Annotated in this window: 55 protein-coding genes (1 of these 55 only partly in view); 24 read left to right on the top strand and 31 right to left on the bottom strand. The window is 55.4% G+C overall.

Annotated elements, in window-relative coordinates:
- A protein-coding gene (locus MOY_RS09765; protein WP_009099174.1) for a glycerate kinase crosses the window boundary here: on the bottom strand, window positions 1–118 show its 5' end (the start). It extends 1,022 nt beyond the left edge of the window; only the first 118 of its 1,140 coding nucleotides appear in the window; its start codon is at window positions 116–118; its stop codon lies off the left edge, out of view.
- A gap of 226 nt (window positions 119–344) precedes the next feature.
- Between MOY_RS09765 and MOY_RS09760 the strand changes: the two genes are divergently transcribed.
- From MOY_RS09760 to MOY_RS09745, 4 genes are read left to right on the top strand one after another with little or no spacing between them, the layout of a single operon-like run.
- Entirely contained in the window at window positions 345–953 is a 609-nt protein-coding gene (locus MOY_RS09760; RefSeq protein WP_035540539.1) for a hypothetical protein, read from the top strand.
- Window positions 950–1,312 (top strand): hypothetical protein, encoded by a 363-nt coding sequence (locus tag MOY_RS09755; RefSeq protein ID WP_035540537.1) that lies wholly within the window; start codon window positions 950–952, stop codon window positions 1,310–1,312. Before MOY_RS09760 ends, MOY_RS09755 begins: the two co-directional genes overlap by 4 nt.
- The gene (locus MOY_RS09750) at window positions 1,309–2,004 is read left to right on the top strand and encodes a DUF1007 family protein (protein WP_009099170.1); all 696 of its coding nucleotides are present in this window, start codon (window positions 1,309–1,311) and stop codon (window positions 2,002–2,004) included. The genes MOY_RS09755 and MOY_RS09750 overlap by 4 nt, the downstream gene beginning before the upstream one ends.
- A gap of 59 nt (window positions 2,005–2,063) precedes the next feature.
- Complete coding sequence (locus tag MOY_RS09745) at window positions 2,064–3,059, top strand: nickel/cobalt transporter (protein ID WP_009099168.1); 996 nt, start codon at window positions 2,064–2,066, stop codon at window positions 3,057–3,059.
- Window positions 3,060–3,092: 33 nt separating this feature from the next.
- On the opposite strand, the gene MOY_RS09740 is transcribed toward MOY_RS09745, so the two are convergent.
- Window positions 3,093–3,524: an HIT domain-containing protein gene (locus tag MOY_RS09740; RefSeq protein ID WP_009099166.1), complete on the bottom strand. Its 432-nt coding sequence runs from the start codon at window positions 3,522–3,524 to the stop codon at window positions 3,093–3,095.
- Window positions 3,525–3,723: 199 nt separating this feature from the next.
- Between MOY_RS09740 and MOY_RS09735 the strand changes: the two genes are divergently transcribed.
- Entirely contained in the window at window positions 3,724–3,855 is a 132-nt protein-coding gene (locus tag MOY_RS09735) for an entericidin A/B family lipoprotein (protein WP_009099165.1), read from the top strand.
- Between the two features lie 108 nt (window positions 3,856–3,963).
- Window positions 3,964–4,332 carry an I78 family peptidase inhibitor gene (locus MOY_RS09730; RefSeq protein WP_009099163.1) on the top strand — a complete coding sequence of 123 codons (369 nt, stop codon included), beginning with the start codon at window positions 3,964–3,966 and terminating at the stop codon, window positions 4,330–4,332.
- On the opposite strand, the gene MOY_RS09725 is transcribed toward MOY_RS09730, so the two are convergent.
- The 8 genes from MOY_RS09725 to MOY_RS09690 all read right to left on the bottom strand — a co-directional run bounded on the left by MOY_RS09725 (window position 4,329) and on the right by MOY_RS09690 (window position 12,161).
- Entirely contained in the window at window positions 4,329–4,934 is a 606-nt protein-coding gene (locus MOY_RS09725) for a LysE family translocator (RefSeq protein WP_009099161.1), read from the bottom strand. The two genes, MOY_RS09730 and MOY_RS09725, sit on opposite strands and share 4 nt — an antisense overlap.
- Complete coding sequence (locus MOY_RS09720) at window positions 4,927–5,931, bottom strand: hypothetical protein (RefSeq protein WP_009099160.1); 1,005 nt, start codon at window positions 5,929–5,931, stop codon at window positions 4,927–4,929. Before MOY_RS09720 ends, MOY_RS09725 begins: the two co-directional genes overlap by 8 nt.
- Window positions 5,932–5,970: 39 nt before the next feature.
- The gene (locus tag MOY_RS09715) at window positions 5,971–6,495 is read right to left on the bottom strand and encodes an acyl-CoA thioesterase (RefSeq protein WP_009099158.1); all 525 of its coding nucleotides are present in this window, start codon (window positions 6,493–6,495) and stop codon (window positions 5,971–5,973) included.
- 192 nt (window positions 6,496–6,687) lie between these two features.
- Window positions 6,688–7,998 (bottom strand): short-chain fatty acid transporter, encoded by a 1,311-nt coding sequence (locus MOY_RS09710; protein WP_009099156.1) that lies wholly within the window; start codon window positions 7,996–7,998, stop codon window positions 6,688–6,690.
- A 156-nt stretch (window positions 7,999–8,154) separates the two neighbouring features.
- Window positions 8,155–9,456: an MATE family efflux transporter gene (locus MOY_RS09705; protein WP_035540534.1), complete on the bottom strand. Its 1,302-nt coding sequence runs from the start codon at window positions 9,454–9,456 to the stop codon at window positions 8,155–8,157.
- Window positions 9,457–9,465: 9 nt separating this feature from the next.
- Entirely contained in the window at window positions 9,466–9,714 is a 249-nt protein-coding gene (locus MOY_RS09700) for a YfhL family 4Fe-4S dicluster ferredoxin (RefSeq protein WP_009099152.1), read from the bottom strand.
- Between the two features lie 72 nt (window positions 9,715–9,786).
- The gene (gene coaD / locus MOY_RS09695) at window positions 9,787–10,281 is read right to left on the bottom strand and encodes a pantetheine-phosphate adenylyltransferase (RefSeq protein WP_009099150.1); all 495 of its coding nucleotides are present in this window, start codon (window positions 10,279–10,281) and stop codon (window positions 9,787–9,789) included.
- Complete coding sequence (locus tag MOY_RS09690) at window positions 10,278–12,161, bottom strand: beta-ketoacyl synthase (RefSeq protein ID WP_009099148.1); 1,884 nt, start codon at window positions 12,159–12,161, stop codon at window positions 10,278–10,280. Before MOY_RS09690 ends, coaD begins: the two co-directional genes overlap by 4 nt.
- A gap of 207 nt (window positions 12,162–12,368) precedes the next feature.
- Here MOY_RS09690 and trmB point away from each other — a divergent pair, with 207 nt between their 5' ends.
- The 6 genes from trmB to MOY_RS09660 all read left to right on the top strand — a co-directional run bounded on the left by trmB (window position 12,369) and on the right by MOY_RS09660 (window position 19,366).
- Window positions 12,369–13,034, top strand: a complete 666-nt coding sequence (gene trmB, locus MOY_RS09685; RefSeq protein WP_009099144.1) for a tRNA (guanine(46)-N(7))-methyltransferase TrmB — start codon at window positions 12,369–12,371, stop codon at window positions 13,032–13,034.
- Window positions 13,031–13,360, top strand: a complete 330-nt coding sequence (locus MOY_RS09680) for a DMT family transporter (protein WP_009099142.1) — start codon at window positions 13,031–13,033, stop codon at window positions 13,358–13,360. Before trmB ends, MOY_RS09680 begins: the two co-directional genes overlap by 4 nt.
- A 92-nt stretch (window positions 13,361–13,452) precedes the next feature.
- Entirely contained in the window at window positions 13,453–14,886 is a 1,434-nt protein-coding gene (dacB, locus tag MOY_RS09675; protein ID WP_035540546.1) for a D-alanyl-D-alanine carboxypeptidase/D-alanyl-D-alanine endopeptidase, read from the top strand.
- A gap of 31 nt (window positions 14,887–14,917) precedes the next feature.
- Entirely contained in the window at window positions 14,918–15,289 is a 372-nt protein-coding gene (locus MOY_RS09670; protein ID WP_009099138.1) for a diacylglycerol kinase, read from the top strand.
- A gap of 50 nt (window positions 15,290–15,339) precedes the next feature.
- Window positions 15,340–18,339 (top strand): bifunctional [glutamate--ammonia ligase]-adenylyl-L-tyrosine phosphorylase/[glutamate--ammonia-ligase] adenylyltransferase, encoded by a 3,000-nt coding sequence (glnE, locus tag MOY_RS09665; protein ID WP_009099136.1) that lies wholly within the window; start codon window positions 15,340–15,342, stop codon window positions 18,337–18,339.
- Window positions 18,340–18,472: 133 nt separating this feature from the next.
- A complete protein-coding gene (locus MOY_RS09660) occupies window positions 18,473–19,366 on the top strand; it encodes an AEC family transporter (RefSeq protein ID WP_009099135.1) in 894 nt (297 codons plus the stop codon).
- 117 nt (window positions 19,367–19,483) lie between these two features.
- On the opposite strand, the gene MOY_RS09655 is transcribed toward MOY_RS09660, so the two are convergent.
- Window positions 19,484–19,840, bottom strand: a complete 357-nt coding sequence (locus MOY_RS09655; RefSeq protein WP_009099133.1) for a hypothetical protein — start codon at window positions 19,838–19,840, stop codon at window positions 19,484–19,486.
- A 166-nt stretch (window positions 19,841–20,006) separates the two neighbouring features.
- On the opposite strand from MOY_RS09655, the gene MOY_RS09650 reads away from it, so the two are divergent.
- The 6 genes from MOY_RS09650 to MOY_RS09625 all read left to right on the top strand — a co-directional run bounded on the left by MOY_RS09650 (window position 20,007) and on the right by MOY_RS09625 (window position 26,957).
- The gene (locus MOY_RS09650; protein ID WP_035540532.1) at window positions 20,007–21,632 is read left to right on the top strand and encodes a BCCT family transporter; all 1,626 of its coding nucleotides are present in this window, start codon (window positions 20,007–20,009) and stop codon (window positions 21,630–21,632) included.
- 325 nt (window positions 21,633–21,957) lie between these two features.
- Complete coding sequence (locus MOY_RS09645; protein WP_009099129.1) at window positions 21,958–23,301, top strand: MFS transporter; 1,344 nt, start codon at window positions 21,958–21,960, stop codon at window positions 23,299–23,301.
- Between the two features lie 25 nt (window positions 23,302–23,326).
- Window positions 23,327–23,836, top strand: coding sequence for a retropepsin-like aspartic protease family protein (locus tag MOY_RS09640; RefSeq protein ID WP_009099126.1), 510 nt, complete (start codon window positions 23,327–23,329; stop codon window positions 23,834–23,836).
- 78 nt (window positions 23,837–23,914) lie between these two features.
- Entirely contained in the window at window positions 23,915–24,094 is a 180-nt protein-coding gene (locus MOY_RS09635) for a PLDc N-terminal domain-containing protein (RefSeq protein ID WP_009099124.1), read from the top strand.
- A gap of 479 nt (window positions 24,095–24,573) precedes the next feature.
- Window positions 24,574–25,332, top strand: coding sequence for a winged helix-turn-helix domain-containing protein (locus MOY_RS09630; protein WP_009099122.1), 759 nt, complete (start codon window positions 24,574–24,576; stop codon window positions 25,330–25,332).
- 17 nt (window positions 25,333–25,349) lie between these two features.
- The gene (locus MOY_RS09625; RefSeq protein ID WP_009099120.1) at window positions 25,350–26,957 is read left to right on the top strand and encodes an ATP-binding protein; all 1,608 of its coding nucleotides are present in this window, start codon (window positions 25,350–25,352) and stop codon (window positions 26,955–26,957) included.
- On the opposite strand, the gene MOY_RS09620 is transcribed toward MOY_RS09625, so the two are convergent.
- On the bottom strand, window positions 26,920–27,858 hold the full coding sequence (locus tag MOY_RS09620; RefSeq protein ID WP_009099117.1) for a LysR family transcriptional regulator: 939 nt from the start codon (window positions 27,856–27,858) through the stop codon (window positions 26,920–26,922). The two genes, MOY_RS09625 and MOY_RS09620, sit on opposite strands and share 38 nt — an antisense overlap.
- Before the next feature lie 99 nt (window positions 27,859–27,957).
- Between MOY_RS09620 and metE the strand changes: the two genes are divergently transcribed.
- The gene (gene metE / locus MOY_RS09615; RefSeq protein ID WP_009099115.1) at window positions 27,958–30,255 is read left to right on the top strand and encodes a 5-methyltetrahydropteroyltriglutamate--homocysteine S-methyltransferase; all 2,298 of its coding nucleotides are present in this window, start codon (window positions 27,958–27,960) and stop codon (window positions 30,253–30,255) included.
- 89 nt (window positions 30,256–30,344) lie between these two features.
- Here metE and ppk1 read toward each other — a convergent pair whose 3' ends face one another.
- Both ppk1 and hemB read right to left on the bottom strand, forming a co-directional pair.
- Window positions 30,345–32,537 (bottom strand): polyphosphate kinase 1, encoded by a 2,193-nt coding sequence (ppk1, locus tag MOY_RS09610; protein WP_009099113.1) that lies wholly within the window; start codon window positions 32,535–32,537, stop codon window positions 30,345–30,347.
- A gap of 131 nt (window positions 32,538–32,668) precedes the next feature.
- Window positions 32,669–33,676, bottom strand: a complete 1,008-nt coding sequence (hemB, locus tag MOY_RS09605) for a porphobilinogen synthase (protein ID WP_009099111.1) — start codon at window positions 33,674–33,676, stop codon at window positions 32,669–32,671.
- A 174-nt stretch (window positions 33,677–33,850) separates the two neighbouring features.
- Here hemB and elbB point away from each other — a divergent pair, with 174 nt between their 5' ends.
- Window positions 33,851–34,510, top strand: coding sequence for an isoprenoid biosynthesis glyoxalase ElbB (elbB, locus tag MOY_RS09600; protein WP_009099109.1), 660 nt, complete (start codon window positions 33,851–33,853; stop codon window positions 34,508–34,510).
- A 95-nt stretch (window positions 34,511–34,605) separates the two neighbouring features.
- Here elbB and tatC read toward each other — a convergent pair whose 3' ends face one another.
- The 13 genes from tatC to MOY_RS09535 all read right to left on the bottom strand — a co-directional run bounded on the left by tatC (window position 34,606) and on the right by MOY_RS09535 (window position 47,268).
- Window positions 34,606–35,385: a twin-arginine translocase subunit TatC gene (gene tatC, locus MOY_RS09595; RefSeq protein ID WP_009099107.1), complete on the bottom strand. Its 780-nt coding sequence runs from the start codon at window positions 35,383–35,385 to the stop codon at window positions 34,606–34,608.
- A complete protein-coding gene (tatB, locus tag MOY_RS09590; RefSeq protein WP_009099105.1) occupies window positions 35,382–35,834 on the bottom strand; it encodes a Sec-independent protein translocase protein TatB in 453 nt (150 codons plus the stop codon). The genes tatC and tatB overlap by 4 nt, the downstream gene beginning before the upstream one ends.
- 3 nt (window positions 35,835–35,837) lie before the next feature.
- Window positions 35,838–36,131 carry a Sec-independent protein translocase subunit TatA gene (tatA, locus tag MOY_RS09585; protein WP_009099102.1) on the bottom strand — a complete coding sequence of 98 codons (294 nt, stop codon included), beginning with the start codon at window positions 36,129–36,131 and terminating at the stop codon, window positions 35,838–35,840.
- 23 nt (window positions 36,132–36,154) lie between these two features.
- Entirely contained in the window at window positions 36,155–36,511 is a 357-nt protein-coding gene (locus MOY_RS09580) for a phosphoribosyl-ATP diphosphatase (RefSeq protein ID WP_009099100.1), read from the bottom strand.
- A 52-nt stretch (window positions 36,512–36,563) separates the two neighbouring features.
- Window positions 36,564–38,186 carry a ubiquinone biosynthesis regulatory protein kinase UbiB gene (gene ubiB, locus MOY_RS09575; protein WP_009099098.1) on the bottom strand — a complete coding sequence of 541 codons (1,623 nt, stop codon included), beginning with the start codon at window positions 38,184–38,186 and terminating at the stop codon, window positions 36,564–36,566.
- Window positions 38,183–38,863, bottom strand: coding sequence for a ubiquinone biosynthesis accessory factor UbiJ (locus MOY_RS09570; protein ID WP_009099096.1), 681 nt, complete (start codon window positions 38,861–38,863; stop codon window positions 38,183–38,185). The genes ubiB and MOY_RS09570 overlap by 4 nt, the downstream gene beginning before the upstream one ends.
- Before the next feature lie 40 nt (window positions 38,864–38,903).
- A complete protein-coding gene (ubiE, locus tag MOY_RS09565) occupies window positions 38,904–39,659 on the bottom strand; it encodes a bifunctional demethylmenaquinone methyltransferase/2-methoxy-6-polyprenyl-1,4-benzoquinol methylase UbiE (protein WP_009099094.1) in 756 nt (251 codons plus the stop codon).
- 122 nt (window positions 39,660–39,781) lie between these two features.
- Window positions 39,782–40,165 carry a gamma-butyrobetaine hydroxylase-like domain-containing protein gene (locus MOY_RS09560; protein WP_009099092.1) on the bottom strand — a complete coding sequence of 128 codons (384 nt, stop codon included), beginning with the start codon at window positions 40,163–40,165 and terminating at the stop codon, window positions 39,782–39,784.
- 116 nt (window positions 40,166–40,281) lie between these two features.
- Window positions 40,282–41,604, bottom strand: a complete 1,323-nt coding sequence (hslU, locus tag MOY_RS09555; RefSeq protein ID WP_009099090.1) for an ATP-dependent protease ATPase subunit HslU — start codon at window positions 41,602–41,604, stop codon at window positions 40,282–40,284.
- A gap of 10 nt (window positions 41,605–41,614) precedes the next feature.
- On the bottom strand, window positions 41,615–42,148 hold the full coding sequence (gene hslV, locus MOY_RS09550; RefSeq protein WP_009099088.1) for an ATP-dependent protease subunit HslV: 534 nt from the start codon (window positions 42,146–42,148) through the stop codon (window positions 41,615–41,617).
- Between the two features lie 171 nt (window positions 42,149–42,319).
- The gene (locus tag MOY_RS09545) at window positions 42,320–43,051 is read right to left on the bottom strand and encodes an SPOR domain-containing protein (RefSeq protein ID WP_009099086.1); all 732 of its coding nucleotides are present in this window, start codon (window positions 43,049–43,051) and stop codon (window positions 42,320–42,322) included.
- Window positions 43,052–43,054: 3 nt separating this feature from the next.
- Window positions 43,055–44,740: an arginine--tRNA ligase gene (argS, locus tag MOY_RS09540; RefSeq protein WP_009099084.1), complete on the bottom strand. Its 1,686-nt coding sequence runs from the start codon at window positions 44,738–44,740 to the stop codon at window positions 43,055–43,057.
- A 143-nt stretch (window positions 44,741–44,883) separates the two neighbouring features.
- Complete coding sequence (locus tag MOY_RS09535; RefSeq protein ID WP_009099082.1) at window positions 44,884–47,268, bottom strand: primosomal protein N'; 2,385 nt, start codon at window positions 47,266–47,268, stop codon at window positions 44,884–44,886.
- 19 nt (window positions 47,269–47,287) lie between these two features.
- Here MOY_RS09535 and rpmE point away from each other — a divergent pair, with 19 nt between their 5' ends.
- Window positions 47,288–47,503 (top strand): 50S ribosomal protein L31, encoded by a 216-nt coding sequence (gene rpmE / locus MOY_RS09530; protein WP_009099080.1) that lies wholly within the window; start codon window positions 47,288–47,290, stop codon window positions 47,501–47,503.
- A gap of 332 nt (window positions 47,504–47,835) precedes the next feature.
- Window positions 47,836–49,107, top strand: a complete 1,272-nt coding sequence (locus MOY_RS09525; RefSeq protein ID WP_009099078.1) for a malic enzyme-like NAD(P)-binding protein — start codon at window positions 47,836–47,838, stop codon at window positions 49,105–49,107.
- A 98-nt stretch (window positions 49,108–49,205) separates the two neighbouring features.
- Here the strand turns inward: MOY_RS09525 and MOY_RS09520 are convergent, their stop codons facing one another.
- Window positions 49,206–50,027 carry an acyl-CoA thioesterase gene (locus tag MOY_RS09520; RefSeq protein WP_009099076.1) on the bottom strand — a complete coding sequence of 274 codons (822 nt, stop codon included), beginning with the start codon at window positions 50,025–50,027 and terminating at the stop codon, window positions 49,206–49,208.
- A 111-nt stretch (window positions 50,028–50,138) separates the two neighbouring features.
- Between MOY_RS09520 and tadA the strand changes: the two genes are divergently transcribed.
- Window positions 50,139–50,609: a tRNA adenosine(34) deaminase TadA gene (gene tadA, locus MOY_RS09515; RefSeq protein ID WP_210403930.1), complete on the top strand. Its 471-nt coding sequence runs from the start codon at window positions 50,139–50,141 to the stop codon at window positions 50,607–50,609.
- A gap of 95 nt (window positions 50,610–50,704) precedes the next feature.
- Here the strand turns inward: tadA and MOY_RS09510 are convergent, their stop codons facing one another.
- From MOY_RS09510 to mltF, 3 genes are all read right to left on the bottom strand, one after another.
- Window positions 50,705–50,920 carry a GGDEF domain-containing protein gene (locus MOY_RS09510; protein ID WP_009099070.1) on the bottom strand — a complete coding sequence of 72 codons (216 nt, stop codon included), beginning with the start codon at window positions 50,918–50,920 and terminating at the stop codon, window positions 50,705–50,707.
- 33 nt (window positions 50,921–50,953) lie between these two features.
- Entirely contained in the window at window positions 50,954–51,430 is a 477-nt protein-coding gene (locus tag MOY_RS09505; protein ID WP_009099067.1) for a hypothetical protein, read from the bottom strand.
- Window positions 51,431–51,631: 201 nt separating this feature from the next.
- Complete coding sequence (gene mltF / locus MOY_RS09500) at window positions 51,632–53,095, bottom strand: membrane-bound lytic murein transglycosylase MltF (RefSeq protein ID WP_009099065.1); 1,464 nt, start codon at window positions 53,093–53,095, stop codon at window positions 51,632–51,634.
- 183 nt (window positions 53,096–53,278) lie between these two features.
- Here mltF and purL point away from each other — a divergent pair.
- Window positions 53,279–56,241 (top strand): phosphoribosylformylglycinamidine synthase (gene purL / locus MOY_RS09495; protein ID WP_009099063.1); only part of this gene is annotated, 2,963 nt, incomplete at its 3' end.

Genomic DNA, 56,241 nt, shown 5'->3' with positions numbered 1-56,241 from the left:
GGCAAACCGTTAGCGTGACGGCTGGCGTTGCGCGCTTGACACCGCTGGCCATTGCCCGAGCTGCCTGTTCAGCGCTCAAGGCATCTTTAAAGCTATCGGGGCAAAGCAGTACATTCATCGCACAACCTCCATAAATGATGGTCTCTAAAACGCTGTCTTTGAAAAACGTCTGTGAAAAACAGTCTCTGAAGCGCAATCTTTGAAACACTGCCTTTGAAATACAGTCTTTGAAACACGCTATCTAAACTATTGTCCCAGTTTGCTGCTATTTAGTGATCGCTGCTGGCGAGCTTAGCGTGCTACCCGATGCCACACCAGCCATGACGACAGTTAGAGGAACTAACATGAAGATACTTACTCTGGGTATGAGTTGTCTGCTGCTGTTGGTGGGCTGTCAGACCCTACCTGATCGGCTGCCACAAGCCGATCCTGCCCCAGCGGCATCGTGTTACTTTCCTGTAGGCTCGGCAGCAGTGCCACAGGCAACAGGGAACGGGCAGGATCATGAGGCGTTGGCGCAAGAAGTGCTGGCCCAAAGTGTTGCAGTGTTGGAAGCGTGGGGCTTTGAGCTTGCTTCTACGGATATCCATTTGGGGCTAGTAAGTGCTAGTCGCCAGCGAGACCTGATTGGTTATTACGATCCTTACGATAACGCCTATGGGTACGGGCGTGGCATGCGGGTATTTGGAGGTATCGGGTTGGGTGGGCGTGGCGGTTCCAGCATCGGTTTAGGGGTTGGGACAGGGTTTGGTGGTGGCGTCGGCCAGCGGCCGGTTGAAGTCGAGCGGGTTTCGCTGTTAGTAAATGACGGTTATGTGCGCATTTCGCGGGATATTCGCCGTTATGATCACTTAAGGGATCTTCGCGAGTCCTATAGCGCTAGTAACAATGATTTTTGCCAGCGCTTCCAGGCAGCGCTATCGCAATCCTCTAGCATTGAGAGCGCGCCATGAAGAGACTTCGCTGTATGTTAATCGTCAGTGCCCTGCTGGTGTTGGCTGGCTGCGCTACCCAACAACCGGCTGAAACCCGAGAGCTTCGTTACGCTGCGTCAACAGAGCAGACATTTCGTCAGGCCGTAGAGCTGATGATGACCCAAGGGTATGTGGTCAGGCATGCGGATTTAGCCTTAGGGCGTGCGGAAGCCTCCCTTGCCCGCTGGCCGGAGTACCGATTACAGCTCCAGGTTAGCGAAGAGGGTGGCGGCAGCCGGGTACGCGTCTCAGCCCTGCGGGGAAACCAACCGCTGCCGCCCTACTTGTTGGATCCATGGCTAGTCGAGCTACAGAATAAGTTGGGAGAAGCACCGTGACAGCAGTAACACCCAGGCTTACCGATCTAAAAAGTAAAGGACGCGCCTGGCGTGGCGCGTTAGCCATTGGCTTTGCTGGACTCTGTATAAGCCCAAGCGTGTTAGCCCACCCTCACGGTTGGATAGATCTAAATGTGCGGGTGGTCACCGATGATCAGGGAGTAGTGAGCGCTCTGCATCAAACGTGGCAAATGGATCCTTTCTACAGTTTGGTGGTGTTTGAAGAGCTTCAGCAGGTGCAGGGAGCGGATCTTGCGCAGGGGCTTGACCAGTTAGGTAGTGAAATTCGCAATAACCTAGCTCAACAGCATTACTTCACTGAAGTGCGTATTGATGGCAAGCGCCAGTCTCTAGGAGAGGTAACTGAATATACAGCGCTGGAGCGCGATGGCCGCTTAACCTTTATGTTCATTTTGCCCTTGTCCTCGCCTCAGCCGCTAGCGGGCCATACGCTTGAGTACCAAGTGTTTGACCCTACCTACTACCTTGAAGTAGTGCATGACGAGGAGGACGGCTCTCCTTCTAAGCAGGCGCTCATCCTGCACGGAGAGCCAAGCTGCGAGTTAACTATCATACCTGCAGACCCTGACCCAGAGCTGGTGATGCAGGCGGCGCTGCTCGATGTTGATGAGCAAGCAGAGCCAGGATTGGGCAGGCACTTTGCCGAAACAGGACGCGTCATTTGCCCCTAGCCAGTGGCAGGGGGAGTCGTGTATAAAGTGTTACTTTATAACATTTGCTGGAGGGTGTGATGCCATTAACGCGGCACCGCATTATATGGGTAGCGCTTGGCCTTTTAGGGGCAGCGCTGATTGTTTTTGTCGTGCAGAGCAATTTTCAGGGTGCCAGTTTTCAACTGCTGTCTTGGCAGCGGGATTTACACCGTAGCTTAACGTTGGCGATTACCGAACTTTCCCGCACACCTACCACGGCTACCTGGCTATCGTTGCTGGGAGTTAGCTTCGCTTACGGCGTCTTTCACGCGGCGGGGCCGGGGCATGGTAAAGCAGTATTGGCAACTTATTTAGCCTCTCATGGAGGTGCCACCCGTCGGGCATTGGGGCTCTCCTTTGCTGCATCGCTACTGCAGGGGGTGACGGCGATTGCCATGGTGGCGGTGCTGGTACATGGGCTGGGCTGGGTTACCCGCCAAGCCATGGGAAGCGTGGTATGGGTAGAGCAGGCAAGCTTTATATTGGTAGCAATGTTAGGCGCTTGGCTATGCTGGCGAGCCATTAAGCAACTGCGCCGTGCCTACGCAGTTAGTCATCATGATGCTGTTGAGCACAGCCACCGCCACAGCCATGACCATGCGCACTGCTGTGGCGGTGCTCACCATATAGAGCCACAGCAGGCGCTTGATTGGCGCACTGCGCTTATGACTGTAGGGGCCATTGGTATGCGTCCCTGCACGGGGGCAGTACTGATGCTGGGGGCGGCAAGCCTGCTAGGGCAGTTCTATGTAGGCGTCGCTTCGGTCATCGCTATGTCCCTGGGAACAGGAATCACGGTTTCCTTTTTGGCGATTGCCAGCATTGTGGCCAGGGGGTGGGCTGCTAAGCGCCTGCAAAAACAGCGTAGCCAGCAGGTGGCCGAGAAAGTGGCTGGCTGGGTAGCGCTCACGGGCGGTGCTCTTATCATTGCGCTAGGCGTGTCGCTTTCTCTCGCAGGTGCCGCCCAGCCAGCCAGTGGACCGCTGTTAAACGACCCTGCCCCGCGGCAGGGGCCTTCGCTATTAGGCCGCTAGGGTTGTAGTGGTGCAGTACAAAACACGACATGCCTATTGGTTTAGCGTTGCGTTGAGCCCATGAATTTGAGCGAGTAGCTGCTCACGGCGCTGGCCCTGCAAGTTTAAGCTATAAGGCTCAGGCGTGCCGTTGCCCCATACAGGAGCAGGCCAGCTTGCATCATCTTGGTAACGTACTACCAAATGAAGGTGCAGCTGGCTGACGACATTGCCCAGCGTGGCTATATTGAGCTTGTCGCCGTGAAACGCGCCTTTCATTGCCTCACCAAGCGCTGTTGCCTCACGCCAAAGTTGCGCTTGGTCTTGGTTAGATAGTTCAAATACCTCGCTGACTGATGGGACTCTTGGTATCAGAATAACCCAGGGGTAGCGGGCGTCGTTCATTAACACGGCGCGGCACAGAGGTAAGTCGGCAAGGGGCAGGGTATCTGTCGCTAAGCGTGAATCGAGATCAAAGGTATCCAAAGGCGTAGTGCTCCAGGCAGCCAAGTGATGATTAGCATCATAGCAGCTGCTTATGGCGCCGATACAAGATAGGGCTGCAAACTAGGCGCAACAGGCAAAACGCTGTTACGCTAACATTACTCCTACGCGGTAACGCGGCCTAAGGAGCTTCGCTACGTTGACGGTAGGTCAACTGACTGACTTGTTAAGGAGAACACCCATGAAAAAACTCATCGCTACCAGCTTTATTTTGCTCATCACCGCAGGTGCGTTGGCGGGCTGTAATACGATGGCAGGCGCAGGACAGGACGTACAGGAAGGCGGAAAAGCCGTTCAGGATGCAGCGAGTTAATGCTCTAGATAGCGGTATTAGGCAGGGTAAGGCTATAAAAGCGGGCTGGGCATTATTGCCTGGCCCGTTTTGCGGTGGGTCACCACGGTTTAACAAGGAAGATAATGTATGGTTAACGTATTTTGCGGCTCAACGAAGAGACGGTTTGGAAGCAGCTTTGCCGTGCTGTTAGCGGCTTCATTACTGAACGCCTGTGCCAGCGGGCCCGAGCCTGTTAGTGCGCCGGCACCGCCTCCGCCCACCGTTGGCCAGAGTGAAGTAACTACCAATGGAGCTAGCTGCAATAGTGACGTCGTGAAGCACGTCATAGGCGAGCCATTTAACGACGCCAATGTCCCTCAGCTACAAAGCGAGAGCGGTGCTCGCCAAGTTCGGGTGCTACGCCCCGACAGCGTAGCCACCATGGACTACCGGGAAGATCGCCTGAATATTCACTTAGATAGTGACGATACCATCGAAGCGTTGCGCTGCGGTTAACGCAGAATTAGCACGACACAAGCGGCGGTGAGTAGGCCCATGGAAATATTGAATGCGCGCCATGCCCCGTCGCTTCTGATCCGCTGTCCAATCGCCGTGCCAAAGGCTGCCCATAGAGCAATGCAGGGCAGCGCCACTAGTTCCGCAAACCCGGCCAGCACGAGTGCGTTGAGTACTGGCTGGCCGCTCTCAGGTAGAAACCCCGCCATTAACGCCAGCCCCATTACCCAGGCCTTTGGGTTAGCAAACTGAAACATTGCCGCCTGCCAAAAGGTTAACGGCACTCCCCGCTGACTCCCTTCAAGATTAGGTGGCGGCGCGGTGGCTATTTTCCACGCGAGGTAGAGCAAGTAGGCGCTACCCACCCAGCGCAAGGTCGTTTGCACCAGAGGGAAACGCTCAAATAACACCCCGAGCCCTAGTGCGATACTGGCAAATAACAAAAAGCAGCCGCCTAAAATACCCCACATATGCGGCATAGTGCGCCGAAAGCCAAAGTTAGCCCCCGAAGCGGTTAGCATAATATTGTTAGGCCCAGGCGTTAGCGTCATCGACATCATAAAAAGCGCAGCAGGGCCAAGAATTAACCACTCGTTACTCATAACGACCCTTCCAGCGTTGGCGACGCACCTGCTCTTTGAGCATCTCGATAATGTCGTAGAGCACCTGCTCGGTGACGTGGGCGCTGCCTTCATCGACGGTTAGCCAGCTTTCGAAGCCGCTTTCTGCAGTCTTTTCAACGAGCTGGCGGAATTCAGTCGAGTGAATACCCAGTGCCAGCTCATCTACAAGGCGCTGCGCTACCCCGCTGAGCGATGCCTGCATGGCATTGGATGCCGTTTGCCCCATGGGTAGGCGGTGCAGCTTTTGGATTTCAGGGCTTTCCCGCAGGGTGCGGCTTACCAAGTCATCAATAGCCTTCATAATGGCGGTGCGATTCTGTTGATAGGCTTGACCGACCGTGCCTTCTAGACGTTGAGCAATTTCGTGAATGAGCTGGTCTTTACGGGGCATGATAACCCGGTCGATGACTTGCTCGGTGAGTGAGTCGCTGGCAACAATCTGCTGTTGCACATTGCCTAATAGGCGCAGGGCAATCCGATCGGAGAGTTCTTCCAACAGAATATCGTAGTATTTGGCGGCAAACTGATAGCTCTTCCAGCGGGTGACGTCGATTAACCTCAGTCGGTGCAATCTATTCAGTAGCGACACCACCCTCAGGACACGCAGCCAGCGGAAACCGCTTAGCGGAATACAGCCAAGCACGTCGTACCAATGAACAAAGGGGTAGAAAAACCAGCGGTGGTAGCGCCGTTCGGCAATGGCTACCGCCCAGCCCAGCAGTACGTCGGCCACAAAAAAAGCCACAAAATAGAGATCAATAACCGTAAAGCGGCTGTGAATTGTTGTGTCGTAGAAATCGTGAAAACCGGGTGCAATGGAGGCGATCGCTTGGTTGATCGTGTCAATTAGGAACAGTGAATCAAACAGCAGCAGGCTCAGGTTAATAATAACCGCCGCAAGAATTAAAAAATCCCAGCCGATATGCGCATACTCAACGGCTTTAGGCAGGTGTGGGTAGCGCTCCCTGGCGGGCATGAAGACTCCTTGTCATCGCATTAATGAGGTAACAGTAGGCTAGTGGTTTAGCTGATGATGCTGCTGCGTTAACAGCTCTTCCTTTTCTGCCTGTTTGCGCAGCTTTTTTCGCAGGGCTGCTTTGTCATAGCGAAGTTTTTGCAGTGATGTTTCCAGCGCTAAAGGCGGTACTTTGGCGGGCTTTCCGTCGGCATTGACCGCCACCATGGTGAGATAGCAGCTATTGGTGTGGCGAATCAGCTTCTGGCGAATATCCTCTGCCACGACTTTAACCCCTACCTCCATAGAGGAGCGCCCTACATGGTTGACGCAGGCTAAAAAGGTCACCAGTTCGCCCACGTGGATAGGCTGCTTAAAAAGTACCTGATCCACGGAAAGTGTGACCACATAGTGACCTGAATAGCGGCTGGCGCAGGCGTAGGCCACTTCATCAAGCTTTTTAAGAATAGCACCGCCATGCACTTTGCCACTGAAATTAGCCATATCCGGCGTCATTAGTACGGTCATGGAGAGTTCATGCTGGCCGGGCAGGGCGCTATGTTCAAGGTTGGGCGTTTCAGACATAGAAAAACCTTACGGGCTGAAAAGGCCCGCCCAATTGGGCGGGCGGTGGATGTGGGCAGGTCCGTTTTAGCTAATCTCTAATCTCTAATCTCTAATCTCTAACCTCTAACCTCTAACCACAGGTGTTAGCACGTCGTGCTTAACATCTAGAACTTACCGTTAAAACTGACAGCAAGATCTGCCAGCAAGAGCTTAGAACCAGACTAAGCCAACGGAAATAATAATGCCGGTAATAAACAGCTGAATCAGGCAGAAGCCCATAATGTCTTTGGCTTTTAAGCCCGCAATCGCCAGTACCGGTAGCGCCCAGAAGGGTTGCAGCAGGTTGGTCCAGGCATCACCCCAGGCAACGGCCATGGCAACACGGGAAATATCGGCCCCTAACGCTTCCGCTGCCGGTAGCATAACCGGTGCTTGTACCGCCCACTGGCCACCACCGGAAGGTACAAACAGGTTAACAATCCCGGCGCTAAGGAACGACCAGAACGGCAGCGAAGTGGCGGTAGCAAAAGAGACTAGCCACTCTGACATGCTTTGTGCCAAACCCGACTGCACCATAATTGCCATAATGCCAGCGTAGAACGGGAACTGAATCACGATACCCGCCCCGCCTTTAATCGCTTCATTTAGGCTGTTAAGCAGGTTTCGTGGCGTACGATGCAGCACAATGGCTAAGAATAAAAACAGGAAGTTGACGATGTTTAGGTTTAAGCCGCCGTCACGTAGTAAGAAGTGGTCAAGCAGGAACAGCAGTCCCGGTACGCCTACTAACAGGGCCAGCGGGATGCTGTTTTCGAGCTTTTCTGCCGGACGGGTAATACGGCCTTGCGTTTCTGGTTCATCGTCGAGCAGCTTGGTATCAATATAAACGCTGTCTTTTTCATCTGGCAGCATCATGCGGTTGACGAGCGGAACCGCGATAAACAAGCAAAGCACAATGGCTAAATTAAAAAAGGCAAAAATGGTGGAGCTAGTGCTTATCACCCCGATCTGGTCAGCGGAGAAGTGGCCCTCGGTCGCGATAGTGAGCGGCACTGAACCGGCTAGACCGCCGTGCCATACCACAAAACCTGAGTACGCACTGGCGACCAGTAAGCGGTAGTCGACGCGAATCACGCGGGCCAACTCTTTCGCAAACAGGGCACCGACCACCAGCCCAAAACCCCAGTTAATCCAGCTGGCAGCAAGCGACACCAGGGTGACTAAGATAATAGCGCCACCCGGGCTTTTTGCGGTGCTGGCAATTTTTTGCAGAAAGCGTTTGATAGGGGGGGAGCTGGCCAGCATAAAGCCTGTCACTAACACCAGCAGCATCTGCATGGAGAAGGTGAGTAGGTTCCAAAAACCGTCGCCCCACATGCGCAGAACGGCCAAGGGTGTCTGGCGCTCTACGGCAATGGCAGCAACCGCTGCGATCAGCGTTAATATCAGTACAAAAATATAGGGGTCAGGCAAATAGCGCTCGACCAGTTTAACCGCTGGCTTGGATATGAATTTTAGCATGGGATGCTCGCTATAATCGTTATTAGGAAGTGCGACGCTAATATACGTGGGCGTGCCGTGTTTTTCATCTCTCGCTGGGCAGCATACACCGGCGCCTAAAATTACGTTAGCGCAGTCAGAGCCGAGCGAGCGTTGCAGGCTTCAACGGTCGCTTAATTAAGGGGATTCCGCGCGCCAGCGAGTCTGACGATAGTGGCAATAATAGCCGATAAGCACGGCAGAGCGCGCCAAGGTAAAGAGGGTGAAGGCGAGCCAAAGGCCGTGGTTGCCTAGCCCCTGGGTCAACCACCAGGTAGGCAGGTAAATAGCCAGGCCAATGAAAATGCTGTTGCGCATTTCACGCACGGCAGAGGTGCCGATAAATACCCCGTCAAGCAAGTAACTCCATACGGCCAGTAGGGGCATGGCGACCATCCAGGGTAAGTAAATAGCCGCAGTGCTACGAACCTCGTCGAGCCCTGTGAGCAGTGCAATGAGGGCGTTACCGCCTACGGCGAAGGCCAGCGTTGCTACGGCGGCGGTCCAGAAAGAGAATCGGGCGGTAGCACGCACCGTGTTGGCAAACGCCTGCCAGTTGCGCCGCCCGTAGTCGCGGCCCACCAAGGACTCTGCTGCGTGGGCAAAGCCATCCAGTGCATAGCTGGTGAGCATAATAAACTGCAGCAGTACGGCGTTGGCGGCGAGCACCGTGTCGCCCTGGCGCGCTCCCTGGGCGGTAAAGAAGGCCATGGCAAACAAAAGGCCTAGGGTGCGCACAAAGAGGTTAGCGTTGACGTTGAACAGCGCCGAGTAAGCCGATAGCACCAGCAGCCGCTGGCGCTGAAAGGTGCCCTCTAAATGCCCCAGCTGGTGCAGCACTAAAACGGCGCCAAACGCGAGGGCGCTATAATCAGCAATCACACTGGCCAGCGCAACACCGTTGCTGGTCATGCCTAGCCCGATCACAAACCATAGGTCGAGCACGATATTAACGCTGTTGGTGAGCAGCAAAATCATCAGCGTGACTCGAGAGTTCTGCTGGCCTAAAAACCAGCCCAAAATCGCGTAGTTAGCCAGCACTGCTGGCGCTGACCATAGGCGGATTTCGGCATACTCCCGGGCCAGCGGTGTTGCTGCTTCGCTGCCGTCTAGCAGCCAAAGTCCTAACGAAATAAGCGGCGAACCCAGTACGATGAGTAGTGTGCCAATAACACCCGCCATGATCAGCGATTGACCTAGTAGGTTGCGCACATCACTGTCGCTTTCGCGGCCTATGGCCTGGGCGACCAGCCCCGTTGTGCCCATGCGTAAAAAGCCAAAGCCCCAATAGAGGAAGCTAAATAGCGTAGCGCCGAGGGTGACCCCGGCGAGATAGCGCGAGTCGGGCAGATGCCCAACCACGGCGGTATCCACCAGCCCCAGTAGGGGGACGGTGATATTGGAGAGGATGATTGGCCAGGCGAGGGTCCAAATACGCACGAGGCGGCGTTAGGCAGCGGTGATAATGCGGTACTTCTCCATTAGCTGCTCTTGGGTCTCGGCGCGTTCTGGATCCAGGGGAATACAGTCTACCGGGCAGACTTGTTGGCACTGCGGCTCATCAAAGTGCCCCACGCACTCGGTGCACAGGTTCGGGTCGATGACGTAAATCTCTTCGCCTTGAGAAATCGCGTCATTGGGGCATTCGGGCTCGCAGACGTCGCAGTTAATGCATTCGTCGGTGATCATCAGGGCCATGGGCATACCTCACGAATGGCTGGCTACTCGGGTAGGCCAATACCCGAGTGTTTTACTCAACAATGTCGATAGCTATGTAGTGTAATGCTTACGCAGCGCCTCTGCGACCTGCGGGTGAACCAGCGGTGAAATATCGCCGCCCAGCTTGGCGATTTCTCGCACGATGGTCGACGAGATATACGAGTTCTCTACCGCCGGGGTGAGAAATACGCTCTCAAGCTCGGGGTTTTGGGCGCGGTTCATATTCGCCAGCTGCAGTTCGTACTCAAAGTCTGAGACCGCGCGGAGGCCGCGCAGAATAATTGTCGCCCCTTGCTCGTGCATCATGGTGGTCAACAGTGATGAAAAGCCGATGACCTCCACGTTAGGCAGCGACGCGCAGACGGTTCTGGCCAGCGTAATACGCGCCTCAAGGTCTAGGCTAGGCCGTTTGCCAGGGCTTTCGGCCACAGCGATAACGACCTTATCGAACATCCGCGCGCCGCGCTCAATCAGGTCGAAGTGGCCATTGGTAATGGGGTCAAAGGTGCCTGGGTAGACCGCGATATTAACGCGTTGGGCGATCATTCCGGTGCCTCCTCGTCAAGCTGGCCGAAAGGGTTGTCAGCGGTAAGCGAAACCGCCTGAGCATAGCCTGGGATATGAATGCGGTCGGCGTGGATCTCAAGCTCAGGGCCTTCTAGTACGGCCTCGCCGAATTGGTAGCGGGGGGCGAAGTGCCCCTTATCTGCCTGGGCCAAATAGGCAGCTGCGTTGGCTCTTACCGTCTCGCGCCGGGTCTTCCAGGCATCAATGGCAGCGCTGCCATGGCGCTTAGTCAGTAGCCGCTCGGTGACTTCAGGCGATAACACAACGCCGGTTGCATTGTTGCCACCAAACCCTTTGGCATTAATAAAGGCTGCATCCGCCTTAAACGCTTGAGGGGTAGTGGAGAGCCGCAGCCGGTCGGCGTAAACATCGTCGGCCACCGCATCCAGCGTTGGAATGCCCGGTAGCAAGCCGTGGGCAAAACTGCCCAGCGCGCTTGCCAACTGGTCACCCGCCGCAGAGCCTTGAGAGTGGCCGATAAACGCTTTAATCGCCACAATTGGCCAATCGCTTATGCCATTAGCCCGAGCGATTTCATCAAGCACGTGGGATTCGGTTACGCGGTTTTTCGGCGTGCTAGTGCCGTGTGCGTGCAGAAAGGTGCGCTCTTTGAGTGCTTTATCCCCTAGCATGTCTTTCACTAATGCGACGGCTTTGCCCAAGGTGATGTAGTTGCCAATGCCGGGCGCAGAGATTGAGCGCTTAAAGCCGTCGGCATTGACGAAGACATCTGGCACGGCGCCTAAAATGTCTGCGCCTAGCTCAAGGGCAAGCGCGTCGTCCATTAGCAGCACGAACTGGCTAGCTTCCGCCATGGTAAAGCCGCAGTTGCGGGCAAATGGACGGCAGGCGCGCTGGTAGTCAGCATCGGTGAGTAGCTCCAACGCGTCCAGGGCTTTGAGGCTTGCGTCATCCGCCAGCGCCCCCATTGCACGGAAACCTTCAATGATTTCAGGCGTAATCGGCGCGTCGGCTGTGCCGACCATCACCACCCGTCGGCGGCCTGAGCGAATGTCATCAATGCCCAAGCGCAGGTTATAAAGAAAACTGGCACAGGCACCCAACGCTGCGCCAGTACTGCCTACGCTGCCGAGTACATAGGCATTGAGGAAGTCGGCGGGCATCTGACCATAGCCCAGTGGCATCTGCTTGGAAGTGGCGCGCTGGCCACTGACCAAACTTTTTAGCAGTCCACCCCAACCTTGGTCATCTAGCTGGCCAATGGAGTTGCCGGCATATACCGCAATATGGTCGGGGTTTAGCTGCTGGCGTAGGTCTTCCCACGATAGCCCGCTGGCGCCTAGGCAGTCGCTGGCGCCAAATACGGCCATCGATAGCCCACGAGGGTGGTGCACGCTGCGGTAAAGGCTTGCGGGATCAAAGCCACTGGGCAGTTGCGCGGCGGCGCGTACTTTGGGCTCATGGGCATCGGGCAGCAGTACGTCAAGCGTTCCTGCGGGCACGGTCACTTCGACTTCCCGAGCATCAATATCCGTTATTTGCCAGTGGGCAGGTAGGTTTTCGGGAAGCTGACGTCGGCGCAGCGTGAAGCGCAGCGGCTCTGCTAGCACCATGCTTGCCGGGCGGTTGGCAGGTAAGCCGGGTGCGAGAAAGCGCGGGTCTTCATTGCGGCGGATCAGGGTGTGGTTAAGCACCTGCTCGCGCAGCGTAAGCGCTGGGTCGTTTAGGGGCTGGCCTGTACTGTCTTGCCAACCGTTCTCAGAATGTTCAGCAAGGCGCATAAGCGCTGCCAAGCCTTCCAATGTTTGGCGCTGCTGGTCAGCTGGAAGAGCATCAAGTACGGTGCGGCGGAAGGCCTGGTGGCCCGAGGTTCTGCCGGCGGGATTGATGCCGCCCATGCCGACAATCACCGGTAAGTGTGACAAGCCGGGTTCCTCGTGGTGCGGTGGTTGTTAGTAACAGTTATTGGCAAATGCACAACCGAAAAGCTGTTCATTCACACTTAATAAGTAGCTCGAGAGTGATCATAGCACCGGGCGTGCAACGGCGTCATGCCGGACGCGCCGGAGACTGCTAGAATCACGCCTTTTCCAGCAGGGGGTGGCATGCAGCATAATTCGCGACCGGTAGTTTCTAATCAGCCAGGCCCGCATCACGATTTGACTCGTCGAGTGGCCCGTGCGCTGGCGAACCCGCTGCGCAAACCCATTGCAGCCCATACCCAGCAAGCGTTTGAAGAGGTTCAAGCCTGGTATCAACAGCGTCAAGCGCCGCTGATTTTAGACGCAGGCTGCGGTGTCGGGTTATCCACCCGCCGTTTGGCTGAACGCTTTCCCCAGCATGCTGTTATTGGTGTTGACCGTAGCGAGGATCGCCTAGGGCGTGACCACGGTGACTTGCCCGCTAATGCGCGGTTGGTGCGGGCGGATTTAGTCGACTTTTGGCGCTTGGCCGAGCGGGCAGGTTGGGCGCCTGAGCGCCACTACCTGCTTTATCCCAACCCTTACCCGAAAGCGGCACACTTAAAAATGCGCTGGCACGGGCACCCCGTGTTACCTACCTTGTTGGCGCTAGGCGGCGCGTTGGAAGTGCGTTCTAACTGGCCGCTTTATGTAGAAGAGTTCGCCCTGGCGGTGGCTCAAGTGACGGGACGACAGGCAGCGGTTAGTGTGTTTTCCCCCAACGGTGACTATTTGACCCCTTTTGAAGCCAAGTACGATCAAAGTGGTCAAGCGCTATGGCGTTTATGCATTGAACTGGAGCGGACATGACCTTTGTGTTTCTAACGCTGGCGATCATGGCAGAGGTGATGGCAACCAGCGCGCTAAAAGCATCAATGGGGTTCACACGCCCCCTCCCTAGCCTGCTAGTAGTGGTAGGCTACGGCGTAGCGTTTTATCTACTGAGTTTAGTACTACGAACACTGCCGGTGGGTATTGCCTACGCCATTTGGGCGGGCCTGGGGATTGTGCTGGTTACCCTGGTAGGCATAGTGGCCTTCGGTGAAAAACCTGATTTACCTGCAGTCATTGGCATTAGTCTGATTGTGGCCGGTGTGGTCACGCTGCAAGTTTTCTCCAAAATGAACGTGCATTGAGGTAGCTGAACGTGACGTACTGTATGGGTAAATACCGTGTTAAGAGCCGAGCTAAACGCTCGCGTACTTCACCTGCGGGCTGGCTGCGGGCGATGATTGTAGCCAGCGTCGCCACCGCTACCTTGGGTGTTAGTAGCGCGCTTTTTGCCGACTTTAGCCGCTTAGGTCAGCTGCAAAATAAAGGCTTTTCGATCAGTGCTGAAGCACGCCTACTAGATGTGGATGCCGGCAGTAATGACTTGCTGGGAAGCCTTAACCCCGAACGTCAGCTCTCTCCCGCGTCGGTTACTAAAGCGTATCTGGCGGCAGCGGCGCTTAATCGCTATGGCCCTCAACACCGCTTTACCAGCCAACTGGTGAGCGCGGGCACTGTTGATAGCGGCGTGCTGCGCGGCGACCTTGTATTTGAAGGCGGCGGTGACCCTGGCCTGACCACAGAGGATTTATGGCGCCTTGTGCAGCGCCTTCAGCTTTCTGGGGTGCGCGAAGTTGACGGTGCGCTGGTGATTAGTCAGTGGCGCTTTGGCCCAGTGGAGTGCCTTACCACCGACCGCTGTAACGCGCGTACCCGGGTAGCGAATGCTTACAGTGCTCCGCTTACCTCTGCTGGGGTTAACTTTGGCACCTGGTGTGTCAATGTAGCGCCGGCTAATAGCGCAGGAGAGCCCGCCCGTGTGGGGCTATGTGACAGCCCGCAACCGTTGATTGCGATCGATAATCAAGTGGTGACGCGGCCAGCCAATAGCGGTACGGAAATTAGCGCTGAACGTATTACCGATGAGCGCGGCGATGTGATGCGCCTGACGGGGCAAATCTCGACCAATGCTGCTGCCAGGGATGTCTACCGTGGTGCAGGGGACGCTGCAGAAAAAACCGCCCAAGTACTGCTGAGCATGCTAAACCAGGCGGGAATTACGGTACGCGACCCTTGGCGGGTCAGCAGCACGCGGCCCGCCGGCGCGCAGCGTTTAGCGGCGGTGGATAGTATGCCGCTGCAGGAACTGCTGCTGCGCACCATGAACTACTCCAATAACTACATGGCCGACGTGCTGGCGCTTAACTTAGTGGAAACACCCCAGGCACAGCTGCGGCAAGCGGGGCAAGCCATCGAAGCCTACGCCCAGAGCTTGCCAGGGCACGGCCCACTGACGTTTTCCAGCGGCAGCGGTTTAACCACCGACAACCGCACCTCGGCCCAAGGCGTGAACGTGATGTTGGAGGATATGTTTCACCAAAGCGCGCTGTTCCCAAGCTTTGTGGCGTCTTTTCAATCCCCTGCCAACGGCGTAATGCGTTTTATACGCCGAGGCTCACCGACCTTCCAGAACAACGTTATGGTTAAAACCGGTACGCTAAACCAACCCTTTGCGGTGCGTGCCATTGCTGGGTATTTCCGTACCGCCCAGGGGCGATGGGGCGTTTTTACTGTGTTAGTGAACGGCAGTGGTAGCACCCCTTATCTTAGTTGGTCTGAGGTGCTCGACCCACTGTCGCTGGATTTGGACGCAATGATACTGGCTAACTAATGATGAATTATTTGCAGGGTGGGGAGCGTGCATGAAGCCAAGGCATACCGGGTTAACCCATTTAATGCATTCCACACGCTATTCGTGGAAAGGCCTTAAAGCCGCATTTAGAAACGAAACCGCCTTTCGTCAAGAGGTAGTGATTACTGCCGTATTACTACCTTTAGCGTGGTGGATCGCAGACACGTCAATCAGTTGGCTGCTGCTGGTAGGCAGCCTGTTTCTGGTACTGATAGTGGAGCTGCTTAATAGCGCCGTTGAAAACGTGGTCGACCGTATAGGGACCGAGCATCATGAACTTTCAGGGCGGGCGAAGGATATAGGCTCTGCAGCGGTGATGCTTTCGCTGATAATGGCGGGGCTAACATGGGGCGTGCTTGGCTGGCAGAAATTCTTTGGCTAAGGTTTTGATAGTTTAAATAATAATTTAAAACGCTTGTTAGCGAGGTAGTTATGCAATTGAACGATGCGTTTTTACCTAGAGAAGTGCTGCCGTCGCCGCTTAAGCCGATTGCACAAAAAGCGTGGCAACGGCTGAGTGAGTCCCTGAGTCAAGCAGATAATGTGGCGGAAATGACCAAGCAGCCGCTGCCCTCTAGCATCTGGGAGGCGCTTTCTGTGCCACGTCGGGAAGCCCTTGCCAAGGTACTTAGCGTATCGACATTTGCCTTAGACACCTTAACGCGCTTTCCTCACTGGCTGGTGGAGCTGGACGTTGCCGGTGAGCTTGATGCTGCACCGAGTAAAGATGCCCAGGCGCGCTGGTTGGAAGAAGCGCTGGAAAATGCTGACGATGAAGAGGCGATGCACGGCGTTATTCGCCGTTTTCGTCGTGCCCGAATGCTGGGTATTGTTTGGCGCGACCTTAATCGCCCCGCTGGCTATAGCATGTGGGATACCGCCCAATCAGTATCGTGGTTAGCGGAAGTCTGTATTGAAGCCGCGTTGGCGTGGCTAGAGCACTTCTACGCGCCACGTTGGGGGCTGCCAGCCCCACGGAATGACGGCGACCCCCAGCGGCTGGTGGTGCTGGGGATGGGTAAGTTAGGGGCCGGTGAGCTGAATTTATCCTCGGATATCGACCTGATTTTCGCATTCCCCGAAAAAGGCGAAACCGAAGGGGGGCGTAAGCCCCTAGCGCATCAGGAGTACTTCACCAAGCTTGGGCAGCGCTTGATCGCCGCGCTGGATGCCATGACTGCCGACGGTTTTGTCTTTCGAGTCGACATGCGTCTGCGCCCCTTAGGCGATGGCGGTCCCTTAGTGGGTAGTTTCTCCATGCTCTCCAGCTACTATCAAGACCAGGGCAGGGAGTGGGAGCGCTACGCCATGCTAAAAGCGCGCCCCGTTGCCGGCGATTTAGAAGCGGGCGATGAGCTTTTAGCAAGCCTTCGGCCGTTTGTTTACCGCCGCTACCTGGATTTTGGTGCGATTGAGTCGCTGCGCGAGCTAAAAGCGATGATTAATCGCGAAGTTAAGCGCAAAGGTATGCAGAGCAATATCAAGCTGGGGCCGGGCGGCATACGTGAGGTAGAGTTCGTGGTTCAGGCGTTCCAGCTTATTCGCGGCGGCCGGGATACCGAGCTTCAGGTGAGTTCGCTAAAAACAGCGCTGAACCGCCTTCCGGCATTAGGGCTATTACCTCAAGGCGTGGTCGACGAACTGCTGCCGGATTACGCCTTCCTGCGGGATGTGGAGCATGTTCTCCAGGCACTCGAAGACCGCCAAACCCAAATGCTGCCAACCGATGACGTTGACCGGGAGCGCGTGGCCTTCGCCATGGGGCATGAAGATTGGCCAGGGCTAGTGGCACAGCTAGATGAAGTGCGCCAGCGGGTGCGTCAGCACTTTGATGCGGTGATTGCTGACCCCGAGGAGGACGTTGAAGAGGGCAGCGACGAATCAAGCCTTAGCCTAGATCAATGGCGCTTAATCTGGCGTGGTGAGCTAGAGCATGAGGAAGCGCTTGCCCCCTTGGCTGAGGCTGGCTTCAAAGAGCCTGAAAAAGTGCTCAAGCGTCTGCATAGTCTCTACCACTCCCGCCAAGTGCAGAGCATGCAGCGTATTGGTTTTGAGCGTCTGGATGCCCTGATGCCGCTACTGCTGGATGCCGTGGCGGAGAGTGAAACGCCGGATACCGCGCTTGCCAGAGTGCAGCCGTTGATTGAGTCAGTGTTGCGCCGCACAGCATACCTAGCTCTGCTGCGCGAAAACCCCCATGCGCTTGAGCATTTAATGCGCCTGTGTTCGGCAAGCCCATGGATTGCCGAACAGCTGGCCCGCTACCCGATTCTGCTGGATGAGCTGCTCACCCCAGAAACGCTCTATACCCCCGCAGACAAAGAACGCCTTGCCGATGAACTGCGCCAAACCCTAAACCGGCTGCCGGAAGACGATGATGAGGCTCAGCTAGAAGCGCTGCGGGTATTCAAACACGCGCAAATGCTTCACGTTGCCGCTTCTGATGTGGCGGGAACCCGCCATCTCATGAAAGTAAGTGATTACTTAACCTATATCGCTGAAGTGATTTTAGATGCGGTACTGGCCATGGCATGGAAACACGTTACCCGTAAGCACGGGGTTCCTAAAGGGCTTAATGCTCAAGAACCCGCGTTTTTGATTATCGGCTACGGCAAGCTAGGAGGGATTGAGCTTGGCTACGGCTCTGATCTGGACCTGGTGTTTCTCCATGACAGCGATGGTAAGGGCAGTACTGATGGCCCTAGGCCGGTGGATACGCCGGTGTTTTTTGCTCGCTTGGGGCAGCGTATTATCCACCTATTAACGGCGGTCACTCCGGCTGGCAGCCTCTACGAAGTAGACATGCGCCTACGTCCTTCAGGCAACGCCGGGTTGCTGGTAACGTCGCTTGCCGCCTTCGCCGAGTATCAGCGCCAAAATGCCTGGACCTGGGAGCATCAGGCCCTGGTACGCGCCCGGGTAGTTGCCGGGAGCACAGCCTTAGCAGAAGCCTTTGATAAAGTGCGTGGCGATATCCTTTGCCGCGAGCGAGACCGTGAAAGCCTACGCGGTGATGTGGTCAGTATGCGCCATAAAATGCGCGACCATTTAGGCACGAAAGGGCCAGGGGCAAGAGGGCAGGCGACGGCAGATGCTGCGAGTGATGATGAGACAGCGCAGTTTGACTTGAAGCACGACGCTGGCGGCATGGTGGATATCGAGTTTCTCTGCCAGTACGCCGTGCTGGCGCTGGCGCATCAAACACCGTCGCTAATTACGTACAGCGATAATATACGAATTTTAGAAACCCTCTCGGCGAGTGGGCATATCTCTCAAGCAGAGGCTGATCAGCTACGTGAAGCCTATCTGGCTTACCGAAGCCGCACCCACCGCGTCGCGTTGACGGGAGAAAAAAACACCGTGAAAGCAGGCGAGTTTAAAGACCCGCGCGAATTTGTTATTGCACTTTGGCAGCGTTTTCTAGAGACATGATTGGCGGCCTAGCACTTTTTAAGTAGCATCAGCAGGGGAGTTAGCCTGATAACAAATTATTCCGAATAACGATAAGGAACACTGCGATGCTGGCACTGCGCGACGTGACTGTTCGCCCGGAAGTGACGCATTTATGACAGGGCATATTCTTGCAACGCTGCTGCCGGTGTTTCTTATTGCGGGTTGTGGTGCGGCTTATGGGCGCTTCCGCACGCCGGATATTAGAAGTCTCAATACCCTCAATATGGAGCTTTTTGTACCGCTTTTGGTCTTTGCGGTACTCGCCGACCGCCAGGCGCCGTTGGCAGATTATGCATGGCTTGCCACCGCCGCGGTGGCCGTTGTTTTAGGCTCTGGGCTGCTGCTGTGGCCCGTTGCTAAATGGCTGACGCTGGACTTAAAAGTATTCCTGCCGCCGATGATGTTTAACAACTCGGGCAATATGGGGGTGCCGCTGCTGGTGCTCGCTTTTGGGCCAGAAGCGCTTCCTGCGGCGGTTGTGGTGTTTATCGTCGAAATGCTTCTCCACTTCTCGGTAGGGCTTTATATGCTCGACCCGCGCACGTCGCTGTGGCGGCTGCTGCGCATGCCGATTGTCGCGGCTAGCGTAGCGGGTTTGGCGTTTAACGTGGGTGGGGTGCCGCTCCCCAGCTGGCTGCTGGAAGCGATGCACATGCTGGGAGGGGTGTGTATACCATTGATGCTGTTTGCGCTGGGCGTACGCTTACTAGAGATTGACTTTAGTGACTGGCGCACGGGGCTTCTGGGCGCGGTGCTTTGCCCGCTCTCCGGCGTCGTTATTGCGCTACCGCTCATGTGGTTGTTGCCCCTTAACCCGCTACAAACTGCGGTATTGCTGGTGTTTGCAGCGCTACCCCCAGCGGTGCTTAATTACTTGGTCGCCGAGCAGTACAAATTGCAGCCACAGAAAGTGGCGTCGTTGGTACTGATTGGTAACTTGGGTAGCTTGATCGTGATGCCATTGACGCTGGCTGCGGCGTTTGCCTGGATTTATGCGCCGCTTTAATAGCGACGCTTTAAAGCCAGGTATTAACACGCTGAGTATGAATATGGCGACAAAATAGATCGCGCGTGGTCAGAAGACGCGCTAATAAAAAGCGTGGTGTTCGCAACGAGTGAAACGTTAGCGACGATGAGTTTCGTCTTTAACTTCATAACTGCCTTCAAGCGCATCATATTGATTGGGCTGATGCCGCGAACTAGCATAACCACTACCGATATCCTGCGCTTGGTCAGCACGCATTTGCTCCATTCGCTTTTTCATCTTATGGCGAACAAAAGGCATCATTGCCCAGCCAATCAGCAAGAAGAACAAGCCGAGCAGCACGCCAACAATCATCAAGGCGCCAAACGCAAGCCAAGTGAGCAGTAGCTTTAAATTGCCCAGTAAGCCTGTAGGCTGCGTTTGAGTTGCCCTCGCACGCCATTGATTGGCAGCCTGCCAAGCAGCGTTACGTTGGTCACGATTCATCTGTGGCATGTAAGCCTCCATCGTTCATTTGCCTCATTGGAACATAGAGGCGCTATCAAGTTCACTGCTAGATGATCCACCCATCAGCACACATGCGATTGCGATGCTCAAATGTTAGGATTTACCTATACGTGCCAGACAGATGTGCATAATGCTTATCTAATAAGGAGGTTCTATGACAAGTCATGGAGGAAAGTCGGTGTTTGTCGCGTCAGCGATTATCATTTTCGGCTTAGTTGTAGTGGGGGCCGCTTTTCCTGTGGGCTTTGGTAATGCGGCGGAATCGGCATTAGCCACGGTGACTGAGCTGTTCGGTTGGTTTTATCTCTTCTCGGTATTTGGCTTTGTCATCTTTTTATTCGGATTAGCGCTGAGCAAATACGGCAAAGTGCGCCTTGGGCCCCAAGATAGCACCCCAAACTACACGTTTTTCTCCTGGATAAGCATGCTGCTGGCCGCGGGGTTTGGTGTGGGCTTAGTGTTTTACGGCATGGCAGAACCCATGAGCCACTATATCAACCCGCCCTATGGGGATATGCCTGCTGAAACCGAAGCCGCCGCGCGATATGCCATCCAGTACAGCTATTTTAACTGGGGCATTCATCAATGGGCTGCCTTCGCCGTGGTGGGTTTAATCATTGCCTATTTTCAGTTTCGTAAAGGGCAGGCGGGGCTTGTCTCCTCGGTGCTTTCATCGGTCACTGCAAAGCATCCCCGGGTTCGCCCTTACGCTTCCTGGTTGGATGTGTTTGCCGTCGTTGCCACGGTGATGGGGGTGGCGACCTCTCTTGGGTTAGGTGTTCTGCAAATGAACGGCGGCCTTAACGCGGTCTTCGGCCTACCAGAGAATGGCTTTTGGCAGTTTGTTATTCTCTTTGTGATGTTCTGTGCCTATATGCTTTCTACGTGGTCGGGGCTTGATAAAGGGATTAAGCGGCTGTCGAATTTAAATATGATCCTGTGTATTGGCTTAATGCTCTATGTGCTGGTAACGGGGCCGACCATTGCCATTCTTGAAACCATTACGCTTGGCATTGGTGATTACCTACAAAACTTCATCGGTATGAGTCTCCGTATTTCACCTTATAGCGATAATGAGTGGGCCAGTAGCTGGACAATTTTCTACTGGGCCTGGGTCATTGCATGGTCGCCGTTTGTTGGCACTTTCATTGCCCGTGTTTCCCGTGGTCGGACTATTAAAGAGTATGTATTTGGCGTATTACTGGTTCCACCGCTGCTGGCCTGCCTATGGATGGGCGTATTTGGCGGTGCCGCGCTGCACATGGAGCTAAGTGGCGACAACGTGGGGCTTGCCGCTGCCACCCAAGCGAATATCACTGTTGCCCTGTTTGAGATGTTCGAGCTAATGCCTTTCTCAAACGTGCTATCGGTCGTGGCGATGCTGCTGATCTTTATTTTCTTGGTAACCTCGGCGGATTCAGCGTCCTATATCGTGGCGCAAATGACGGATAACGGCTCGATCAATCCGCCGTTGTATAAACGAGTGATCTGGGGGGTATTAATTGCCGCTATCTGCTTCACGCTTATTGTGGCGGGCGGCTTATCAGGGCTGCAGTCGGCTGCAGTGCTTTCGGCACTACCGTTTACGTTTATTCTGTATATGATGATAGTAGTGCTAATACGTGAGCTGCGGGCCGACCGTAAAGCGATGCTGACCCAGCTCTATCGCCGCCATGGTGAAACGCCGGTTGGCGCAGACGCGTTTGAAGCCGAACAGTTGGGTGAAGAGGAGCGTTTACGGCGCTCGCCAAACGTCATCAATCGGCGCATCAATAGCTAGTCCTTAATAACCAGCCTCACTTGTGGGAGAGCGCACACATGGAACGAGCGTGCTAATGGCCCGGCAAGTACGTCACGGCGCAACGCGCCGGTCGTCTAAAAACGTGGCGTTTGACCGCTGGCTAGATCGGGTTGTCACCGTTGCTGTTGTGACTTCCATAGTGATCGGGTTAGCTGCCGTTGTTGCGCACTGGCTTTTGTGAAAACTGTCTGTTGTGAATACCGAACGTTGCAACGACTAACGCCCGGCCTAGCCGGGCGTTAGTCGTTGATTGTGCTCGAGCGGCAGTCCGTTGCCTGTCCCCCCCCTTTAGAGAGAGTCATCAATGCTGCCTGCTACTGCTGCACCGGTTGCTTCCTATGCATCGCGCCGCGAAATTTTTGGCTGGGCGATGTTCGATTTTGCCAATCAGGCCTATACCTTACTTATTATTACCGTTGTTTTTGGCGAGCTATTTACCACGGTGATTGTAGGCGACCGGGGAGACGGTTTTCGGCTTGCCAACTTTCTATGGAGTTTAGGGCTGGCCATCAGCTATTTGATGGTAGTAATAACAGCCCCATTGTGCGGTGCGGTGATGGACTACCGTGCTGAAAAAAAACGCTTTTTGCTCATTAGTTATCTTGCCACGGTGATGACGACTGCGATGCTCTATTTTGTGGAGCCAGGCTTTGTTGTGGCGGGGCTACTGCTAATTGTGCTCTCTAACTACGCGTACTCCATGGGAGAGTCCTTTATTGCAGCTTTTTTACCAGAGCTTGGGCCGCCGAATGCGCTGGGTAAGATTTCTGGTTTTGGTTGGGCATTAGGCTACATAGGTGGCCTCTTTGCTGCAGGGTTCACGCTGGCAGTGCTTGGCGAAGCCACGCTAGAGAATTTTGAACGGATACGCTGGGTAGGGCCTTTTGCTGCCGGTTTTTTCTTATTAGCTGCCATTCCGACGTTTTTATGGCTTAAAGAGCGGGGAACGCCGCAGCCTCGCGGCGTTGCCTATGGCCGCATCGCTAAACAGCGCGTACTATCGACGCTTCATGAACTCCGCTATTTCAAAGACTTAAGCATTTTCTTGGTGTCGCTGCTGTTTTCGATGGCAGGGGTCTACATCATTATTGCCTTTGCCTTTATCTATGGCGCCCAGGTCATTGGTTGGGATGAAAGCGTCCGCAATATCATGTTTATTATTGTACAAATTACCGCTGCTGCGGGGGCGCTCGGGTTTGGGTTTCTTCAGGACAGGCTGGGTGCCAAGCGCACGTATCAAATGACGCTGGCACTATGGGTAACGGCGATTGTGGCTATTTGGGCCACCCCAGAGTTAACTGTTTGGGCAAACAGTCGCTTTGGCTGGCAGTGGCAGGCGCAGCACGTGTTTTTAGTGGTGGGCTGTTTAGCGGGCCTAAGTTTAGGGTCTAGCCAGTCCGCTAGCCGGGCGCTTGTCGGGTTGTTTTCGCCACTGGCGAAATCAGCCGAATTTTTTGGTTTCTGGGGGTTGGCGAACAAGCTGGCGGGTGTGCTGGGGATTGTCATGCTCGGTGTGTTGCAAACGCTCATTGGTCTGCAAGCGTCTATTCTATTGTGTGTGGGACTATTTATTATCGCCATGCTGATTTGTGCAAGCGTTAATGAACGGCGAGGGCGCGAAGCCGCGCTCGCATGGAAAAGCGCATAGAAAAGCGTAAAGCCTAAGGAGGCGCATGACTTCATACACAGCGCAGCGCGGTGGTATCGTCATGATGCTGCTTTTCTGGGTGCTGCTTATCGGAGCAGGCACTTGGTTGGTTGACGGTGGCTTTGACAACATCATGACACCCAACGCCTATGTTATGAATGCCACGCCTGACGGTGGCCCTGTCACCCTAAAACGCACGCGCTCGGGGCATTTTGAGGCGCCAGGTGAGATTAACGGCAAACCGGTGACGTTTTTGCTGGATACCGGCGCTACCTACGTTGCAGTACCTCGGGATTTAGCCGCTAGCTTAGGCTTAGAACCAGGCCGCAGTGCCTGGTTTAATACGGCGAATGGGCGTGTCGAAGGCAGCTTGACCATGTTAGATGAAGTGGCTTTAGGCGGTATACGCGCAAACAATGTTCAGGGGTCGATTAGCCCAGGTATGGAGCGCGATACGGTGCTGCTTGGGATGAGTTTTTTAAACTTGCTGGCGATTGAAATGCGTGACGGTGAAATGGTGCTGAGCCTACCGTGACGTTGGATCAAACTTGTCAGCGGCGATATGTTGTGATTAGCTGGAAACTCATGGATGCCAACACGCTAAGGAGTTGCTATGGGTATTGAAGTAGGTGGTTTATTAGGTCTTGTTTGGCTCATTATTGTGATTTGGGCCGTGGTTAAGGTTGCTAAAAGCTCTGCTGGCGGTATAGCGAAGCTGTTATGGATCTTAGTATTGCTGTTTTTCCCACTGGTTGGTTTGATTGCCTGGTTCTTGCTTGGGCCCAAAGGGTAGCGAGTTGGACGCTGCTCTGTTTAGGCAAACACCACTAAAAAAGGCAGGCTCTAATGAGCCTGCCTTTTTTAGTGGTGTTTTTTCGTTACCTAAACATGGAGTTACGATAGGGTTGCTTAGTGAGTTAGTCAGGTAAGTTATTGCTGCTGGGAGGCGCTTTGTAATGCCCAGGGATCTTTAATTTTTCTCCATTGGGCAAGTCGCGCACTTGGGTGGGTACATAAATGCGCTTGATGACACTTTTAGTTTTGCCACTGTCCATCGCTCTCTCCTCCCGTCAGATTGTCGACAGTTAGTCTTAACTCACATTAGCGCTTGACGATGGAATAATCAAGGTGCTCCTGAACGGTTCAACAAGATAAGCAGGAAGAGGCAGGCGTTGGCGTGGTTTTGAGGTATCCTGAACACTACCACAACCTACTTTTAGCAAAAGAAAGTGGGTGTTTACACATACGACCTAAGCGGAGTGAAGAAAAAGGATGACAGATCACTTGGAGCAGCAATTTCAAGCACTTGGGTCACAAGAGCCAGCGGTGCCTGACTATCCTGATCAGGATCACGTGCTGATTATTGAAGATGACCAGCGCTTGGCGGAACTCACTCGTGATTACTTAGAGGCCAACGGCTTTCAAGTCACGCTAGAGTCCGACGGCGCGAAGGGTGTTGATCGCATTTTAACCCTGCAGCCTGATCTCGTCATTCTCGACTTAATGCTGCCAGGGGAAGATGGGTTAGCTATTTGTCGGCGTGTGCGGCCTAATTTTGCCGGCCCTATCATGATGTTGACCGCCCGCACCGATGATTTAGACCAGGTGCTGGGGCTAGAAATGGGGGCGGATGACTATGTGCCCAAGCCGGTTCAGCCGCGGGTACTGCTGGCCCGTATGCGTGCCCTACTGCGGCGTGCTGATGGCCCCTCCGCCGATGGCGAAATGCGCCTTAAGTTTGAGAATTTGGAGATAGATAACGCGACCCGAGAGGCGTGGTTATCTGGCGAGCGTATTGACCTAACCAGCGCAGAATTTGATCTCTTGTGGTTATTAGCCCGCAATGCTGGCCGGGTACTGACCCGAGAAGAGATCTTTAGCGATTTGCGTGGTATCAAATACGATGGGCAAGATCGTTCAATTGATGTGCGTGTCTCGCGTATTCGGCCCAAAATTGGCGACGATCCCAACCAGCCTCACCGCATTAAAACAGTGCGTAGCAAAGGCTATCTTTTTGTTAAAGACAGTTAATTAGAGAGGTTCGCCTTATGCGGCGAGTGCTCAGCCACGGCTCTTTTTTAAGGTTCTATTTACTGCTGGGGCTAGCGTTGTGTGTGGTATTCCTGATTGCTTTGGGTGGGCGCTCGTTTATTGAGCAGGTTCGCCGTGAGGATTACCGGGAGCAGCTCGCCGCACTGCCTATGTCACTAATGACCCAGCAGCTTGCTGATTTACCCGTGGCGCAGCGTGAAGAGCGCCTTGGCCGATTCTCTGAAACACTGGGAATGCAGCTATCGCTACGCTCGCTGGAAGACGCTGAGCTTGGCTATTTTGAGCGAACTCGCATAGAGCGGGGCAATGTGGTGGTAGCGGAATCGCCATGGCGGCTTCGCCAGCGGCTACCCTCAGGCAACGACGAGGGTAGCTGGATGCTGGAAGCCACCCTGGTGGCGTGGAGCGAGCGGCAGTGGCAGGGCAGTCTTGTGCTGTTGGGCGAGTGGCTTGCTGACACGCCCGCCAATGAGCGGGCAACCGCTATGGCATCGTTACGAGCAGGCAGTTGGCCACTCACGTTACTCTCCACGCTGCCTGACGACCTAACGCTCGAACAGCAGTTTCAACTAACGCTGGGCGGGGTTCTTACGCGGCTTGCGACCGATAAACTGGCAATCACCTTACTCTATCAGCTACCTAACGAAAGCCAGTGGGTGCAGGCTGGCCCCATCTCCCGTGGCGATACGTTGCCAGTGAACCTGCACTTGCCGCTATTAGTCGGCTTAATGATTGTACTTAGCCTCATTGTCTACTTAATTATGCGCAGTATTGAAGCCCGGATGGCACGCCTGGAACTTGCGGCCACGCGGATTGCCAGCGGGCGTTTAGAAACCCGCGTTAAAGTAGAGAGTGGTGACTTTTTAGGTCGTGTCGGCATGGCGTTTAACGGCATGGCAAATCAAGTACAAACCTTACTGCGTGGGCAACAGGAGATGATCCGCGCCGTTTCCCATGAACTGCGCACGCCCGTGGCGCGTATTCGCTTTGCGGTACAAATGGTTGAAGATATGACCGATCAGCCCGCTATTCGGCGCCAACTCCAGGGAATTGACGCCGATATCGCAGAGCTTGATGAGCTTGTCGATGAAATCCTCACCTATGCCCGTTTAGGCGGCGAAACCATTAATGGCGCTGAGTTAGAGATGGCGCTGGTCGAGTGCCGAGCAATGGCTGAGCGCGTCATTGATACGCTGTCGCCGCTGCATAAAGGGTTGAGCTTAACCCTTGATCCTGGCGATGATATTGAGCTGTACGCTGAACCCCGCTACCTGCAGCGGGCACTGCAAAACCTGGTAGGTAACGCGTGCCGCTATGGCAAATCCCAGGTAGTGATTCGCCTGTGTGGTGAGCCTAACCTCGTGCGTATTGATGTTGAAGATGACGGCCCCGGTATCCCCCTTGAAGCACGTGGCGATATTTTCAAACCTTTTGCACGGTTAGATGATAGCCGCGCCCGCAGCTCCGGTGGCTATGGGCTGGGGCTCTCCATCGTCCAGAAAATCATGGCGGGTCACCGGGGGAGTGTCACCATCGATACCAGCCCTACCCTGGGGGGCGCACGCTTTACGCTGCTGATTCCTCGTCGCGATTTGCCGGCTTAATACCGGTTAGCACAGCAAAGGAGGTTTCCCGGGCGGTGCGTAAAAAGTCCTGCATCCATGGCGTGTCTAGGTTGTCTTTACGAATCGCGGCGTATAGCGTGCTCCAAATACCGTTTTCACCTAATTTAACGGCGCACACGTAATCGCGCTCTAAATACTCGGTGAGCGCCCAGTTCGGCAGCGCGCAGACGCCGCGCCCACTGGCCACTAGCTGCATCATCATGATGGTTAGCTCGGCGGTGCGAATCTCTTTCGGCCGTACATTGGCGGGGGATAAGAACTGGCTAAAGACATCCAGCCTGGCGTGTTCTACCGGATAGGTGATCAGCGTCTCTTCGGCAAGCGCTTGGGGTTCGATAAACGCCTGTCCCGCAAAATCATGCTGTCGTGCAACGGCCAGCAGCCCCTCGTAACGAAAGAGTGGCGCATAGTGAATGCCCTCTAGCGGCTGGGGGTCAGCGGTAATCACCAAGTCCAACTGCTCGCGGGCAAGTGCGGGCAACGGGTCGAAGTGGTGGCCGCTGGGAATATCAATCTCCACTTCTGGCCAGTGATCGCGAAAATAATCCACCGTAGGCATCAGCCACTGAAAACAGCTATGGCACTCAATGGCCATATGCAGCCGCCCCTGTTCCGTGCCTGCTAAGCGGGCTAGGTCCCGCTCAGCTTTACGCACCGCAGGCAGAATCTCATCAGCCAACGCCAGAAGACGCAGCCCTGCCCGGGTAAATTCAACGGGGCGGGTTTTACGCGCGAATAGAGGGCTGTCTACTCGGCTTTCCAAGTCTTTAAGTTGGTGCGATAAGGCCGACTGGGTGAGGTGTACGCGCTCAGCAGCCTCTACCAGGGAGCCGGTTTCTCGCAGAGCAAGCAGCGTTCGCAGATGGCGTAATTCAATCATTGTGATTTTATTTCATTTTGGGTATTAAAAACTTTAGTTTGATTCACCTTTTGTAGGTGGTCAGACTGTGAGAAGTCATTCACGTTGGAAGGATTCATCATGACAGTTTCTCATATTCTCGGCTATCCCCGCATTGGCGCTCAGCGCGAACTCAAGAAAGTAACCGAAGCCTACTGGAGAGGTGAGGTAACCCGTGAAGAGTTAGAGGCAACAGGACAGGCGCTGCGTCTGCACCATTGGCAAACGCAGCAAAACGCTGGCTTGGATTTTGTTAGCGTTGGCGATTTTGCATTCTATGATCAGGTGCTTAATGTTTCAGTGATGCTGGGCGCCGTGCCAGGGCGCTTTGGCGCTCAAAAAGAGGTCTCTGCGGGAGACGTAACGCTAGACACGGCCTTTCGCATGGCGCGTGGCCGTGCGCCTAGCGGCAAACCTGCGGCCGCCTGCGAAATGACCAAATATTTCGATACCAATTACCACTACCTGGTGCCGGAACTGCATGAAAGACAGACGTTTACGCTGGCTTCTCAGCGCTTGTTTGACGAAGTGGAGGAAGCCCTGCAGGCAGGCTTTACGCCCAAAGTAACCCTGACCGGCCCGCTGACCTGGCTGTGGTTGGGCAAAACCAAGGGCAGCGACTTCGACCGCTTAACGCTGTTGGATAGCGTGCTGGAGGTGTATAGCGATATTTTGTCTCGCCTGGCGACCCAGGGCATTGAGTGGGTGCAGTTGGATGAGCCTGCGCTGGTGCAGGATTTGCCCCAAGCGTGGCAACAGGCGTTTGAGCGCGCTTATCATCGCTTGCAGTCGGCACCGGTTAAGGTACTGGTCGCCACGTATTTTGGCGCGCTGGGCGACAACCTCTCATTAACTACCCGCTTACCCGTGGCAGGACTGCATATTGATGCGGTTCGTGCGCCCCAGCAGATTGACAACGTGATTGATCGGTTAAACCCGCACCAAGTGCTTTCTATTGGCTTCGTGGATGGGCGCAACATTTGGCGCGCGGATTTAGCTGCACTGCGTGAACGCTTACTGCCCCTAAAAGTACGCCTTGGACAACGGTTATGGTTAGCGCCAAGCTGCTCACTGCTACACGTACCGGTAGACCTGACTCAGGAAGCTGAGCTAGATAGCGATTTAGTGAGCTGGCTGGCCTTCGCGCGCCAAAAGATTGATGAAGTCGTTACGTTGGCACGTCTCGTCGATAATTGTGCCACTGCCTTAGACGAGCAGCGGGTGAGCGAAGCAACACGGGCCTTAGATACTCGCCGAGAGTCCGCGCGCATTCACCAGCCGTCGGTAAGCCAGCGTCTAGCGGCGATTACCAAGCAGGATAGTCAGCGTTGTTCTCCGTACGCGCAGCGCGCTGTGGCTCAGCGGCGGTCGCTGGCACTGCCGCTGTTTCCCACCACCACGATAGGCTCTTTTCCACAAACGAATGATATTCGCGCGGCACGACGGGCATTTAAAGCAGGTGAACTTAGTCAAGCTGACTACGAAGCGCGTATGCGTAAAGAGATCGCCTACGCCGTTGAGCGACAGGAAGCGTTAGGGCTAGATGTGCCGGTGCACGGCGAAGCCGAGCGTAACGACATGGTGGAGTACTTCGGCGAGCAGCTAGAGGGCTTTGCCTTTACCCGCCTTGGTTGGGTGCAAAGTTACGGTACCCGCTGTGTTAAGCCGCCGATTATTTTTGGTGACGTCACGCGTCCGACGCCGATGACCGTCCGCTGGAGCGAGTTCGCCCAAACTCTGACCCAAAAACCGATGAAAGGGATGCTTACCGGGCCGGTCACCATCTTACAGTGGTCGTTTGTTCGCGATGACCAGCCCCGGGCCACTACCTGTCGACAGATCGCCTTGGCGCTGCGCGATGAGGTGGTGGACCTGGAAAAAGCCGGTATTCAGGTGATCCAGATTGACGAGCCAGCGCTACGCGAAGGGCTGCCGCTGCGTCAGCAAGAGTGGCAAGGCTACCTGGATTGGGCCGTGGAAAGTTTTCAGCTAAGCGCTGCAGGCGTGGCTGATAGCACACAGATTCATACCCACATGTGCTATTCGGAGTTTAACGACATTATCGGCGCCATTGCGGCACTCGACGCCGATGTGATCACCATCGAAACCTCCCGCTCAGATATGCAGCTACTGGATGCGTTTCAGGACTTCGCCTACCCGAATGAAATTGGGCCAGGAGTGTATGACATTCATACTCCGAATATCCCCGAAGTGAGCTGGATGGTTGATTTGATGGAGAAAGCCTTGGAAAAGATCCCCGCCGAACGGCTGTGGGTGAATCCCGACTGCGGTTTGAAAACCCGTGGGTGGGCAGAAGTAGAGTCGGCTTTGGCTAACATGGTGGAGGCCGCCAAGATATTAAGACAGCGCTACGCTTAAAGAGCGAGCATTGGTGAAGAGTGAGTATTGATGCATTACCCCGCTGCACTAGGCAGCGGGTTTTTTTGATGGGGTTTGTAGATATACAGCTAGCTTTTTGACGCGTAGGCGTAGAGCAACGTTTCTTGAGCGCTAATGGCATCGCTGCTACCAGGATCCTGTAGCTGATAGCTGCCGTCGCTCTGCAGTAGCCAGCTTTGGCAGTTATCGACCAGGTAGGTTTCTAAGTCTTTACGAACCCGGTTGGCGAGCTTCTTATCCAGCAGCGGGAAGCAGGTTTCAACTCGGTGGAACATATTGCGCGACATAAAATCAGCGCTTGAGCACCAGATTTCCGATTTGCCGTCGTTGTGGAAGTGAAACACCCGGGTATGCTCCAAAAAACGACCAATTATAGAACGCACGCGAATATTCTCCGAGACGCCTTCAATGCCTGGTTTAAGGCAGCACATTCCACGGATAATCAGGTCGCACTCCACCCCTGCCTGGGATGCACGGTACAGCGCTTTAATCAGCTTGGGTTCTGTCAGTGAATTGCATTTGATAATGATATGACCACGCTTGCCCTTGCGGGCTAACTGGGCCTCACGGTCGATCATCTCTACCAAACGCTCGTGCAGGGTAAAGGGTGCATGGAGCAGGGTATCGATTTTTCGTGCACGGCCCATACCGGAAAGCTGCTGAAAGACTTTGTGCACGTCGGCACACAGTGCTGTGTTCGAAGTTAGCAGGCTGTAGTCGGTATACAGTTTGGCGGTTTTAGCGTGGTAGTTACCGGTTCCCAAGTGGGCATAGTAGCGTAGCTCGTTTTTTTCTCGGCGTACGATATGCAGCATTTTAGCGTGAGTTTTATAGGCCATAATGCCGTAAATCACAATGGCTCCAGCTTCTTGTAGCCTTGCAGCTAGCTGTAGATTGTCCGCCTCGTCAAAGCGCGCCCGTAGCTCTATCACCACAGTGACTTCCTTGCCGTGGCTAGCGGCTTCCACCAGGGCACTCACAATAGAAGAGTCGGCGCCGGTTCGGTAAAGCGTCTGCTTAATGGCCAGCACGTCCGGGTCGCGGGCAGCCTCGCGAAGGAGGTCCTCAATTGGCGAAAAGGCTTGAAATGGGTGATGCAGCAATATGTCGCTTTTAGCGATAGCGCTAAACAGGCTGCCGCCCTTGAGCACTTTGGGCACGCTGGGTGTGAAAGGCCGATACAGCAGTTCTGGGCGGTCAACATCGCCGAGTACTGCCATCATGCGGGTTAAGTTAACGGGCCCTTGTACCCGGTATAGGTCATTGGTTTCCAACTCAAATTGGCGCAGTAGAAAGTCGGCAAGATCATCGGGGCAGTTGTCGGCTACCTCCAAGCGTACGCCACTGCCATAGCGGCGGGCCAGCAGTTCGCCGCGTAGTGCCGAGGCAAGGTCGGAGACCTCTTCCGGGTCAACGGTCATATCTGCATTCCGCGTAAGCCGGAACTGGTAGCAACCGCGTACACGCATGCCAGGGAACAGCTCCTCGGCATGAGCGTGAATCATGGAGGATAAAAACACATACTCCGAAAAGCCCTCAGCGCAAAGTTCTTTGGGCAGGGCCATTAAGCGAGGCAGCGAGCGAGGTGCGGGAAGTATCGCCATTCCCCCCGCACGGCCAAAGGCGTCTTTACCCTCTAGCTCAACAATAAAATTAAGGCTTTTATTCACCAAGCGGGGAAAAGGGTGGGAGGGGTCCAGGCCGATAGGGCTAATCACCGGCATGATTTCGCGCTCAAAAAACGCCTGTACCCAGGCTTTTAGGGCATCATCCCACTGATCTCGGCGGCGAAAGCGTAGCCCCTGCGCCTCCAGGGCAGGCAGCAGCACCTCATTTAAAATTTGATATTGGCGCGCAATCTGCTGGTGGGCAATCTCGGAGACTTCTACCAGTAGCGCTTTAGGCAAGCGGCCGTCGGCGGCGGTGGTATCATCGCCCAGTGCTAGCTGATGCTTTAGGCCCGCAACGCGAATTTCAAAAAACTCATCCATGTTGGATGAAAAAATCAGCAGAAACATTAGTCGGTTAAGAAGCGGGTGCGCGTCATCCAGCGCTTGTTCCAACACGCGAATATTAAACTGCAAATGTGAAAGTTCGCGGTTGAAATAGAGCTGCGGGTCGTCCAAGTCGGCTTCCGAGTGGGACTCCCGTGCCTGCACACCGGTGGGCGTTCGATTGATGCGCAGTGGCAAGCTTTCCCCTTCGCCACTGTATGGCTCAGTAGGCGTTAATGGCATTGAATCTGATAGTTGGTTGTCCATAGCTGCCCCGCGTAAATGACCTATCTCAAGCATAGCGTGTTAACGCTTATTTACGGCAGTATGAAGGGGGTAGATGACAAACAGGTGTCACCTGTTTGTCATCTTAGCAGCGTAACTAGGGAAGTGAGAGGTTAGCGCTGTAGCAGGCGAGCGGCCTCAAGGGCAAAGTACGTTAATATTCCGTCGGCGCCGGCGCGCTTAAAGCACATCAGCGACTCAAGTATCACGGGTTCAGCCTCTAGCCAGCCGTTATCGAAGGCGGCGCGATGCATGGCGTACTCACCGCTTACTTGGTAGGCAAACGTAGGCACTTGCAGCTCGCTTTTGACACGGCGTACTACATCTAGGTAAGGCATGCCGGGTTTGACCATCACCATATCGGCGCCTTCAGCGATATCCATGGCAACCTCATGAAGTGCTTCATCGCTGTTGGCAGGATCCATCTGGTAAGTACGCTTATCCGCTTTGCCCAGGTTGGCAGCGGAGCCGACAGCATCGCGAAAGGGGCCGTAATAGTGAGAGGCATATTTGGCGCTGTAGGCCATAATGCGCACGTTGTGCAGGTGCTCCTGCTCCAGAACCTGACGGATGCCGCCAATGCGACCATCCATCATGTCGGAGGGGGCCACAACGTCGGCACCCGCTTCAGCGTGGGAGAGCGCCTGCTTGAGTAAGGTGTCTACGGTGCGGTCATTCAGCACATAGCCCTGCTCATCAATGATGCCGTCCTGACCATGAATGGTATAAGGGTCGAGGGCAACGTCGGTAATAATACCAAGCTCTGGTAGCGCCTCTTTTAGGGCACGTACGCAGCGCTGCACCAAACCGTTCGCGTTATAAGCTTCTTCCGCCAGTTCGCTCTTCTGCTCCTTGCCCACTACGGGGAAGAGTGCCAGCGCCGGAATGCCGAGGGCATGAGCTTCGCGGGCCTGTTCAATGAGCAGGTCGATGGATAAGCGCTCAACGCCTGGCATTGAAGCGACGGCTTCACGCTTGTTTTCACCCTCTAGCACAAACACCGGGAAAATAAGATCTGCCGGCGTTAACGTTGTCTCCTGCATCAGGCGACGTGAGAAGTCGTCACGGCGCATGCGGCGCATACGAGTGGCGGGGAAGTGACGGGTGCTTGGTATACTCAAAGGAGTTCTCCGCAAAACGCTAACATAAGGGTGCCCGTAGGCTTACAGTGAGTATATCAGCCATAACCTGCGGCGAAAGCCGCCTTGTGGCGGTTAGGCAGACTGACTAGAGTGAAACGTTTGCCAAGTCGCTAGGCAAGTGGTGAAAATAACGGCGACCATAAGGAGATAGGCATGACCAAACAGGTAGCAATCGTATTAGCAGGCTGCGGCGTTTTTGATGGTTCAGAAATTTACGAAACCACACTAACCCTGCTGCGCCTGGATCAGTTGGGCATTGGTTACCGCTGTTTTGCGCCGGATGTGGAGCAGCACCATGTGATTAATCATGTAACCCAGTCACCTGTTGAGAGGGAGGCGCGCAACGTACTGCAAGAGTCGGCCCGGCTGGCCCGAGGCGAGATCAGCCCTATCACCGAGCTAAATGCCGATGAATTTGACGCGGTGATTGTGCCCGGTGGGTTTGGTGCCGCTAAGAACTTGTCTGACTTTGCTACGCAAGGCGACAGCATGCAGGTGCTGGAGAGCCTAAAAGATGCGCTAGCGGGCTTTAAACAAGACGCTAAGCCCATTGGCCTAATGTGCATTGCACCGGTGATGGTGCCCCGTCTGCTGGGTGAAGGCATCGCAGTGACTATCGGCCATGACCCCGCCGTGTCAGGTGCCATCAGTGCTATGGGTGGGCTACACCGCAGCTGTAGCGTCGAGGATATTGTCGTGGACTTAGAGCATCGCGTCGTCACAACACCTGCCTATATGCTCGCCACGCGGATTAGCGAAGCCGCCACGGGTATCTTTAAATTGGTTGATCGTATTGATGAAATGATGGAGTGAACGAACGCTCGCCGCGGTTGAGTAAATAGAGCAAAAAACCCCTGCCATCTAAGATGGCAGGGGTTTTTTAGTGAGCGCTTATGGGTAGTTAGCCGCTATTCGTTCTCTTCATCGGCAGCTTCGGTCTTGCGCTTGCGCACTAGGCGGCCAAACAGCAGCCCCACTTCATAGAGCAGGTACATGGGGATTGCGAGAAGGCTCTGGGAAATAATATCGGGGGGCGTTAATAGCATCCCCACGACAAAGCAGCCCAACACAATATAGGGCCGTTTTTTGGAGAGACTTTCAACAGTGGTAGCGCCTGAAAGAATCAGCAAAAAGGTGGCAATGGGGATTTCAAAAGCGACACCAAACGCAAAAAATAGCTTCAGCACAAAGTTAAGGTACTGATTAATGTCGGTCATTACCGCGACATTTTCTGGACCTGTTTGGGTGAAGAACTCAAACAGCAGCGGAAACACCACGTAATAAGCAAATGCCGCGCCAGCGTAAAACAGCGCAACGCTAGACACCAAAATAGGAATCGCCAGCGCTTTTTCATTATCGTATAGCCCCGGCGCCACAAACGCCCACGCCTGGTGGAGCACAAAGGGGATAGCGATAAACACAGCGACCACTAAGGTCAGCTTAAAGGGGGCAAGGAAAGGAGAGGCTACCTCGGTAGCAATCATCTGTGACCCTTCAGGTAGCAGGGCCATTAATGGATCGGCAACAAAGGTATAAATATCATTAGCAAAGGCATAAAGACCGAGGAAGATCACCAGAATGACGACCACGGATTTTATGAGGCGCGTTCGCAGCTCTATTAGGTGCTCAATAAGCGGGGCTTGGCTTTGCTCGTTACGCGGCTCCTGTGAATCGCCAGACATGCTCATTGGTGATTGCTATCCTTTTTAACATCGGCCTTTTTAAGATCAGCCTTTTCAAGGTCGGCGGTGTGAAGATCCGTGCTATTAGCATCCTCGCGTACCGTTTGTAGGGCGTCGTCTAACCGGGCGCTGGCGCTGGCGACTCGCTGTTCAGTTTCATGCTGCGCGGCGGGCGTTGAGGTGTTGGCCGGGGATGAGTCGGCAATGCTCTCAACGTCCTGCTTCACTTTCGTTAAGCTGTCATCGAGCCTTTTTTGCTGCTCGTTAAGCTTTTGGCGCAGCTCTTCTGCTTCCAGCTGGGCGCTAATTTCACGCTGCATACCGGATACCGTTCGCTTGATCTTGCCAATCCACATACCCGCAGTACGCGCCGCTTTTGGCAAGCGCTCAGGACCGAGAACCAGCAGCGAGACGATGCCAATAAGCATGAGTTCAAGGAAGCCGATATCCAGCATGGGTTATTTGCGCTCTTGGTTGCTGTCTACAGGGCGGCTCTCTTCCGCTTGTGCCGCACGCTTCTCTTCGGCCTGCACATCGTAAGTGTTGCCAGCCTCTTCATGGCTTACCTTTGCCTGGGGCTGATCAGCGTCTTTTTTCTCGCCGTCTTTCTCTTCTTCGTGCATCGCTTTTTTGAAGCCTTTGACTGCACCACCTAGGTCGGTGCCCACATTACGCAGCTTTTTAGTGCCGAAAATCAGGATAATAATGCCCAGAACAATCAGCAGCTGCCAAATACTGATACCACCTAACATATGCATTTCCTCATCGGTGCAGGTTAACGTTGTGTGCGAGACGCTTTTTCGTCGTGACCAGAAATACCCAACCGCTTTGCTAGCTCATCGAGTACGCACTGGTGATCCAGGTCTAAGTGCGACAGCATCACCAGGCTATGAAACCACAGGTCGGCGGTTTCAGCGATCAACGCTTTACGTGCTTGCTCGCCACCGTGTTCGGCATCTTTTGCTGCGAGCAGCGTTTCAGTCGCTTCTTCGCCAACTTTTTCGAGTATCTTGTTCAAACCCTTATGATGCAAGGAGGCAACATAAGAATCTTCTGCTGACGCATGGCGGCGCTGCTTCAATACCTCGGCTAAAGCGTCCAATACGGGCGTTTGGTTAGCGGTTGTGCTCATGGTGTTCCTTGTTGAATCGGCAGGGCATTTTAGTCTCGCTGGCCGGCGGGTTTTACTGCCACAACAGCAGCAGTAGCCCTAGGCCAGCTGCGGCTAATACGGGCCACTCTTGGGTGGCAGCCCAGCTGCTAAGCGGTTGCCACGCTAAGGCAATTGCCACCAGAATCAAACCCACCCGTAGCCGGTACTGGCGTTTACCTTGGCGTGTTAACTGGCTGTGCATGTTACTCAGAGTGCTGACCTGTTGATGACGCTGGCGGTGCTCATGCTCCATACGGCTTAGCGCTTGGTGGGCTAATACCGGTAGCTCCGGCAGTTGGTGGGAAAGCTCTGGCGCTTGTCGCTTTAACGACTCCCAAAGGCCGCTTACGCCTGCACGGTCTTTCATCCACTGCTCAAGGTAGGGCTTTGCGGTGCTCCATAAATCCAGGTCAGGATAAAGCTGGCGGCCCAGCCCTTCGATGTTAAGCAGCGTTTTCTGCAGTAGCACCAGTTGGGGCTGAACTTCCATATTAAAACGTCGGGCGGTTTGGAACAGCCCCAAAAGCACCTGCCCAAACGAGATGTCCTTTAGCGGCTTCTCAAGAATAGGTTCGCAAACGGTACGAATGGCGGCGGCAAACTCATTGGCGCGAGTGTTTTCGCCCACCCAGCCGGACTCAATATGAAGGGCGGCGACTTCATAGTAATCCTGGTGAAAAAACGCCAGGAGATTTCGCGCCAGGTAGTCTTGGTCTTCCCGGGTTAAGCTGCCCACAATGCCGCAGTCGATGGCAATATATTGCGGATCCTCGGGGTTGTCACAGTTAACAAAAATATTGCCGGGGTGCATGTCAGCGTGGAAAAAATTATCGCGGAACACTTGGGTAAAAAATAGCTCTACGCCACGTTCGGCGAGTTTTTTTAGATTGGTACCTTGGGCTCTAAGTGTCTCTAGGTCGGCAACCGGTACGCCACGGATTCGCTCTTGCACCATGACATGCCGACGGGTGAAGGGCCAATAGATGGTAGGCACAAACAGCAGCGGCGAATCTTTAAAATTGCGCTTTAGCTGTGAGGTGTTGGCGGCTTCTTTGTAGAGGTCGAGTTCGTCAAACAGCGTGGCTTCATAGTCGCGGATGACTTCCACCGGGCGTAGGCGCTTGGCTTCGGGCACTTTAGCGAACAGCTTGGCGACCTGATACATCAGCGCCATATCCTGGCGCATAATACGGTCGATGCCGGGGCGGATAATTTTCACCACCACGTCTTCGCCGGTGTGTAGCGTGGCTGCGTGTACTTGCGCAATCGACGCGGAGGCCAGCGGCGCCCGATCAAATGCCGCAAACGCTTCGGTCAGCGACATATCCAGCGCTTTCTCCACCCTTGCTGCGGCCTTTTCGCCGGGGAAGGGAGGCACTTGGTCTTGAAGTCGCTTTAGCTCATCGGCGACGTCCTCGGGCAGCAGGTCCCGCCGCGTGGAGAGCATCTGGCCAAATTTAATAAAAATTGGCCCTAGTGCTTCAAGCGCCAGCCTTAACCGTTCGCCTCTAGAGCGCTGACCAACGGGCACTAAACGCAGTGGGGAGAACCACATCAGCGTGCGTAGCCACAGCGGCAGGCGTTCAATGGGAATCAAGGTGTCTAGGCGGTGGCGGGTAATTACCCAGACAATTTTGAACAGCCGCAGGCTCATGGGCGCTGCTCCTTGGTGTTTACGGGCGCGCTTGATGACGGCGGTGGCGCCAGCTGGCTTAGGCGGCGCTGAAGGCGATTAAGCCGCGCCTCCAGGCGGTCGGTAGCCACCTCAAGTTCGGTTAAATGGTCGCGTAGCACGCTGCGCTGCTGGCGGCCAGGCAATAGGCGGGCTTCTTCAAATACGTATTCCGACACATCTTGAAGTAGCTCGTCTTTGGCCCGTAGCCCCCAGCGGGCGGCGCGACGTATGCCTTCAGCCAGGGAGTGAGCCGGTAGGTCGCCTAGCCAACGGGCTAACTCACCTTCCCAGTCGATATCCAGGTCAAGCAGCAGGTCACGGGTAGCTTCTACCAAATGAATGCGGCCACGCACGGAGAGTTTGCCATCAAACATCAGCCGCTCGACAGAGGCGCCGCTAAGCCACTCTGAAAGGGTTTCCGGGGTAAGCTCGACAATGGCGTCTACGTCTGTCTCATCCAGCTCGTCACCCCGTAGCAGGTCGATACCGGCATGGTGGTAGTGAAGCACCAGCTGCAGATGAGGCTTTTCCAGCCTCACCAACAAACGGCTGCCCGCAAGTTGAGCCAGCCGGGTAGGGGCTGCCGGGTCACGGGCGAGGAGGGCGTTCAACGTGCGTTCACATCCGGCCAGCAGTAGGGTCGGGGTTACCAGCATGCTGACCTCTTGTTCAGTAACGTCATGGTTTACAGTGACTTCATAGTTTGATGCCACGGTGAAGGGCAACGATGCCGCCGGTCAGGTTGGTATATTCAACCCGTTCAAGGCCTGCGGTTTCCATCATCCCTTTCAGCGTTTCTTGGTCAGGGTGCATACGAATAGACTCCGCCAGATAGCGATAGCTTTCGCCATCGCCCGCCACTAGCTCACCCATTTTGGGCAGCAGACGGAAGGAGTACTCGTCGTAGGCTTTGGACAGTAGCGGGTTATCGGGCTTTGAAAATTCAAGCACCAACAGCCGGCCACCGGGTTTTAGCACCCGGGCCATGGAGCGCAGCGCGGCGTCTTTATCGGTAACGTTGCGTAGGCCGAAGGCGATAGTGATGCAGTCGAAGCTATTGTCGGGAAACGGCAGGCACTCGGCGTTAGCCTGAACGTACTCAACGTTGCCGCCTACGCCGTTATCCATCAGCTTGTCTCGGCCTACTTTCAACATGGACGCGTTGATGTCAGCAAGCACCACTTTGCCACTGGGGCCGACCAAGCGTGAAAACTTAAGCGTTAGATCACCGGTGCCGCCAGCAATGTCTAACACCTGGTGGCCAGGGCGAACGCCAGCGCGCTCAATGGTGAGTCGCTTCCAAACGCGGTGAATGCCCATGGACATGAGGTCATTCATAACGTCGTAGCGAGCAGCGACTGAGTGGAATACATCAGCTACCCGAGCGGCTTTCTCGTCAACGGGAACTTCTTGGTAACCGAAATGGGTAGTGCGTTTATCCGTGGGGCTCATGGGGCTGTAGCTCCCGAGTTCGAGGCGGTAATAATCGACCTGGAGGTCGTCGCATTAAAAAGGTTGGCGATATTGTAGCCTTCTCTGCCCCAATTTGTCTGTGCTTCACCTGGGGCGCAGCGTCACAGCTGTTTAAATTGAATGCTGGCTGGTTCCCGTGAGGCGCCTGCCTCTTCTAACCGTTGGAGATAGTTCTGCCAGTAGGCATCCTGGTGCTGGGCAAGATCAAACAGGTAGTTCCAGCTGTACAGGCCGCTATCATGTCCATCGTCAAAGTGTAGCTTCAACGCGTAATTACCCGCTTGGGTAATATTTTGTAGGCCGACATCTTTTTTGCCGACTTGAAGCACTGCCGTATCGCCGCCGTGGCCGCGCACCTCGGCAGAGGGAGAGTAAACCCGCAAAAACTCGACCGGCAGGCGGTAGCTGTCGCCGTTGGCGTAACCAAGTTCCAGCTCGCGGGCCTGCTTATGGTAGTGAACCCGGGTGGGGGTGGGAGCGTTCATGGATGACATTACCTCTTTACGGCGTCGGTGGTGGACATCATGACCGCTGCTTGGCCGTTGCGCACTTGCTCAAGCAGCGATGATGATGGCGCCTACCAGGCGTGCTCAGTTACGGATTACAAAATATAGCGCGACAGGTCTTCGTCCACCGCCAGTTCACCCAGTTGGGCGTTGACGTAATCAGCATCGATAACCAGGGGGCTATCCATATCACCGCCTTTAAACGAGGCTTCCTCCAGCAAGCGCTCTAGCACTGTGTGCAGGCGGCGAGCGCCGATGTTTTCGGTGCCTTCGTTGACCTGCCAGGAGATCTCGGCAATACGTTCGATACCGTCTGGCGTGAACTCGATATCCAGCCCTTCCGTCGCCAGTAGTGCCTGATACTGCTTGGTGAGAGAAGCGGATGGCTCGGTGAGAATCCGCTGGAAGTCGCCCGGTGTTAGGGCGTCTAACTCAACGCGAATCGGCAGACGGCCCTGCAGCTCAGGAATCAGGTCCGAGGGGCGCGACAGGTGGAAGGCGCCGGAGGCGATGAACAGTATGTGGTCGGTTTTCACCATGCCATACTTGGTGGATACGGTAGAGCCCTCAATCAGCGGCAGTAGGTCGCGCTGTACCCCTTCGCGGGAGACTTCGCCACCGCTGGACTGGCCGCTGCCTTTAGCGACCTTGTCGATCTCATCTAGGAACACAATGCCGTGCTGCTCAACAGCTTCAACAGCGCGGGCTTTGATCTCTTCTTCATTGACTAGCTTGCCCGCTTCTTCATCGCGCAGCAGCACCAGCGCTTCTTTCACCTTCACACGGCGCTGCTCGCGTTTTTGCTGGCCCATATTGGAGAAAAGGCTCTGCAGCTGGCTGGTCATCTCTTCCATTCCCGGCGGGGTCATGATGTCGATGCCCTGGCCCTGGGAGGAGACCTCAATATCGATCTCTTTGTCGTCAAGCTGGCCTTCGCGCAGCTTTTTACGGAAGACTTGACGCGTGCCGTTATCCTCGCGAGGCTTATCCTCTTGACCGCGGGGAGGCGGTAGAAGGGCGTCTAGCACGCGATCCTCCGCGGCGTCTTCGGCGCGGTGTCCCACTTCTTCTTTGGCGTGCTCGCGCACCATTTTAATGGCGGCTTCCATTAAGTCGCGGATTATCGATTCAACGTCGCGGCCGACGTAGCCCACTTCGGTAAATTTGGTGGCTTCAACTTTAATAAACGGTGCACGGGCGAGTTTGGCCAAGCGGCGGGCAATTTCGGTTTTACCTACGCCGGTGGGGCCAATCATCAATATGTTTTTTGGCGTGACTTCAGGGCGCAGGTCGTCATCGAGCTGCATGCGACGCCAGCGGTTACGCAGAGCAATGGCGACGGCGCGTTTAGCGTCTTGCTGACCAATAATATATTGATCCAGGGCGTGAACAATTTCGCGGGGTGTCATCTGGGTCATAAAGTTGGCCTCAACGGTCGTTGATGTTCAGCTCTTCAAGCGTCACGTGGTGATTGGTAAATACGCAGATGTCACCGGCGATTTGCAGGGATTTCTCGGTAATGTCGCGGGCGGAAAGCTCGGTGTTTTCGAGCAGCGCTCGGGCGCTGGCCTGGGCATAGTTACCGCCAGAGCCAATCGCAATAATGCCGCGCTCAGGTTCGACGACATCGCCGTTGCCGGTAATGATCAGCGAGGCGCTGTGGTCGGCGACGGCCAACAGTGCTTCAAGGCGGCGCAGTGCGCGGTCGGTGCGCCAATCTTTGGCAAGCTCAACGGCGGCTTTGGTGAGGTGGCCTTGGTACTTTTCTAACTGTGCTTCAAAACGCTCAAACAGGGTAAATGCATCAGCGGTGCCACCGGCAAAACCTGCCAGCACTTTGCCACGGTAGAGGCGGCGTACTTTACTAGCATTGCCTTTCATCACGGTATTACCCAGTGAGACCTGGCCGTCGCCTGCGAGGGCAACGTGGTTACCGCGGCGTACGGAAACAATCGTGGTCATGGAGATAACTCCTTGGGGGGAGGCGTGCTCCCGATGACTGATGGGCCGACTACAGCGGCCGCAAAAAAAGCGATTCCCAACAAAATGCGGGCGGCTGATAAAAAATCAACCGCCCGCACAATAAAGCCGGTAGATAAAGCGTGTTTGGGCCGTCTCTAGGTGATCGGCTTGCTAGTTTTGCAGCTGAATCAGCAGCGGCTCTATACCTTGGGTGCTCATAAGATCCTGGGCACGGTTCAGCTCCCGGGTATCTTCATAGGGGCCCACTTGAACGCGGTGCCATGTGTCGCCCCCGGCCTGCACTTCGCTAATTTGCGCAAGCAGGCTCAAGTTACGAAGGCGGCTGCGCAGCTGCTCGGCGTCGCTAAGCTCACGGAACGAAGCGGCCTGCAGTACGTAGCGATTGGGCGTGCTGGGGCTGGCGGGCGCTTGTTGGGTCGCGGTGATTTGTTCCTCCGGACGCATGTTGGCTGCAATGACCTGGGCAATCGGGTCGTCGCCAGGACTGCTATCCGCGGAGCTTTCGGCTGGCTGTTCGGCGACTTCTGGCCGGGTAACCGTAGAGGGCAGTGTGACGCCAGGCGCGATAACCTCGGTTTCAGGCAGCAGCGTATAGAACTCAAAGGTGGGCATTGAGGGTTCTGCCGCGCTCTCTGTTTGGCGCGCAGCGCTGCGTTCATCGCTACTGGATGGTTTGGGGAGCACGGTGGCCTGGGGCGTTGTCGTGCTCGGCTCTTGCCAAGGAGCGGTGCCGTGCTGGTGCTGCGCTAGGAAAAAACCAACGGCCACCCCTGCCAGCCCCCAAAGCCAGCCGGGAGCACGCCACCCACCGCCGGAGCGGTTAGTGGACTTGCGCTGCGAGGTGGCGCCGCGGCGGGTGGGCTTTTTGCGTGGGCTGGCCATAGCTTACATCTCCTCTGGGGCGCTAACCCCCATGAGATTAAGCCCGTTCCGCAGCACCTGCCGGGTGGCGAGGCCAAGCGCTAAGCGCGTATTGCGCAGGGTGTCGTCATCCACCATGACTTTGACCGCGTTGTAGCAGGTGTGGAAGTCGCCGGCTAAATCCAGCAAGTATTGGGCGACCTGCTGGGGTTCGCGGTTTTTGGCGGCGTTTTCAACCACTTCCGGGTAGCGAGCCAAACGGTTAAGTACGGCTTTTTCCTGGTCGCTATCCAGCAGCGCCAAGTTGGCCATGGCGAGGCCATGATCAAAGGGGTTGCCTGCATCCTCAGCTTTGCGCAGTATGCTGCATACCCGGGCGTGGGCGTATTGGATGTAGTACACCGGGTTGTCGTTTGATTGGGAGCGAGCCAAATCAATATCAAACGTCAGCTGCGAATCCGCCCGGCGAGCCGCCAGGAAGAACCGCGTCGCGTCGCGGCCTACTTCATCAATCAGGTCGCGCACCGTCACATAGCTACCGGCGCGTTTGGAGAGTTTTACCTCAACGCCTGAGCGGGTCACCATGACCATCTGGTGCAGCACGTAGTCGGGCCAGCCTTTAGGAATACCCACTTCCAGGGCCTGCAGGCCAGCGCGGACACGGGTCACGGTGGAGTGGTGGTCCGCGCCTTGCTCGTTAATCACGGTTTTAAAGCCGCGCTGCCACTTGTTGAGGTGGTAGGCCACATCGGGCAGGAAGTAGGTGTAACCGCCCTCGCGCTTGCGCATTACACGGTCTTTGTCATCGCCAAAGTCGGTGGTGCGCAGCCATAGGGCGCCATCTTCTTCATAAGTGTGGCCGTTGGCGACCAGCTTTTCGACGGTGGCGTCCACTTTGCCATCTTCATAAAGCGATGACTCCAAGAAGTAGACGTCAAACTCAACGCCAAAGGCTTTAAGGTCTAGATCCTGCTCCCGGCGCAGCCAGGCAACGGCGAAATCCTGAATAGCGCTCAGATCGTTAGCATCGCCTTTGGCGGTGACTTCACGGTCGTCGGCAGTCACTGTTTTGCCTGCCATGTAGTCGTTGGCAGCATCGATGATGTATTCACCACGGTAGCCGTCTTCCGGCCAGCTGGGGTCATCGGGCCCGAGCCCTTTCGCGCGTGCCTGTACGGAAAGCGCTAGGTTTTTGATCTGGGCGCCAGCGTCGTTGTAGTAAAATTCGCGGGTCACATCGTAGCCAGTGGCTTCTAATAGGCGGCATAGGCAGTCGCCAATGGCCGCCCCCCGGCCGTGGCCCACGTGCAGCGGGCCCGTGGGGTTGGCAGACACAAACTCCACCTGCACTTTTTCGCCTTTACCAATCAGGCTGCGGCCAAAGGCGTCGCCGCTATCCAGCGCTTGGGCAACGATTTGCGCCGCGGCATCAGCGGCGGCAAAAAAGTTAATGAACCCTGGGCCTGCAATCTCAGTTTTTTGAATCGCGTCGCTAGCGGGGAGAGCCGCCACCAGGACGTCGGCCAGCTCACGGGGTTTCATGCCCGCGGGTTTGGCCAGCATCAGCGCCAGGTTAGTGGCGTAGTCACCGTGGGCTTTATCTTTGGTGGGGTCGACCTTAATGGCTGGCTGTAAATCGTCGGGCAGCACGCCTTGGTGCTTAAGCGCGGTCACCGCGCCTTCGAGCAAATAAATAATCGTGTCTTTCATGTAAATATCCGGGTGTCGTCGATAGCGGCGTGTGCATGCGCGCAGTTTTGCGGCGTCAAAGCGGCCATTATCGGCAATTGGCGCGCAGTTTCAAAGCCGTATTACTGAGTAGGGTAGCGCAGACGGTACCGGGTGCAGCGCTGTTAAGCGAGGGTTTGCGGGTCAATATCGATCGACCAGCGCACTTTGCGCGCCTCGCGGTTGGCCTCAAGCCACTGAACTAACCAGTTGGCAGCGGCGTGCCGCTGGCTGCGTTTGTCTGCGGCCAACATTATATGAAGGTGGTAACGGTTTTGGCGCCGCTCCATGGGGGCGGGCACTGGGCCTAAACAGCGTACCGGCAGCGCTGCTTCCTTTAACCACTGGCGAAGTGCTTGGGCGGCCTGCTGTGCCAAGGCACGGGCCGCCTCTTCTTTAGGGCTCTCAAAGCGCAGTAGCGCCATAAAGCAGAACGGTGGCAGCTTAGCGATGCGGCGCTCTTCTAGCAGGCTGCGTGCCAATGCGCTGTAGCCGTGTTCGGCAAGTTGGCCCAAGTGCGGGTCATCCGGGTGCAGGGTTTGAACTAACACCCGCCCGGGGTGAGCGGCGCGGCCAGCGCGACCGGCAACCTGTTCCAGTAGTTGAGCGCTGTGCTCCAGAGCGCGGAAGTCAGCGGCGTAAAGGCCGCCATCCGCATTGACCACGACCACCAGGGTCACATGGGGCAGGTGGTGGCCTTTGGCGAGCATCTGGGTGCCCACTAACAGGCAAGGCTCTCCGCGCTGAATCTCTTTAAGTATTTGCTCAAAGCTCTCTTTTTTGCGCGTGCTGTCGCGATCAATGCGGTGAACGGTAACCTTAGGAAAAAGCCCTTGCAGGGTTTCTTCGGTACGCTCGGTGCCGCTGCCCAGCGCGCGCAGGTCGCCGCTGCCGCACTCTGGACAAGCGTCTGGCAGGGCGCGACGGCTATCGCAGTGGTGGCAGGCCAGCAGCGGTGGCTGACGATGCAGCGTCATACGGGCGTCGCACTGGCCGCATTCGGCCATCCAGCCGCAGCTATGGCAAGCAAGCGTGGGGGCAAAGCCGCGACGATTAATGAACACCAATACCTGCTTGCCCGCATTAAGGGTGCTCTTTATGGCTTTAATGGCGCCTGGCAGCAGCCCGCCCTGGCGGCGCTGGTGGCGTAGGTCGATAAGCTCAAGCTTGGCAGGCGGATGACGACTGGGGCGCTGGGTCAGTCGCAAATGGCGATACGTGCCGCAAAGCGCTTGCTGCAAGCTTTCAAAGGAGGGCGTGGCACTGCCCAGCAACAACGGAATGTTGTGGTAGTGCGCTCTTGCAACGGCTAGGTCGCGGGCGTGGTAGCGCAGCCCATCATGCTGTTTATAAGAACCATCATGCTCTTCATCGACAATAATGGCACCGGGGTTAGCAAGTGGGGTGAAAATTGCTGAGCGGGTGCCAATGATGACCAGCGCGCGGCCATTGGCAGCGGCTTCCCACACATCAAGGCGCTCATGGTCGGTCAGCCCGGAGTGCAGCGCCACCACGGGCACGCGAAAACGGCTTCTAAAGCGCGCCAGGGTTTGGGGCGTTAGGCCGATTTCGGGCACCAGCACCAGGGATTGCTTCCCCTTGGCGGCCAGCGCCTCAATGAGCTGTAGATAAATTTCGGTTTTGCCGCTGCCGGTAACCCCCTCCAGCAGGCAAGGGTGGTAGCTATCGAGTTTTTCATGTAGCACGGCCAGCGCCGTGGCCTGTTCGCGATTAAGTGGCAGAGAGGGAGAGGCCAGTAAGCTGCCAGTGGTAGGTTTGGAGGCGGTTAAAATCATCTCTTCGGCGCGGGTGAACCCTTTTTTTTGCAGTGCTAATAACTGGTCGCGGGTAAAGCCGTGGGCGCTGATAGCGCGCGCTGCCAAGCCGTGCGGATGCTGACGTAATAAGGCATAAAGCTCGGCTTGTTTGGGGGCACGCTGCAGGGGTGATGCATCAGGCGTTTCAATGGGTAGCCAAAGCGTTTGCGTTCGCCCTGCCATGGGATGCCCTTGGCGTAGCCTGGCGGGCATAGCCAATTGCATGGTGTCGCCCAGGCTGTGCTGGTAGTAACGAGCGGTAAAGTGGCACAGCCACTGCCAATCGCTTGGCAGTGGCGCGTCATCAAGTACGTCGCTAATAGCACGCAGCTGCGAGTGAGGCAGTTCGCTGCTGTTCGCCAGCGCTACGACAACGCCGACTACCTCCCGGTGGCCAAACGGTACGCGCACCCTAAGCCCCGGCTGCCAGCCCACTTTAGGTGTCTGGCGGGCGGGTAAATAGTCAAATAGACGCCGTAACGGCGACGGTAGGGCAACTTTAAGCACCTGGCAGGAGGCTTGAGTTGGCTTTTGTGAGCCTCCCAGGGAAGAAACGGAATCGGGCAATTGGCCTCCGGCGTTAAGTTTGCTAAAATGCGTGGCCGCTTCGAATCTGTCAGATCGAGCGACTAACCGGTTAGTAGTTTTTTCACACCCGTATGCGGTGCCTGGCAACGGATCAGGTGGCGGCATACAGCTCATGAGGCTCAAGATGAAACAAGGTATCCACCCGAATTACAACACGGTCACCGCTACTTGTTCTTGCGGTGCAAACTTCCAGGTTGGTTCTACCTCTGGTCAGGACTTCTCTCTGGACGTGTGCTCCAACTGCCACCCGTTCTATACCGGTAAGCAGAAGCAAGCGACCACTGGTGGCCGTGTAGAGCGCTTCAACAAGCGCTTTGGCGCTGCTGTTAAGCGCGGCTAATCCTAACGGATTTGCGCTTCGCAGGCACGTTATGTGCTTTGCGCAAAAACCCACGCTTCGGCGTGGGTTTTTTGTTGGGTGTCGAAATGATAATAGCGTGAAGATACCTCTTATAAGCAGTCTTAAAATGCTGCGCTGCATCAATAAGCAAACCTTTATGGCTGGTGGCTTGATGTATAAGTTGCAGCAAATGGCGGATAAAAGTTACGAACGTGAGTTAAAAATCGCTAAAACGGCCGTTTTTCTGTCAGGTTGACTATGCGCTTGAGACCCTTGGGTTTTTTCTATATTCTGAAGTGACTTAACTATTTTAGGCTAATTGGACCCTGACCATGACGGATGCAAACAAGCAAGCGGCTTTGGATTATCACGCTAAACCGATCCCCGGTAAGCTTTCTGTGGAGTTAACCAAGCCCACCGCGACTGCGCGGGATTTGGCGCTGGCCTACAGCCCGGGTGTTGCTGAGCCGGTGCGTGAAATTGCCCGCGATGCGGAAAATGCTTACCGTTATACCGGTAAAGGGAACCTCGTCGCTGTTATTTCCGACGGTACCGCGATTCTGGGTCTGGGTAATTTGGGGCCGCTCGCAAGTAAGCCGGTAATGGAAGGCAAAGGCGTACTGTTCAAGTGCTTTGCCGGCATTAACTCGGTGGATATCGAAGTTGACGCTGAGAGTCCGCAGGCGTTTATTGATACCGTTGCCCGTATTGCCGATACCTGGGGTGGCATTAACCTGGAAGATATTAAAGCGCCTGAGTGCTTTGAGATCGAAAAGGCCTTGATCGAGCGCTGTAACATTCCTGTTTTCCATGATGATCAGCACGGTACCGCGATTGTGACCGCGGCGGGCATGCTGAATGCTCTGGATATTGCGGGCAAATCGATTGAGAACGTGAGAATCGTCTGCATGGGCGCAGGTGCTGCCGCCATTGCCTGCATGCGGTTGTTGGTGTCTTGTGGCGCTAAAAAAGAAAACCTAGTAATGCTTGATCGTCGTGGAGTTATCCACACTCACCGCGACGGCATCAATGAGTATAAGGCGCAGTTTGCCCTCGATACCGATATGCGCACGCTAGACGATGCCATTGACGGTGCTGACGTGTTTATTGGTCTGTCTGGTCCTGGCCTGCTGTCCGCTGATCAGGTGAAGAAAATGGCCGCCGACCCGGTTATTTTTGCGTGCACCAATCCTGATCCGGAAATTCATCCAGACGTTGCCCGCGCAGCCCGCCCAGACGTGATTATGGCCACTGGCCGCTCAGACTACCCCAACCAAGTTAACAACGTGCTGGGTTTCCCGTTTATCTTCCGCGGTGCCTTGGATGTACGCGCTACGCGCATTAACGAAGCGATGAAGCTGGCCGCCGTGCACGCCCTGAAAGACCTGGCCCGTGAGCCGGTACCCCAGGAAGTGCTGGATGCCTACGAGCGTACTGAAATGAGCTTTGGTCGTGAGTACATTATTCCAACACCGGTGGATGTTCGCCTGCTAGCGCGTATTTCCTCTGCTGTCGCCCAGGCAGCCGTTGAATCCGGCGTGGCGCGTAAGCCTTACCCGGCTCACTACCCGCTGCAAACCATTAACGACGTTTACGGCAACTAAGTAACCGTAAGTCGCTGCTATACGCGTTAAGCCTACGCCCGCTAATCAGCGGGCGTAGTCGTTTTAGGGCATGTAAAAGGGACTGAGGTAAAAAGCTTTTAGCTATGCGGGTAGCGGGTTAGCCCTTCTTGGGCGGTAGACGCCACTAAGCGGCCATCGCGCTGGTAAATATGGCCGCGTGCCAAGCCGCGGGCGCCGCCTGCCCAGGGGGAGTCAATGACGTAAAGCAGCCATTCGTCCAGCCGTGTATCCTCATGCAGCCATAGCGCATGATCGAGGCTGGCGATGCGCAGTTTGGGGTCGGTGTATTTAATGCCGTGGGGGATTAACCCCGTGGTGAGCAGGTTAAAATCAGATGCATAGGAGAGCAGATGGCGGTGCAGTGCCGGGTCGTCAGGCAGCGTGCCACCTGCTAAACGAAACCACAGGCACTGGCCTGCAGGCGCGCCATTATCCGGATTTTCCGGTAAGTGTAAAAATTCAATGGGGTGGCCAGGAAAGCGGGCATGCTTAACATCACCGCTTTCAATCAGCGCCTCGGGAGTAGGTACTTTGGGCATTGCACGCTGGTGGCTGATGCCCTCTTCCTCGCTTTGAAACGAGGCGCTACAGAAGAAGATAGGCCGGCCTTTTTGAATCGCCGTCACCCGCCGCGTGGTGAAGCTGCCGCCATCGCGAATGGTATCAACTTGGTAGACAACCGGGCGATGGGGGTCGCCTGGGCGAAGAAAGTAGCCGTGCTGGGAGTGGGGGCGGCGTTCATCGGGTACGGTGCGGGCCGCCGCCGCTAGTGCTTGGCCTAATACTTGGCCACCGTAAAGCTGAGGGAAGCCCAAATCTTGGCTTTGGCCTCGGAATAGCGTCTCTTCGAGGGTCTCCAACTCTAGTAAACTTACCAGCGTATTCAGCGCATCATTCATGCTCAGTGTCCTTGGTGCTGTCTGTTGTGCCGCCGATGACCGAAAGCGTACCTAGTGCGGCTATCGAATTATTAAAACGATCGTTTTGCTACCTTAGCGGAGTTTGCCTTGATACGCAGCGATGAATTTTACATGCACCGGGCGCTTGACCAAGCGCATTTGGCCTATGCAGCAGGTGAGGTGCCGGTGGGCGCTGTGGTGGTGGACGCCCTGGGCGATATTATCGGGGTGGGTCGAAATGCGCCGGTGGCTAGCTGCGACCCCAGTAGCCATGCCGAAATTTGTGCTCTGCGTGAGGCAGGGCAGCAGCTGGGCAACTATCGTCTGGAAGGCTGTACGCTGTTTGTGACGCTAGAACCCTGCATGATGTGTGCAGGGGCCATGGTGCATGCACGCTTAAGCCGCTTGGTATACGGCGCGGCGGAGCCGCGTTCCGGCATGGTGGAATCGAAAGCCAACTTGCTGGCCCAGCCCTGGTTTAATCATCAAGTAGCGGTGACGCGCGGTGTTCTGGCAGCACCTGCTAAAAAGCTACTCAAGCGCTTTTTTATCGAGCAGCGAGCGTCCTCTGGTAATAAATAGGCGTTAAACATCTTCACGAGCATTAAGCGTGCCCCGCTCAATGCGATTGCGCCCGCGGTGTTTAGCATTGTAAAGCGCTTCGTCGGCGGCTTGCATCATACGCGCCATATCTGGATTTTCGGGAAGTGGTCGATATCAAACAGGACTAAGCTAGTGGGACGTATCGCTTGGGCAGTCTCCATCTGTTCCAGAAAATAGCGACGATTGGCAATGCCGGTTAATTCATCATGGCGCGCTAGCCACTCAATTTCTTGCTGTAGCTTGCTGTGTTTTTTGATCTCTTGTTGAAGCGCGGCGTTACTTTTTTGCATTGCGCTATGTTGCTGTCCTAAGCGCTGAAACGTTTAGAGCACGAGATAGAGTAAATAGGCAAGGATTAAGCCAATGACTAAGCTGATTGAGGGTAGTCGAGGTAATTGGCTAATCAGGTACTGGCGCCGTGGTTGATAAGAGAGGGTCAGTGACTTATCTAGTAAATAAATGGAGTAGTGGTATGCCCAGTGGCCTGGGTCGGTAGAGTCTCCATGTTCTGCCAACACATGAGTGTCGTTGTACCACTGTATGGCCCCTTGGTTTGCAGGCAACTGCGTAAACAGTTTCTCAGCAAATAAGGGCAGGCTGACAGCCATGGCTGCTGCGCCTAAGCGCACTCGATGGCGTAGCAGGAGTGCTAATGCGCTCAGTTGCAAAGCCAGGGTCATGAATAGCGGTGCTTGGAAGCGCTCAACGCTGCCAGGGTATATCCAAGCAGCCAGGGTTTCCCAGCGGGCCGTTGTTACCCAGTTTTCCGGTAGTAGGTAGCTGATAAGTCCCGGTAGCAAAACGCCAATCGTCCCAGAGCTGAGCAGGCTTGCAAATAGTCAGCGATCTTTTTGAGCGCATAGCAGGCCTAGCGCTAACAGCACGAGTGCTATTGAGCTAACGCTGGGTTGCATTACAACAAGCGTAATAGCAAAGCAGGCTGCAGTGACTGATAGCCAGCGCTCCGCTTGTGCAATGGGCATAGAGACTGCTTCCTCGTATCAATTAAGCGGCGGCACAAGCTCGAACAATAGCGGCGACTCATCGTTGATAGGCGTTTGCCCTAGTTGGAAAAACTGGAGCCGACTACGCTCAACATACTCAATCATTTCGTAATAGCGGCGTATGTTGCGCACATAGATGACCGGCTCGCCGCCACGGGCATAGCCGTGGCGGGTTTGGCTGTGCCACTCGCGCTGCTGGAGAAGCGGCAGCGCGGTGCGTACCTCTTGCCAGCTATCAGGGTCTCCGCCGAGGGTTTCTGCGATCCTGCGAGCGTCATAAAGATGCCCAAGCCCCACGTTGTAAGCCGCCATGGCCATATAGAGCCGGTCATCACCGGTAATGCTTTCCGGCAGCCGGTCTTTAATGCTGCGTAGGTAGCGTGCGCCGCCGTCGATACTTTGTGCTGGGTCCGTGCGGTCGGCAATGCCCATCTCGCTGGCTGTTGGGTTGGTAAGCATCATCAAACCACGCACCCCGGTAGGTGATACGGCATCAGGGTCCCAATGGGACTCCTGATAGCCCACGGCAGCCAGAAGTTTCCAATCAAAGCCTGTTTCCTGAGCTGCCTGTTTAAAAAGCTCGGTGTAGGAGGGCAGGCGCTCGTTTAAGTGCGCTAAGAAAGTGCGCGTTCCCACGTACTCAAGGTAGTCATCGTGGCCGAAGTAGCGGTTAACCAGCTGCTCCAGCGTGCCGTCCTCTTGGAGCGTTTGAAGAAATTGGTTGGCGGCTTCCAACAGCCCCAAGCCTCGACTGCTGGGCACTGCCCATGCCATTGACAGCGGCTCGTCGAGAAAAAATCCCCGTTCCACATTAGGAAAAAACAGCCGGTTAAGCCGGAACTGGTGGTCAAAAATGAGCGCCGCATCCAGCGTGCCGTTTTCAACTTGGGCAAGCAGTTCGGCAACTTCTATCTCATGAGACTCTTTCCAACTAAGTGCCGGGTAGTCGCTTTGTAGCGCCAACAGCGCTTGGCTGGTGCCTGCGCCGCTAAGCGTGCCAAGTTCAATGCCGACTAAATCCTCGGGGTGGGCAATTCCGTGTAGACCGCGTCGATACACCACCAGTGGCTGCATCTGAATAATGGGGCGGGTGTAGTGGATGCCTGGTGAGTCGGGCAGTAACGGCAGTCCCGCCGCGCCTAAATCGCCTTGCTCGCGCACCGCTGGCAGTACGCTTTCGGGATGATGGCTGGCGTTTAGATTTAAGCTGACGTCCAGGTGGTCAGCAAACCGCTGCATTAACTCGTACTCAAACCCGGTAGGGCCTTGGCGGCCCTCGTAATAGGTTGTTGGCGTATTACGGGTATGAATAGTAATAAAGTCTTTTGCCTGTATCTGGGTTAAATGCTCGCTTGGCGGCACCCAGGAAGGCGGGGTAATCATTACCAGTAAAACAGTGATAGCTAACGCCCTATAGGTGCTTAGGGAGGTAACAAAGTGTCGGTAGATCAGCGTTAGCATGGCGTCAGTTCAGCGTGAAACATGCTGTCACGATACCCAGCCTTTAAGAGGCTGTCACCTTGTTGATTTCGTGTGGCCGACGCTTTCCAGTATCATAGGCACTTATTGGTATCATAAAGAGGGGTCGCATTGCGGCCTGGTGATTTCCTGCTCGAACTCTTCCTGCTTTAGAGGCTCCCAGATATGCTCGAACTGCGAGGCGCACCCGCCCTTTCTGCCTTCCGCCATGAACGGCTGTTAACGGTGTTGCGTGAACGTGTTCCGGAGGTGGAGGCGCTATCCGCCCATTACGTCCACTTCATTGATCACCACGAAGAGCTCGATAACGCCACTCAAGAGCGTTTAGCTCAGCTGCTCGACTACGGTAGCCACGAAAGCCAAGACGCCCCGGAAAACGCCCAGCGTTTTCTGGTGGTGCCGCGCTTAGGCACTCAGTCTCCCTGGTCCTCTAAAGCAACCGATATCGCCCATAACTGTGGGCTGGGTCAAATTAGCCGCATTGAGCGAGGTATTGATTACCGAGTAGGGCTACGCGGAGACGTCAGCGCTGACACCCTGCAGGCAGTCGCCGCACTGCTACATGACCGCATGATAGAAACCGTGCTGGACGATGCCGCCGACGCCGCCAAACTGTTTGCCCATCACGCGCCAGCCCCCCTTGGCAGTGTGGATATTTTAGACGGTGGCCGCGACGCCTTAGCAACGGCTAACCGCGAGCTTGGCCTGGCCCTGGCAGAAGATGAAATTGACTACTTAGTGGCTGCGTTTGTTGAGCTTGGCCGCAACCCAAGCGATGTCGAGCTGATGATGTTTGCCCAGGCAAACTCTGAGCACTGCCGCCATAAAATCTTCAACGCGGACTGGGTAATTGATGGTGAAGCGCAGCCCTATTCGCTGTTTAAGATGATTAAGAATACCTTTGCGTCCTCGCCGGATAACGTGCTTTCCGCCTACAGCGACAACGCGGCGGTGATTAAGGGCAGCTACGGTGGACGCTTCTTCCCCACGCCGCTAACGGGTGCCGAGGGCGAGCGCGCTAGCTACGATGCTCACCAAGAGCCGATCCACATTCTGATGAAGGTGGAAACCCACAACCACCCCACGGCGATTGCGCCATTTCCAGGGGCAGCGACAGGCTCAGGTGGTGAAATTCGTGACGAAGGCGCCACCGGCATCGGCGGTAAGCCCAAAGCGGGTCTCTCGGGCTTTACGGTTTCTAACCTGCGTATTCCCGAATTCGTGCAGCCTTGGGAAGCCTTTGATTACGGCAAGCCCGAGCGTATGCAGTCGGCGTTGCAAATTATGCTGGATGGCCCGATCGGTGGCGCAGCGTTTAATAACGAGTTTGGCCGCCCCAACCTAACCGGCTACTTCCGCACCTACGAGCAGGATACGCTGAGTGAAGGTGGCATTGAGCGCAGGGGGTTCCACAAGCCGATCATGCTGGCGGGTGGCTACGGTAATATTCGCGCGCAGCACGTGCAAAAGGGCGAAATTCCCGTTGGCGGTAAGCTGATTGTCATGGGTGGCCCTGCCATGCTGATTGGTTTGGGCGGCGGTGCGGCGTCCAGCATGGCATCAGGTGTTTCAAGTGCCGATTTGGACTTTGCCTCGGTTCAGCGGGAAAACCCGGAGATCGAGCGTCGCGCTCAAGAGGTCATCGACCGCTGTTGGGCGTTAGGTCTTCAAAACCCCATTCGCTTTATTCACGACGTAGGTGCAGGGGGGCTTTCCAACGCGCTGCCAGAACTCGTCAAAGATGGTAACCGCGGCGGTCTGTTTGACCTGCGCGCGGTGCCCAACGCTGAACCCGGCATGAGCCCGCTGGAAATTTGGTGTAACGAAGCCCAGGAGCGCTATGTACTGGCGGTGGCGCCGGAAGATTTAGCTACTTTCGATGCGCTGTGTAAGCGCGAGCGCTGCCCCTACGCGGTAGTGGGCGAGGCTCTTGAGCATCATCACCTAGAAGTGCGCGACGGTCATTTTGACACCAAACCCGTCGATCTACCGATGAGCGTGCTGTTTGGCAAAGCCCCCAAGATGACCCGCACATTTGAGCGTCAAACGCCTGAGCTTTCCGGTGTGATGCTCGACAACCTGGACCTACGTGAGGCGCTGGACCGGGTGCTGCGTTTGCCTGCGGTGGCCTCTAAAAGCTTCTTGATCACCATTGGCGACCGCTCCATTACCGGCCAAGTGGCCCGTGACCAGATGGTTGGCCCGTGGCAGGTGCCGGTGGCTGATGTTGCTGTTACTACCGCAAGCTTTGACACCCATGCCGGTGAAGCGATGGCCATGGGCGAGCGCCCACCGGTCGCGCTGATTAACCCCGCCGCCAGCGCCCGTTTGGCCGTTGCCGAAGCGATTACCAACTTAGCCGCCGCGCCCATTGCCAAGCTATCCGATATTAAGCTCTCGGCTAACTGGATGAGCGCCGCGGACCACCCTGGCGAAAACCAAGCGCTATTTGAAGCGGTGCATGCAGTGGGTATGGAACTCTGCCCAGCACTAGGCATTGCTATACCCGTGGGCAAGGACTCCATGTCCATGCGCACCGCTTGGCAGGACGATGCTGACGAGAAGAGCATCACTTCACCGCTCTCCCTGGTGGTGACGGGGTTTGCGCCGGTGACTGATGCGCTTGCCACGCTGACCCCGCAAATCAATGTGGAGCAAGAAGAGTCTGACTTGATCCTGATTGACCTGGGGAATGGCCAAAACCGCTTGGGCGGCTCGGCGCTGGCGCAGGTGTATGGCCAAGTAGGCAACGAATGCCCCGATGTGGACGACCCCGAAGACCTAAAAGCGTTTTTCGAGGTAATCCAGGGCCTCAACCGCGACGGTAAGCTGTTGGCCTATCATGATCGCAGCGATGGCGGCCTACTGGTCACGTTGCTGGAAATGGCCTTTGCTGCCCATGCGGGCCTTGAAATTAAATTGGACTGGCTGATCGACGAGCCGGTGGAAGCCTTTAACGCGCTGTTCTCGGAAGAGCTAGGCGCGGTGATTCAGGTGAACCGGGCAGACACTGAAGAAGTGCTGACCCAGTTTGCCATCGCGGGTATTGAGACCTGCGGCGTTATTGCCCGCCCCCGCTACGACGACCAAGTACGGGTCACGCTGTTTGAAGAACCGTTATTAGAAAC

Source organism: Halomonas sp. GFAJ-1 (assembly GCF_000236625.2).
Taxonomy (GTDB): Bacteria; Pseudomonadota; Gammaproteobacteria; order Pseudomonadales; family Halomonadaceae; genus Vreelandella.
This window is presented reverse-complemented; position numbering and strand designations above follow the sequence as displayed.

What these genes read in the sequence shown, in the direction of transcription:
- tatB (WP_009099105.1), bottom strand. Translation starts at nt 35,834, where the DNA reads ATGCTGGATATCGGCTTCCTTGAACTCATGCTTATTGGCATCGTCTCG.
- MOY_RS09710 (WP_009099156.1), bottom strand. Translation starts at nt 7,998, where the DNA reads ATGCTAAAATTCATATCCAAGCCAGCGGTTAAACTGGTCGAGCGCTAT.
- elbB (WP_009099109.1), top strand. Translation starts at nt 33,851, where the DNA reads ATGACCAAACAGGTAGCAATCGTATTAGCAGGCTGCGGCGTTTTTGAT.
- MOY_RS09620 (WP_009099117.1), bottom strand. Translation starts at nt 27,858, where the DNA reads ATGATTGAATTACGCCATCTGCGAACGCTGCTTGCTCTGCGAGAAACC.
- MOY_RS09650 (WP_035540532.1), top strand. Translation starts at nt 20,007, where the DNA reads ATGACAAGTCATGGAGGAAAGTCGGTGTTTGTCGCGTCAGCGATTATC.
- MOY_RS09720 (WP_009099160.1), bottom strand. Translation starts at nt 5,931, where the DNA reads ATGCCCGCCAGGGAGCGCTACCCACACCTGCCTAAAGCCGTTGAGTAT.
- MOY_RS09660 (WP_009099135.1), top strand. Translation starts at nt 18,473, where the DNA reads ATGACAGGGCATATTCTTGCAACGCTGCTGCCGGTGTTTCTTATTGCG.
- mltF (WP_009099065.1), bottom strand. Translation starts at nt 53,095, where the DNA reads ATGCTAACGCTGATCTACCGACACTTTGTTACCTCCCTAAGCACCTAT.
- MOY_RS09715 (WP_009099158.1), bottom strand. Translation starts at nt 6,495, where the DNA reads ATGTCTGAAACGCCCAACCTTGAACATAGCGCCCTGCCCGGCCAGCAT.
- MOY_RS09545 (WP_009099086.1), bottom strand. Translation starts at nt 43,051, where the DNA reads ATGGCCAGCCCACGCAAAAAGCCCACCCGCCGCGGCGCCACCTCGCAG.
- MOY_RS09725 (WP_009099161.1), bottom strand. Translation starts at nt 4,934, where the DNA reads ATGAGTAACGAGTGGTTAATTCTTGGCCCTGCTGCGCTTTTTATGATG.
- glnE (WP_009099136.1), top strand. Translation starts at nt 15,340, where the DNA reads ATGCAATTGAACGATGCGTTTTTACCTAGAGAAGTGCTGCCGTCGCCG.
- MOY_RS09535 (WP_009099082.1), bottom strand. Translation starts at nt 47,268, where the DNA reads ATGCCGCCACCTGATCCGTTGCCAGGCACCGCATACGGGTGTGAAAAA.
- MOY_RS09640 (WP_009099126.1), top strand. Translation starts at nt 23,327, where the DNA reads ATGACTTCATACACAGCGCAGCGCGGTGGTATCGTCATGATGCTGCTT.
- ppk1 (WP_009099113.1), bottom strand. Translation starts at nt 32,537, where the DNA reads ATGGACAACCAACTATCAGATTCAATGCCATTAACGCCTACTGAGCCA.
- MOY_RS09580 (WP_009099100.1), bottom strand. Translation starts at nt 36,511, where the DNA reads ATGAGCACAACCGCTAACCAAACGCCCGTATTGGACGCTTTAGCCGAG.
- MOY_RS09680 (WP_009099142.1), top strand. Translation starts at nt 13,031, where the DNA reads ATGACCTTTGTGTTTCTAACGCTGGCGATCATGGCAGAGGTGATGGCA.
- MOY_RS09670 (WP_009099138.1), top strand. Translation starts at nt 14,918, where the DNA reads ATGAAGCCAAGGCATACCGGGTTAACCCATTTAATGCATTCCACACGC.
- tatC (WP_009099107.1), bottom strand. Translation starts at nt 35,385, where the DNA reads ATGAGCATGTCTGGCGATTCACAGGAGCCGCGTAACGAGCAAAGCCAA.
- dacB (WP_035540546.1), top strand. Translation starts at nt 13,453, where the DNA reads ATGATTGTAGCCAGCGTCGCCACCGCTACCTTGGGTGTTAGTAGCGCG.
- MOY_RS09735 (WP_009099165.1), top strand. Translation starts at nt 3,724, where the DNA reads ATGAAAAAACTCATCGCTACCAGCTTTATTTTGCTCATCACCGCAGGT.
- MOY_RS09635 (WP_009099124.1), top strand. Translation starts at nt 23,915, where the DNA reads ATGGGTATTGAAGTAGGTGGTTTATTAGGTCTTGTTTGGCTCATTATT.
- MOY_RS09630 (WP_009099122.1), top strand. Translation starts at nt 24,574, where the DNA reads ATGACAGATCACTTGGAGCAGCAATTTCAAGCACTTGGGTCACAAGAG.
- tatA (WP_009099102.1), bottom strand. Translation starts at nt 36,131, where the DNA reads ATGTTAGGTGGTATCAGTATTTGGCAGCTGCTGATTGTTCTGGGCATT.
- MOY_RS09625 (WP_009099120.1), top strand. Translation starts at nt 25,350, where the DNA reads ATGCGGCGAGTGCTCAGCCACGGCTCTTTTTTAAGGTTCTATTTACTG.
- MOY_RS09510 (WP_009099070.1), bottom strand. Translation starts at nt 50,920, where the DNA reads ATGCAAAAAAGTAACGCCGCGCTTCAACAAGAGATCAAAAAACACAGC.
- MOY_RS09655 (WP_009099133.1), bottom strand. Translation starts at nt 19,840, where the DNA reads ATGCCACAGATGAATCGTGACCAACGTAACGCTGCTTGGCAGGCTGCC.
- MOY_RS09525 (WP_009099078.1), top strand. Translation starts at nt 47,836, where the DNA reads ATGACGGATGCAAACAAGCAAGCGGCTTTGGATTATCACGCTAAACCG.
- ubiE (WP_009099094.1), bottom strand. Translation starts at nt 39,659, where the DNA reads ATGAGCCCCACGGATAAACGCACTACCCATTTCGGTTACCAAGAAGTT.
- MOY_RS09700 (WP_009099152.1), bottom strand. Translation starts at nt 9,714, where the DNA reads ATGGCCCTGATGATCACCGACGAATGCATTAACTGCGACGTCTGCGAG.
- ubiB (WP_009099098.1), bottom strand. Translation starts at nt 38,186, where the DNA reads ATGAGCCTGCGGCTGTTCAAAATTGTCTGGGTAATTACCCGCCACCGC.
- MOY_RS09570 (WP_009099096.1), bottom strand. Translation starts at nt 38,863, where the DNA reads ATGCTGGTAACCCCGACCCTACTGCTGGCCGGATGTGAACGCACGTTG.
- hslU (WP_009099090.1), bottom strand. Translation starts at nt 41,604, where the DNA reads ATGACCCAGATGACACCCCGCGAAATTGTTCACGCCCTGGATCAATAT.
- MOY_RS09755 (WP_035540537.1), top strand. Translation starts at nt 950, where the DNA reads ATGAAGAGACTTCGCTGTATGTTAATCGTCAGTGCCCTGCTGGTGTTG.
- MOY_RS09690 (WP_009099148.1), bottom strand. Translation starts at nt 12,161, where the DNA reads ATGGGCGGCATCAATCCCGCCGGCAGAACCTCGGGCCACCAGGCCTTC.
- MOY_RS09760 (WP_035540539.1), top strand. Translation starts at nt 345, where the DNA reads ATGAAGATACTTACTCTGGGTATGAGTTGTCTGCTGCTGTTGGTGGGC.
- MOY_RS09645 (WP_009099129.1), top strand. Translation starts at nt 21,958, where the DNA reads ATGCTGCCTGCTACTGCTGCACCGGTTGCTTCCTATGCATCGCGCCGC.
- MOY_RS09730 (WP_009099163.1), top strand. Translation starts at nt 3,964, where the DNA reads ATGGTTAACGTATTTTGCGGCTCAACGAAGAGACGGTTTGGAAGCAGC.
- hslV (WP_009099088.1), bottom strand. Translation starts at nt 42,148, where the DNA reads ATGACCACGATTGTTTCCGTACGCCGCGGTAACCACGTTGCCCTCGCA.
- MOY_RS09745 (WP_009099168.1), top strand. Translation starts at nt 2,064, where the DNA reads ATGCCATTAACGCGGCACCGCATTATATGGGTAGCGCTTGGCCTTTTA.
- coaD (WP_009099150.1), bottom strand. Translation starts at nt 10,281, where the DNA reads ATGATCGCCCAACGCGTTAATATCGCGGTCTACCCAGGCACCTTTGAC.
- MOY_RS09520 (WP_009099076.1), bottom strand. Translation starts at nt 50,027, where the DNA reads ATGAATGATGCGCTGAATACGCTGGTAAGTTTACTAGAGTTGGAGACC.
- metE (WP_009099115.1), top strand. Translation starts at nt 27,958, where the DNA reads ATGACAGTTTCTCATATTCTCGGCTATCCCCGCATTGGCGCTCAGCGC.
- trmB (WP_009099144.1), top strand. Translation starts at nt 12,369, where the DNA reads ATGCAGCATAATTCGCGACCGGTAGTTTCTAATCAGCCAGGCCCGCAT.
- MOY_RS09560 (WP_009099092.1), bottom strand. Translation starts at nt 40,165, where the DNA reads ATGAACGCTCCCACCCCCACCCGGGTTCACTACCATAAGCAGGCCCGC.
- rpmE (WP_009099080.1), top strand. Translation starts at nt 47,288, where the DNA reads ATGAAACAAGGTATCCACCCGAATTACAACACGGTCACCGCTACTTGT.
- argS (WP_009099084.1), bottom strand. Translation starts at nt 44,740, where the DNA reads ATGAAAGACACGATTATTTATTTGCTCGAAGGCGCGGTGACCGCGCTT.